The following is a 55834-nucleotide window of genomic DNA, read 5'->3' as shown; positions in this document are numbered from 1 at the left end:
GCCGCCGCCTGGCTTTCCTCCAGCTTCAATGCACCAGAAGGCAGGCCAAGCACGGTACGCCCAAGCGCGATGGCGCCCGAAGACACGACCTGGACATCCGCGCCGTTTTTCTTCAGCGCAGCGATATCTTCGCAGATGGCATCCAGCCAGTCTTTCTTCAGACCGGTCTTTCGGTCCACCAGAAGCGCCGACCCGATCTTGATCACGATCCGATGGTGGCTCGCCAGCGGCTTGCGCGTCAGGCTCATAGGCGGTCGTCCTCTTCTTCGGCCTCGCTATCCTCATGCGGCATGGACCTGTCGGGCAGGGCAGTCTCCCCGCCCTCGCTTGCCGAAACGATGATGTCGCGAAGGGCGCGCAGCGCTTCCGTCATGCCGATATGCGCGGCGGCAGACAGAAGAAGCGGCGGACGGCCGCAGGCCTTTTCCAGTTCCTTCGCCTTCTTTTTCAGTTCTTTTTCATCGAGCACGTCGATCTGTGACAGCGCCACGATTTCCGGCTTGTCGGTCAGCCCGCCACCATAGGCGTCCAGCTCGGCCTTGACAGTCTTATAGGCCTTGCCGACCTTTTCTTCCTGTGCGGAAACCAGATGCAGAAGCACGCGAGTGCGCTCCACATGGCCGAGGAAGCGGTCACCAATGCCCACGCCCTCATGCGCGCCTTCGATGAGGCCGGGAATATCGGCCAGCACGAATTCGCGGCCGTCGATGGTCGCCACGCCGAGGTTCGGATGGAGGGTGGTAAAGGGATAATTGGCGATCTTCGGCCGCGCGCGGGTCACGGTCGCGAGGAATGTGGATTTACCCGCATTCGGCAATCCAACAAGACCGGCATCGGCGATCAGCTTCAGGCGAAGCCAGACCGTCTTTTCTTCGCCTGCAAGACCCGGATTGGCATGGGTGGGCGCCTGATTGGTCGAAGACTTGAAATAGGCATTGCCGAAACCGCCATTACCGCCGGCGGCAAGACGAAAGCGCTGGCCTTCCTTGGTGAGGTCGATGATCAGCGTCTCATTGTCTTCCTCAAATATCTGGGTACCAACAGGCACCTTCAGCACCACATCCGCGCCCTTGGCGCCGTTGCGGGTCTTGCCCATGCCGTGCTGCCCGATCGAGGCCTTGAAATGCTGCTGAAAACGGAAGTCGATCAGCGTGTTGAGACCGTTGACGACCTCAATCCAGACATCGCCGCCACGTCCGCCATCACCACCGTCAGGACCACCAAATTCGATGAATTTTTCGCGCCGGAAAGATACCGCGCCTGCGCCGCCATCACCGGACTTGATATAGACTTTTGCTTCATCGAGAAATTTCATCGGACTGCCGTTCTATCGGTTTGCGGGCGCGGCCGCCAATCGCGTTGCGCCAAACAAAAATATCGTCGTTTCGAATACAAGCGCTTCTTCACAAGGTCAAAGACTATCGTGCGGGAAGCCCCTGTGCGAGACAAGGCCGGTTTGGTGCAAACCGGCCTTGTTTTGATTGTCAGCGATGCGGCCGGACAAAATCCTCAGCCGTGATCATCGTGTCGATATGCGCCACCATGGCGGCGCGCGCCGTGGCGTAGATCTGGTGGCAGCCGGTCACCCGGAAGCCGAGTTTTTCCTGCACCCGCAGCGAAGCGGGATTATCCGCAAACACGCCGGAATGAAGGGTCACGCCCGGCATGCGGCGGAAGAACCGCTCAACCACGCCGGCCACCGCCTCGGTCATGTAACCCTTGCCCCAGTAGAAGCGGTTGAGCCAGTAGCCGAGATGCCACTCGCCGTGCCGCAATTCCACCGAAACGACGCCGATGAGGGTATCGTCGCCACTGGTAATGGCGAAATCCCAGTCGGGCAGGGTGCCTGAGGTGCGCAGGACCAACCATTCCAGCGCATCCTGCTTGTGATAGGGTGCCGGAACACGAGCGAGCATCCTCGTCACAGCAAAATCGCCAAGCGATTCCGCAATGCTGCCGGCATCGGAAAGCCGCTGCGGGCGCAGCACCAGACGCCGCGTCTCGATGACAGGGCAGGGGCCGGGCGGAGCCACAGTGGCAGCAGCCCGGCGACGGGTAAGCTCTAGCGCACTCATCCCATGTCCCCCCAGCTCTTCAGCGAAACCCAGGTCTTGCGGTCCAGCCGGTACCATTCGACCGGCACCATGCCGCCGAGCGCCAGCGAACCGACCATGCCGGAACCCTGAAACTGGAAACCGCACTTCTGGATGACGCGGCGCGAAGCGATGTTGGTAACCCGGCAGCGGGCATCGATCTGGTCGATTTCACGCGTGCGGAAGGCCATGTCGATCAGCGCATGCGCGGCTTCCGTCATGTAGCCCCGGTTCCAGTAGGGTTCCCCCAGCCAGTAACCGATCTCAAGCGTCTTTTCGTCTTCCTGGGGTTCGAGCGCGCAGCAGCCCAGAAACTCGCCATTGTCCATGCGGGTAATCGCATAGACGCACTTGCCAATCTCGCCAGCTTTGGAGCGTCGCACAAAATCCGCGGCGTCTTTGGCCGTGTAAGGGTGCGGCATACGCGACACCATGGTCGCGATATTGGCATTGTTGGCAAGATGGGCAAGGGCGTCGATGTCTTCTTCGTGAGGCTTGCGTAAAACCAGCCTCTGCGACAGTAAAACGGGGCAATCGCTCCTTGACCGATCGGGCCTCGGCCGCTCTTCGGGTGACCGTGATTGGTCAACCCTCAACAATTCAGCTTGCATGGTTCAGTCCCTCCATGAGGTTAAAGAAAAAGGGGAGTTGGGTGGTGCCCCATCTCCCCTGTTTTCTTGACTGAACCTGATACGTCTCAGCCGGGTCGATGGGACACCGGCTGCATATGACGCTTACCGGCTTATTCTGCGGCTTCCGCTTTCGGAGCCACGGATACGAATACGCGGCCGTTGGCCTTCGTACGGAAGTTCACGTTACCTGCGGTCAGTGCGAAAATCGTGTGGTCCTTGCCGATGCCAACATTGGCGCCCGGATGCCACTGCGTGCCACGCTGACGCAGAATAATGTTGCCTGGAATGACAGCTTCGCCGCCGAACTTCTTTACGCCAAGGCGCTTGGATTCGGAATCGCGACCGTTACGCGAGGAACCGCCAGCTTTTTTGTGTGCCATTGGAGTTCTCCTTTAAACCTTGTTTCCCGTGTCGCGCCGATCAGGCAGCAACGATGTCCGTGATGCGGACGACAGTGTGATGCTGACGATGGCCGCGCGAACGCTTGGAGTTCTGACGACGACGCTTCTTGAAGGCGATGACCTTCTTGCCGCGATTGTGCTCGACAACTTCAGCCTTGACGATGGCGCCCTTGACAAAGGGAGCACCGAACTTGGCGTCGGCGCCTTCGCCAACAACGAGAACTTCGGTGAATTCTACAGTTGCGCCTGCCTCTGCTTCCAGCTTTTCGATGGTCAGCACGGCGTCGGCCGCTACGCGGTACTGCTTACCGCCGGTCTTGATGACTGCGAACATTTTTTATCCTTTCATGTTCGTTCCGGCTCTGCTCGCAAATGCAAGCTGGCCGTCTTTTTATCAGTCGGAATTTGGTAGAAACCCTTGGGAACAGAATGCCCCTTTGAATGTCTGCCGGTGAAGCCGCCTTTTAAGGGGCGGAATAAACGGAAGGCGCATTACGCCATCAATTTGGGTGCCGATTACGCGAGACGCCAGTTTATGTCAAGATGACGACGGCCCGAAAAGTAACTGTAACGCCAAGAATTTCATGCTTTTTCGGCGGGTGAAGCAGTCAGGTCTCGAAATTTGCCCAGCAAGTGTTTATATGGGCCTTCCAACAAGGAGCAGAAATGGCCCGCATAGACCAGACCGACGATTGGCGGGACCGCCATGCGCCGACAATTTCCGCCTTCGAGTCGCTTGCGATCGAGGCATATGGCCACCTGCCGGAAGAATTTCGCGCATTAACGAAGGATCTCATCATCGAGATCGCCGATTTTCCGACCGATGACGTGTTCGAGGACATGGCTCTCGAAACGCCTTTCGACCTTCTCGGATTATTCGAAGGACGCGGCATCTCCGAACGTTTCACCATGGAAACGGGCGAGATGGTGAACCGCATCACGCTTTATCGCCGCCCCATTCTCGACTACTGGGCCGAAAATGAGGAGACGCTGGGCGATATCATCACCCATGTCCTGATCCATGAAATCGGCCATCATTTCGGCCTGTCGGATGACGACATGGAACGGATCGAAGAAAGCGCAGACGAGGCCGCCGCCGAACGTTAAAAGACCGGCACCGAAAAACTATGGTGCCGACCCTCAAGCCACTAGTGGTCGCGTCTCATTGAAAGTGCAACCGTCTCGCTACCCACAAGACGTTTGCGCTTAATCACTTCATTAACCCGCCCCGGGTTTACGCCGTAAGAAGCTGCAATGTGGTGCTGAAACTCACCACCCCAGTACCGTAACCAAATTTCTACCGCGTCTTTTTCGGTCAATTTATAAGACTGTTGATGCATGTGATTGTCCTGTTAGGTTTTCAACCTTGGACAAACTTGACAGAAGAGTCTGTGAGCGTATTTTGCTCCGTGTATATGCTGATCCGCAAGCTTTCCAAGATATTGTGGTTTCGACACGGAGCCGAGGTTGCACCCTCGGCTTTGTCGTGCCAGCTCAGAGACCGCCCCCGAGCTCGTAAATATATGTTGGGACTCGATATTTTGAGTCAAGCTTAGGGCGATAGGCCGTATCTGTTCACTTTATGTACAACGGCAATTTCATCTCAAGACACGATGAGATTTGCAAATTTTATATTTTAAAAACATACACTTAATGTATTTTCGCGCATTTCGAACAAGGGCTGTGAATAATACGCCCTAATATTCGTTTTGTTTCAGTAACAAACAAGAAAATCGAGAGAATCAGATCGACGGACCCGAATCACTCGATTTTCTACTTCAGATCACTGCTCGCCGAGCTTGATGTCCGGGTGGTATTCCTTGCCCTCGACCACCTTGGTCACGGCCTGGCCGCAATGCATGACGCCGCTTGCGGCGTTGAAGGCATAGCTCGGCGAACCCGCGAGTTCCCAGCCCTTGTTCAGCGCCTCGGTCACCCGGTGACAGAATTTCGCGTCGTCGGGACCGGTTATGAAACGATAGACCTTCACGTCCTGTTTGCCTTTCTTTGTGCGATGATATCGGCCATGTCGACCAGCCTTTCGGCCTCAACCACATGCAGCCGCTCGATCATGCGACCGTTCATGTTGATGACGTTCAATTCCACAGATTCCGGTTTTGCGAAAGCGGCAATGATCTCGCGCGCTTCCGCGACCGCCGCCTCGTCCGGCGCGAAGCGCCCGTTGGCCGGCTCGATCTGGGCCGGGTGGATCAACATCTTGCCATCGAACCCCATGGCGCGACCCTGCTCACATTCGGCTTCGAAAGCGGCGATATCGCGAAAGTCGTTCGAGACGCTGTCGATGACGTCGAGCCCGTAGGCGCGGGCGGCAAGCACCACCTGCATCATCCACGGTACGAGATAGGTGCGTCCTGGGAGGGCCGGAACCCGCGTTTCCTTGCGCAGGTCGTTGAGCCCAATGACAAAAGCCGCAAGCCGCGCATCCGGCGTATGGGCCGCGTCAGCAATCGAGGCGGCATTCAGCACACCAAGCGGCGTTTCGATCATCGCCCAGATTTTCAGGCGCTCCGGCGCATCCGCCTCAGCCAGACGATCGGCCACTTCATTGATATCGGCCGGCTGTTCCACCTTCGGCAAAAGAACCGCATCCGGCCGGCAGGAAAGCACGAGTTGCAAATCCGCCTTTCCATCCGGCGTCGAAAGCGGATTGATACGAATGACGATTTCCCGCCCGCGGAAAGACTGCGCCGAAAACAGTTTTTCCAGATTGTCCCGCGCCTTGCCCTTCATATCGGGTGCGACGGAATCCTCCAGATCGAGAATCACCCCGTCACAATCGAGATCGCGGATTTTTTCCAGCGCCCGGACATTAATGGCCGGAACTGACAGCAGCGAACGGCGCGGTCTCACAAGAATATTTTCGGAAAAATCGACCATGCCGCACTTGTGTCAAGCTTTTGTGACATCTGCAAGCTGACAATCCACTGAATCCTCTTGCAAGCCGGAAGAAGAAGGCCCACATTCGTCTGGATAGAAAGGTTTGGATCATGCAAGGCATACGTTCGTTTTTCATCGCCGCATCCGGCATTGCAGTTCTGGCGATAGTCGCCCTTTTCACCGCGTCGCTTACGGTCGCTTTTGTCGGCGTGCTCGCGGTTCTCAGCGCTGCCCGCCTGCTTTCTGCGCGTTTGAAGCCGGCCCCTATTCCGGTCAAGCCCCGTAACCAGCGTGATATGCGCGTCTGGAACGACGGTAAGGGCACGATTATCGATCTCTGAGATCGTCTCAAATCGGCAAAAATGCCAGCGCGCCACACACGGCGTACCGAAGAACGTGGGTTTGCGCTTCTAAAGCGCTTAATTTTGCGGTATTTCCCGGCTGAAAATATCCGGCAGGCCTGTCGGCGCCGGATTATGTTCAAGGGAAACACGGGAAGCGACAGATGGAAAAATTCACCAAGCTGACGGGCGTTGCCGCGCCCATGCCGGTGGTCAATATCGACACCGATATGATCATTCCGAAAGACTATCTGAAGACCATCAAGCGCACCGGCCTTGGCAAGGGCCTTTTTGCCGAGTCGCGTTATCTTGAGGATGGCTCGCCCAATCCGGATTTCGTGCTGAACAAACCCGCTTATCAGAACGCCCAGATCCTTGTCGCCGGCGACAATTTCGGTTGCGGCTCCTCACGCGAACATGCGCCATGGGCGCTTCTCGATTTCGGCATCCGCTGCGTGATCTCCACCAGCTTCGCCGACATCTTCTACAATAACTGTTTCAAGAACGGCATTCTGCCTGTCGTCGTCAGCCCCGAGAACCTCGAAAAGCTGCTGGACGATGCGTCGCGCGGATCGAACGCCGTTCTGTCGATTGATCTGGAACGCCAGGAAATCAGCGGCCCCGATGGCGGCACGATTACCTTCGAGATCGATGAGTTCAAGCGTCACTGCATGCTGAACGGGCTTGATGATATCGGCCTGACGCTCGAACATTCCAGCGCCATCGACACGTTCGAAAAGGCGAACGCCTCGGTCCGCCCCTGGGCCTGACAACATTTCCGCTCGTCAAAAAAGCCGATCCCGTACCAAACCGTACCGGATCGGCTTTTGCTTTGCTTGAAAAGCCGTTGAGGCAGAGATAAGAAGCCCACGATCCCGTCCGGCTGCGATAAGACTTTGCATCTGCAGGACGGAAACGAGTTTGACGCCGCGCTCGCCGCAACCGAAAACCCTTCGTGATGTTTTCCGGCGCGCCGCCCAAGGAGGGTTCTCATGACAGTCCGTTCGCTTTTCCTGCTGCCCGGTGACGGTATCGGCCCCGAAGCCATGGCCGAGGTCCGCAAGCTGATCGATTATATGAACAGCGCGCACAATGCCGGCTTCACTGTCTCGGAAGGCCTCGTCGGCGGCTCTGCCTACGACGCCCATGGCGTGGCTATTTCCGATGCGGATATGGAAAAGGCGCTTGCCGCCGATGCGATCCTGTTCGGCGCCGTTGGCGGCCCGAAATGGGATGGCGTGCCCTACGAGCACCGCCCGGAAGCCGGCCTGCTGCGCCTGCGCAAGGATCTCGAACTTTTCGCCAATCTGCGCCCCGCCATCTGCTATCCGGCGCTCGCTGCCGCTTCCTCGCTGAAGCCGGAGCTGGTCGAGGGTCTCGATATCCTCATCGTCCGTGAACTGACGGGCGGCGTTTATTTCGGCGAACCGAAGCAGATCATCGATCTCGGCAACGGCCAGAAGCGCGGCATCGACACGCAGATCTACGATACGTTCGAAATCGAGCGCATCGCCAGCGTTGCTTTCGAACTGGCCCGCACCCGTGACAACCGCGTCTGCTCGATGGAAAAGCGCAACGTCATGAAATCAGGCGTTTTGTGGAACCAGGTGGTCACCGAAACCCATTCCGCCAAGTTTAGGGATGTTCAGCTGGAACATATGCTGGCCGATGCCGGCGGCATGCAGCTGGTGCGCAAGCCCAAGCAGTTCGACGTGATCGTCACCGACAATCTCTTCGGCGACATGCTCTCCGACGTCGCCGCCATGCTCACCGGCTCGCTCGGTATGCTGCCGTCCGCCTCTCTCGGCGCACCTGACGCCAAGACCGGCAAGCGCAAGGCCATGTATGAGCCGGTCCACGGTTCGGCCCCTGACATTGCCGGCAAGGGCATCGCCAACCCCATCGCCATGATCGCGTCCTTTGCCATGTGCCTTCGCTACTCGTTCAACATGGTGGATGAGGCGACAAAGCTCGAAACCGCAATCGCAAACGTGCTCGACAAGGGCATCCGCACCGCCGACATCATGGCCGAGGGCAGCCGCCAGGTCGGCACCTCCGAAATGGGCGACGCGGTTCTCGCCGAATTCAAGGCGCTTTCGGCGTAACGCTTGATGAAACCGGCTGGGCAGGCGGCACGTTCGCCTGTCCATCTTCTTTCGGCAGAAGATGCTCATATCTTTTGTCAGTCAGCGTCTTCAGAAATGCGACAATGGCGTCCACACGCTTGTCGTCCAGCGCCGGTGCGGATGTCAGTTCCGTCATGGCGATATTTTCAGGCACTTCCGGCGCATCCCACGTCTTGCCGGTTTCCGGGTTGATCTGGCGGCTGGGCTTCTTGCTTTTATATTTCACATAAAACAGCACCACCGTACGCAAATCCCTAAATACGCCGTTGTGCATGTAAGGACCGGTGACGGCGACATTGCGCAGCGTCGGCACCTTGAATTTGCCGCGCTGGGCGGCATCGCCGGCAACTTCAGGATTTTGCGCCAGCCCCAGATCGACCGCGCCCGGCTTGGAGCCGTTCACGGCCCGAACCGATGTATTGGCGGGAACGCCGATGTTGAAATATTTGTGGTTGGTGAAGAGGCCGTCTTCCAGGCCCTTGGCGCCGCGGATTTCGTGGCAGGTATTGCAATTGGTAAATTGCGTCGAGGAGATCAGGACCCGACCCAGCTCTTCCTGATCGGTCAGCTTCTCCTCGCCGCGCAGGAAACGGTCATATTTGGAATCGAAGGTGGAAAATTCATCGGAGCGCTCGAAGCTCGCCAGCGCCTTCGTCATCGCGGCATAGGCAGTGTCGTCGCTCTCAAAAACATCCTTGCCGAACTTCGTGCCGAAAGCCGCGACATAATCCGGGTTTTCCCGGAGCCGTTTGACGACCGAGGTCTTGTCCGGCATGCCCATTTCGAGGGGATTAAGCGGCGGACCGCCCGCCTGATCTTCGAGCAGAGAGGCGCGGCCATCCCAGAATTGCCCGCCGACATACTCGCCCGCCGCATTCCTGCCGAAAGGCGGCGTGAAGCGGGCATAAGCTGCAGTCGGCGCATTGCGGTCGCCCAGCGAAATCCCATCGTCGCCGAGAGAGACGTCCCGCCCGACCTTTTCGCTCTCCCGCGCATCGGAAAACCCGGCAGCCTGCATATGGCAGGTGGAACAGGCCATGGTGCGGTTCATCGAAAGGTTGGGATCGTCGAACAGCGCTCCACCGAGCTTTTCCAGCGTTGCGTAATCTTCACCGTCGTGGGCGACCGTGCCGTCGGTTCCCAAAGGGGCCAGCAAAATGGTCGCAGCGAGAGCGGCAGAGACAAAAAATCCGGGTTTCATCATCGGTAGGCACGCTCGATATGAATGCGCGAGGGCAGGTTCGGACCAGGAAATATGAAGCGGCTTTCGGTCCGGCTGCGCTTCACCGAACATGGATCACGGCAGACAACTCCGCTCTTCCATGCCCTATAAAATGATCTATAGCACTTTCCCGTTATCCAAGCCTACAAACTTTCGCAGCTTGCTCCACTTTGCCGCAGGTCCCACGGACCAAAGCCGTTAACGGTCAACCGCCTCTGGCGATGGCATGGAAAAAGGTGCCTGAGACAAATCCTCTCCTGCCGCCCGATGGCCCCAGCGGACGACCCTGCCCGTCAGCAATCTGGGCGAAGGGCTCATCGCTGCCGGCATCAGTAACCCGCGCATAATGGAATTCATGGCCGCGCAGAACATCCCCCGCCGTGCCGAGCGGGCCGCTTGCCGCAATTGTTGCCTGCCGGTAGCCTAGATTCATCTTGCGCGTCGCAAAGCTGGTGGCATGCGACAGAAGCCCGGTCATTGCGTGGGTCACCCCATCCGCATCTTCCAACGCCTCGCCGAGCACCATGTAACCGCCGCACTCGCCGTGCACAGGCTTTGTCGCGGCAAAGCGGGCAATACCTGCCTTGAAACCAGCCGCATCCGCAAGCTTCCCGGCGAAAAGCTCGGGATATCCGCCGGGTAGCCAGCAGATATCACAGCTGTCGTCGGGCGCCTCATCCGCGAGCGGTGAGAACGGCACGATCTCGGCCCCGGCCGCCTGCCAATGCTTCCTAAGATGCGGGTAAAGGAAGGTGAACGCCGCATCCTCCGCCAGCGCGATACGCTGACCGGGCGGTGCGATTGCCGCATCCACCGAGCCTGAAGGCACGTCCACCGGCGCGGCGAGTGAAAGCAAGGCATCGAGATCGATGGATTTTTCCATCGCATCGGCCAGTCGTTCTATATGTGCATCGATCTCCGGATGTTCGCTGGCCTGCACCAGCCCCAGATGCCTTTCGGGCAGGATGAGCGAAGGATCACGCAGCACGCAGCCGGCAACGGGAAGGCCGATTTTTTCGATCGCTTCCGTGCACAGCGTCCGATGTCTTTCGCTGCCCGCCCGGTTCAACACAACCGCCGCCATGGTAACGGCCGGATCGTAGTGAGCAAAACCGTGGGCGACGGCAGCGGCCGTCTGCGACTGACCGGACACATCCAGCACGAGCAGCACGGGAATGCCGAACAGCCGCGCCAGATCCGCCGCCGAACCCGTGCGATTTTCCGCAACCGGAATGCCGTCGAACAGGCCCATGGCGCTTTCGATAAGAACGAGTTCCGCATCTTCCGTCTGTTGCGAAAAAAGATGTCGCAGCAAGTCTGGCCGCATGGCCCAGCTATCCAGATTAAGACCCGGTGTGCCGGTGGCGAAGGTGTGGAAACCGGGATCGATGTAATCCGGCCCTGTCTTGATGCCGCGCACCTTGATACCGCGCCGGGCAAAGGCCCGGAGCAGGCCGATGGTCACGCTGGTCTTGCCAGAACCCGAGCGTGGCGCGCCAATGATGATCGCCCGCGCCGTCATGAGCCGGAAACTCCAAGACGCGCCCGCATCGAAACAATCTCGCCGATAACGATCAAAGCCGGCGCTTCGAAATTTTCCCTGATTGCATCGTCAGCTATGCTTTCCAGCTTGCCGATGAAAATCCGCTCCAGCGCAGTCGTTGCCGACATGATGACGGCGACCGGCGTTTCGCCGGAACGGCCGCCCTGCATCAGAAGACCGGCGATCGTGCCAATATTCTTCAGCCCCATGTAAACGACGATGGGTTCCCGTGTTTTCGCCAGCGCCAGCCAGTCCAGATCCTCTTCCGTGCCCGCTGCGTGGCCCGTGGCGAGAGTCACGGCGCGGCTGATGCCGCGCATGGTGGCGGGAATGCGGGCTGAAGCAAGCGCTGTGAACGACGAGGTCATCCCAGGCAATATGCGAAACGGAATGCCGGCATGGACAAGCGCCTCCGCCTCTTCACCGCCACGCCCGAAAATAAAGGGATCGCCGCCCTTCAGCCGCAGCACCTTTTTGCCTTGGCCGGCGAAATCGATCAGCGAAGCGGTAATGTCATCCTGCGTTGCGGAAGGCTTGCCGCCCCTTTTACCGGCAAAAACAATCTCTGCCTGCGGACCCAAAGCGACGACATCGTCGCTCACCAAAGCATCGCGCACGATGACGTCGGCCTGAGACAGCGCGAGCGCCACTTCCAGCGTCAGATAACGCACATCGCCCGGCCCTGCGCCCGCGAGCCAGACGTGACCGGCCTGGAAGACCGGACCTTTTGCGGCAATGCTGTTCAAAATCTGCGGTATCGACATTCTTCTTGGCTGCTTTTTAACGATGACGGAAAAAGCCGTCCCGGCTATAGAAATTCATATGGAAACAGATGGAAAGACCCTTCGCCGCGGCTGGACCACGGGCACCTGCGCGGCGGCCGCCACGAAGGCGGCCTGCGCTGCCCTTTTGACCGGCGAATTTCCTTACCCTGTCGAGGTCGAACTTCCAAGCGGCGCGAGGCCTGCATTTTCCCTCGCCACCGAGGAAAAGGGTGAAAACTTCGCCCGCGCCGGTGTCGTCAAGGATGCGGGTGACGATCCCGACGTAACCCATGGTGCGCTGATCGAAAGCACGGTGCGACGAGGTCAACCGGGAAGCGGCATCACCTTCAAGGCCGGCAAGGGCGTGGGCACCATCACACGGCCGGGCCTGCCCCTGCCACCGGGAGAACCCGCCATCAACCCCGTACCGCGCAAGATGATCGAAACAGCGATTCGAGAGGTGGCCGGAGAAAGTGCCGATTTCGAAGTCGAGATTTCCGTCCGCGACGGCGAGAAACTGGCGGAGAAAACCCTGAACGGCAGGCTCGGCATTGTTGGCGGCATTTCCATCCTCGGCACAACAGGCATCGTTATTCCCTTTTCCTGCTCCGCCTGGATCCACTCCATCTGGCGTGGCATTGATGTGGCGCGCGCGACCGGCTGCGCCCATGTGCTGGGCGCCACCGGCAACACCTCCGAAAAAGCCGGGCAGGCGCTTTACGATCTGCCGGAAACCGCGCTGATCGACATGGGCGATTTCATCGGCGGCATGCTGAAATACCTGCGCAGTCATCCGGTCGAGCGGGTGACGATTGCCGGCGGCGTCGCCAAGATGACCAAGCTCGCGCAGGGAATGCTCGACGTGCACTCCAAGAAGGGACTGGCCGATCTTGATGCGCTGGCGGCATTGGCGACGGAAGCCGGAGGAGACGAAAGCCTCGCCATTGCCATCCGTCAGGCCAACATGGTGGCGCACGCCTTTGAGCTGGCCGAACGCGCGGGGATAGACCTCGGTGCGGTCGTGGCGGAAAAAGCCTGGGTGACCGCAGCGGCGGCGCTGAAGACGCCCGCCATTGCGCTTGATATTCTGGTGTTCGATCGTCAGGGCACGCTCAAGGGGCGCACCGCCTCCACGCCGTCGCATCAGCCCGTCGCATCTTCTTTCGGAGATCGGAACCGCCGGACATAGTCGGTGCTATAAAGCGCGCTTTCACGAAAATCCGTCGAGGCAAGTCCACGTCCGACGAAGATCAGGGCCGTCCGCTCCACCGGTTCGGCTGCGAGCTTTCCTTCAATGTCGAACAGCGTTCCCCTGATAACCCGCTCATCCGGCCAGGAGGCGCGAACCACGATGGCAACCGGGCAATCGGAGCCGTAAAGTGGCGCCAGTTCTTCCACCACCTTGCCGATGGCATGAATGGCGAGATGAATGGCGAGCGTCGTACCCGTCGCACCGAAAGCCTTCAGCGTCTCACCGTCAGGCATCTTCGATGCTCGACCGGAAATGCGGGTCAGTACAAGGCTCTGCGCCACTTCCGGCACCGTCAGTTCCCGCTGCAAAGTGGCGGCTGCAGCGGCAAAGGAGGGCACGCCGGGCGTGACGGTATAATCGAGACCCAGCCGCTCCAGTCGGCGAATCTGTTCACCCATGGCGCTCCAGACGGAAAGGTCGCCGGAATGCAACCGCGCCACATCCTTGCCGGCCTCTGCTGCAGCCACAAACTCCGCCTCGATCTCGTCAAGCGAAAGCGCTGCCGTATCGACAATGCGTGCACCCGGCGGGCAATAATCGATGAGCGCCTTCGGAACCAGTGAACCCGCATAAAGGCACACCGGGCAGGCGGTGATAAGATCGCGCCCGCGCACCGTAATGAGATCGGCGGCACCCGGACCGGCGCCGATGAAATGAACCGTCATTGTTGTTCTCCATGTTCGATGGCGCAGCCGCTATCACGTGGGGCATCGTCAGTCGTTGCGATGGCTACCGTCACATCGCCAACCACAAGACGCGGCGCGACCAGCCTTGCATTCTCTCCGGCGGCGGCAAGCGCCGCCGCTTCGCTGACACTTGGCGAGCAGGCATGATCAAGGCTTGCCTGTGAAAATGTCATTGTTTTCGAAGCGACCGCATCGAGCCGCTCCTGCGATACGATTTCCAGCGACAGCGACAGGCTTTTTGCCGCTGCCGTAAGACCGGCTTCACCGGCTTTGAGCGGCGCAGTCGCCAGGCATTCTGCGGTCATGCCAAAAGCATGCTCCGCAGCACGCACGGCGGCCATGACAGCATCCGGACCCGTGCCCTTGCGACAGCCTATGCCAGCCACTGTCACCATGGCTTGACCCAGCTCCACTGCGTCACCGGCATTGCCGGACGCCAGCCCGACATGGAGCCGACAGCCACCACCCGCGATACATCCAGACGGATCATCGAACCGCCAAGCCGCGCATGGGCGGCAAGCAGTACCGCCTCCATTTCCAGCGTCACCGCATTGGCGACCAGCCGCCCACCCGGTTTCAGGGCCTCCATGGCCCCCTCCAGCACGCCCGTTTCACTACCGCCGCCGCCAATGAAAATCACATCCGGCTGAGGCAAGCCTTCAAAAGCTGCGGGGGCCGCGCCGATCATGACCTCAAGCCCCGGTACACCGAAAGCTTCGGCATTGCGGGCGATACGCTCCGCCCTTTCCGGATGCTGCTCTATGGCGATCGCACGAAGCGAGGGATGCGACAGCATCCATTCGATACCGATCGAACCCGAACCGGCACCGATATCCCACAACAATTCGCCCCGCCGTGGCGCGAGAGAGGAAAGTGTCACGGCGCGGATTTCGCGTTTGGTGATCTGCCCGTCATGTTCGAACAGGCTGTCATCCAGTCCCTGTGCAAAAGGCAGGATACGGGCACCCTCAGCCGCGACGACATCAATCGCCACCACATTCAGCGGGTCGATGTCTTCAAAGGCGAAATCAGCCGCCCTGACCTGCCGCTGCTTTTCCCGCTCTCCGCCTAGGGCTTCGAGCAAAACGAATTCCGACTGACCGAAATCCAAATCGGACAACAATTCCGCAATCAAAGCCGGGGCGTGAGCATCCGAGGTAAGCGCAATGATGCGCGCACCGGCATGGAGATACGGCCGCAAGAGATCGATGGAACGGCCGTGTAGCGAAACGCATTCGACCGATTGCAGCCCCCAGCCAAGCCGCGCCGCCGCCAGGGAAAAGGCGGAAGGCGAGGGATGACAAACCGTCTCATCCGCCTCGACATGCCGCAGAAGCGTGACGCCGACGCCATAAAAGAACGGATCGCCGGAGGCGAGCACACAAATCCGCTTGCCACGCAGCGCCACGACATCACTCATATCCGTGTCGAACGGCACCGGCCAGCGCCGTGCTTCACCACGAACAGCCGCAGCCGCCAGTTCCAGATGGCGTTTACCGCCGAAAACGATCTCGGCCGCCTCTATCGCCTGGATCGCGTTCCGGCCCAGCCCCGCGAGCCCATCCTCACCAATGCCGACGATGGAAAGCCACGGCTTCTCTTTCTTTTCTGTGGAAGCATCGCCCGTTCCGGAATATTCAGACGTCATGACACGCTCCATACTCATCCTTGGCGGCACGGCGGATGCCCGCATTCTGGCCGGCAGGCTGGCAGAAGACTCCGGCTACCGAATTCTGCTTTCCATGGCCGGTCGCACACTCTCGCCGGTCGAACAGCCGGTGCCGATGCGCAGTGGCGGTTTTGGCGGTGCCGTAGGTCTTGCGGATTTCATTCGCACCGGGGGTTTCGATATTCTGGTGGACGCCACGCATCCCTATGCGGCGAAGATTTCCACCAATGCCGTTGAGGCGGCGCGGCTTGCCAAGGTCCCGCTTGTGGCGCTTTCGCGTTCCGCCTGGCAGTGCCAGCCGGATGACACATGGCATGGTGTCGACAGCGTCGAGCAGGCTGTTATTGCGCTCGGCAGCGAAGGCCGGCGCGTGTTTCTGGCTTTGGGACGGCAGGAGCTGCTTCCTTTCGAAGCCGCGCCCCAGCACAGCTATCTCATCCGCAGCGTTGACCCCGTGGAGCCGCCACTGAAACTGCCGCATGCGCGCTACATCACCGCGCGTGGTCCTTTTGCGCTGGATGATGAAATCCGCATGCTGGAAGAAAACCGCATCGAGACATTGGTCTCGAAAAATTCCGGTGGCAGCGCCAGCTATGGAAAGATCGAGGCCGCAAGACGGCTCCGCCTGCCGGTCATCATGATCGAGCGGCCGCGAAAGCGAAACGACGCGTCCATGAATGATGTGACGGTGCCGGATATTGCAGCTGCGCTCACCGCCATCCAACATCAGCTCTCTCTTCTCGAAAAACGCGGCGAATAAACCAGCGGTTCTTTGCCGGATCGTTCAATCAGACGGGTTTCAACCGAACCGACGATGATGCAGGTGGCCATGTCAGCCATGTCGCTCGAGGCTTCCGAAAGAGGTATCACCCGGATACGCTCATCCGCCCGGCCTGCTGCCCGACCGAAGATCACCGGCACAGAACCGGGCAAATGCGCCCGCAACAGATCAAAAGCGGTACCGAGCTGGTGCGGACGCGCCTTGCTGACGGGATTGTAGAAAGCCATGACAAACCCTGCTTCCGCCGCCGCAATCAGCCGTTTTTCAATGATGCTCCAGGGCTTCAGATTGTCCGACAGCGAAATGGCGCAGAAATCATGGCCAAGCGGCGCGCCGGCCCTCGCAGCGACCGCCAGCATGGCGGTCACGCCGGGCACGACGGAAAAATCGATCTCGCGCCACTCGGAAGGACCGCTTTCGATCGCCTCGCAAACTGCCGCCGCCATGGCGAAAACGCCGGGATCACCGCCGGACACCACGCAGACCTTGCCGCCGGAAGCCGCAAGCCGCAAAGCCTGCTCGGCGCGGGAAATCTCCTCGCGATTGTCGGACGCATGGCGACGCTGGTGCGGCCCAAGCGAAAGGCGATCGAGATAGGGAATATAACCGAAGAAATCCTCCGAGGCATCGACAGCGGCAAGCGCCTCCGGCGTCACCTGCGCCGCACTACCCGGGCCGAGGCCGACAACGACGAGCCTGCCGGTCATGGCTTTTCACCTGCAGAGGGCCTCGTTTTCCAGCCCGGCACCAGAACCAGTGAAAAATAGGGCGCAGGCGATGCATCACGTTCGATGAGCCGCACCGCATGGCTGTTGGCCATCGTGCCGCGCTCGACATAAAGCGCTTCTTCAAGCTTACCGGCCTTTTCCAGCGCCCGGCGAATCTTTGGCAGGTTGCGCCCCACCTTCATGATCACCGCACCGTCCGTGCCGGACAGACGTTCCGTCAGAACATCTTCGCCAAGCGTGCCGGGAAGGACGCTCAAAATATCATCGCCCTGCACCAGCGGCAGACCGGCCATGGACCAGCAGCCGGACATTGCCGTGATACCCGCAACGACCTCCGCCGGGTAGGACGGAGCAAGCCGCAAATGAAGGTGCATATAAGAACCGTAAAACAGCGGATCGCCTTCCGACAGCACGGCAACATTGCGCCCGGCCTCGAGATGCACGGCAATATCCTTCGCCGACTGATCGAAAAAGGCGGCGATCGCATCGCGATAATCGCTGCCGTTTTTGTCGCTTTCGACGGTTACCGGATAGACCAGCGGCATTTCCAGCGTACCGGGGCGAATGAAGGCTTCGACAATGCCACGACCGTTACCGCTGCCACCCTTTTTGCAGAAGAAGGCGAGCACATCGGCATTTTCGATGGCACGAACGGCTTTCAGCGTCAGAAGTTCGGGATCACCGGGGCCGGTGCCGACGCCAACGAGTTTACCCCTGGGGTTTTCAAAAAGAGCCGCGCTCACAGGCCAGCCCTCGCAACCGCGTTGATGGCGGCAGCCGTCATCGCCGAGCCACCCATGCGTCCCTTGACGATGGCATAGGGAATGCCGAGCGAACTTGCTTCCAGCGCGTCTTTCGATTCCGCCGCACCGACAAAACCAACGGGCATGCCGATGATGGCGGCGGGGCGCGGCGCGCCTTTTTCCAGCATTTCCAGAAGATAAAACAGGGCCGTCGGCGCATTGCCGATGGCGACCAGCGCGCCATCCAGCTTCTCGGCCCAGAGATCGAGTGCGGCGGCGGAACGGGTATTACCGATCTTTTGCGCTATCTCAGGCGTGCGCGGATCGCGAAGGGTGCAGATCACATCATTATCAGCCGGAAGACGGGCACGCGTCACGCCGTGGGCCACCATTTCAGCATCACAGAGAACGGGCTTGCCGGCTCGTAGAGCACCACGTGCAGCGGCAACAAAATCCGGCGAAAATCGGAAATGGCTGGCCGCCTCCACCTGCCCGCAGGCATGGATCATGCGAATGGCGATATCCGCCTGCTCTTCGGTAAAGGCGGACAAATCCGCTTCTTCGCGAATGATGGCGAAGGAGCGCTCATAGATCGCATTGCCGTCGCGAATATAGTCATAGTCGGTCATCGGTCATCCTGTCGAAGCGCCGCACCGATCGCCTGTTTGCCCAGCCGGGCAAACAGGGTAGCGGCGTTTTCCCCGGGCTTATGTTCTTTTTCGTAAAGACGGGCAAGCCGCGAAAGCACCGTCCTCTGATGCGGGAAAGGTAAAATGCCATCCGGCACATCGCCGGGGCGGCCTGCAATAGAAAAGACCAGGCCATCGGCAGTGCCGGAAAAAGTGAGAAGCGACGGCGCGGGATGAGCGCAACCCTTACCACAGCCGGAAATATGCAGCGTGAAGGAGCCATCCAGCAATGACGCGCATTCCTCAGACGCAAAGGCGGCCAGTTCATGGGTGGGAAGAAAAGCCGAAGCGCAGCCCGGCGCGCCGGGACAGACGGCGATGGAAGAGCGCGCGTCACCTGCCGTCGTTATGAAACCGGACTCCCCTGCAATCTCCAGCAAGGCGTTGCAAGCGGATGACGATCCAAAAAATAGCAGGCTATGGTTTGGGGATGGCCGTAGAGCCTTGATGCCGAGCGTACCGGCCCGTTCGCAGAGATGAGACAAATCGCAGGCCCGGATTTGCCCGAAAGCAGGCGCGACAGCAACTGCAAAGCAGTCCTTTCCCGTCGTCATCAGTCCCAGAGGTGCAGAAGCCACCCTGGCTTCGTCCGCAATCACCCGATCGAGCAGGCGATCTCCGCAAACTGTCTTTATGGTCGAATGGTCCAGATCGCGGCCACGGGTAAGCGGTCCCTTGCCGGCCAGAAAGGCGAGCAGCGACACGACGGCGCCCGCCGCCGCGCCCGTCTCGACCAGTCCCGCATTCAGCGCCCTGCTTTCCGGCCCGCCAACGAGCAATCGCCAGAAGGTCCGACCATCAAGTGACAGTGCTTTCAGGCGAATATCGGCCAGCAAATCTCCCATGGAGAGGTGCCCGCCGCCATCAACGACGACAGACATTTTAGCGGCAAGCTTCTCATGGAGAATGAGCCTGTCAGCCCCTTTTCGAATCTCTGCGGCGAGTGGGCGGCCATCAGCGATTTCCGCGTCATCCCGACCGGCGAGAGGCGAGGTCTCAACTGCCAGTCCCTCACGCAGCGGCAAATCCAGCGCCAGAACATCTTTTTCCAGGGCGCGGGCGCTTTCCGGCGTCAGGCCGCGAAATTGCAGGCTGCCGCGTGCGGTAATGTCGATCAATCCGTTGCCATGCAGTTCGGCAAAATGGCAAAGCGCCGCCATGTCACGCGGGGCAATATCCGCCTCGAAAGCGATCCGCGACAAAAACCCGTCTCCGGTGCGCATGGGAACGGAGAGGGCCGGGCAGAGGCCACGGCGGCCAAAGGGCTGGACGGGATCGGCAGCGGCCATCATCACGCCTCCACCCTTTGGGGCCGCGGCAGGATGAGCATTTCAAGTTCCGCATCCACAGCATTGCGGCGGCTATGCCACAACCCACGACGGCGGGCGGATAAAAACCGTTCGGCCATCACTTGCGCCGCTTTCGGATTTTCCCGCAGAATGAAATCGCGCACGTCCTCATTGCCGAAATAGGCGTCGTAAAGCGCCTCGATCAACGAGGAGGACACCGCATGTGTGGTTTCGGCAAAGCCGATCAGCCGGTCCACCGTCTCGGCGAACTCCGCCGCCCCGCGCGGACCATGCCGCATCTGGCCTGCAATGAAGCGTGGATTGACGGCGCGCGCGCGCACCACCCGCGTCAGCGCCTGCGTCATTGACCTTGCACGCGGGCGTGCCGGATCTGTGGTATCCAGCGCCACGATGTCAGCGACCCCGCCAAGCACGGCCTTCGCAGCGGAAAAGCCGCCGATAAAGGCGACATCGGAAGAACCATCGAGAAGGTCACGACCCGGATCATCGCCGGTATGAACCAGAAGGTCGGCCCGCCTGACGAGCTCCACAAAACCGGTATCTTCGAAAATCTCCAGCCCGTCCGCACCACCGAAAGCGTGGCTCGCCGCGTCGAGATAGGCCTGCCCCAGCTCCTCGCGTTCTTCCCATTTCCCGCTCGCAAGCTTTTCTTCGATGCCGGCACCATAGGTGCCGGGCGCGGAGCCGAAAATGCGCGCCGGAATATGCCCAAGCGCGACGGCCTCTTCCGCCAGAGGATTGTCGCCCGGCGCTTCCTCCCGCCGCGCAACGGCCTTGGCGGCAGCATCGAGAAGCGCGATCAGCGCCGGGAACATGTCGCGGAACAGGCCGGATATGCGAAACGTGACGTCGACACGCGGCCGCCCCAGGCTCGCCGGCGGCAGAACCTCGATGCCGGTGACCCGGCCGGTGGCGAGATCGTGGATCGGTCTCGCCCCCATCAGATGCAGCGCTTGGGCCACATCCTCACCGCCATTGCGCAGACTGGCGCTGCCCCACAGATCGAAAACCAGATGTTTCGGCCAGTCGCCGTGGGACTGCAGATGATGGCGCAGCACCTCTTCGCCCGCCATTTTGCCGAGCTCGAACGCCGTCGGCGTCGGCATGGTGCGCGGATCGGCGGCATAGAGATTGCGGCCCGTGGGCAGCACATCGAGCCGTCCGCGCGCAGGTGCGCCGGAGGGGCCGGGGGCGATATGCCGGCCATCAAGCGCAGCCAGCAGGGCAGCTTTTTCCGATTTGGCGCTTTCAAGCCTCAGAAGATCGGTCTCGGCTTCGGCACAGCGGCCAAAAACATGCTGGCCGTCCTTGATGGCGAAATCCTTGAGGTCGCACAGAAAGGCGTCGATGCGCGACAGGGCCGCATCGGCATCATCCTTCACACCCACGCCCGCCTCAGCTGCAAGCCCAGTCTCCAGCGCCTTTTCGACAATCAGTTTCGCCAGTCGGTCACGCCGGCGGCGATCCAGCCCATCCGCCTGCGCATATTCATCAACGAGCTGTTCCAGCGCCGACTGTTCCGGGGAAAGCCCGGCATTGACCAGCACCGGTGGAACATGGCCGATGGTCACGGCCGCGATACGCCGCTTGGCGACCGCCGCTTCGCCTGGATTGGAAACAATGAACGGATAGACTACGGGTAGCGAGCCGGTGACAATTTCGGGAAAACAATCACGGGAAAGCGCGACCGTCTTGCCCGGCAGCCATTCCAGCGTGCCGTGCGCACCCACATGCACGATGGCATGCGCATCTGCGACCCGCTGCATCCATGCACCGAAAGCGACTAACGCGTGACGCGGCGGCAGGGCAGGGTCGTGGTAATCCACCCGGCGATCCTCGTTGCGGCCCCGGTCGGGCGCGAGCGCCACGAATACTTCGCCGAAACGGGCGACACGAAACCGGAATGCACCATCAACCAATGCGTCGTCGTCGGTTGCTGCGCCCCATGTCGCATTTACGGATGCGGCAGCTATAGGTGGCAGGGCGGAAAAAAAACTTTCATAGACGGAAAGACCAATCGTCGCTTCCTGCTTTTCGACGCGGTCGAGCAGCGCCCGCGCGGTCTTAGGAATATCCTCGACCACATAACCTGCGCCAGCGAGATCGCGCAGCATTTCGAGAACGCTTTGCGGCACATCAAGACCGACGGCATAACCGGTTCGCCCGGGCGCCGCACCGGGATAATCCGGCATCAGAATGACGATCCGGCGATCCCGTGGAGCGGCATTCCGCAGCCGCAGGAAAGCGGCGATGCGATTTGCCACCTGCTCGACGCGATCGGCCTCGGGTACATTGAGTAAACTCGCGCCACCATCCATTCGCGCCTGTTTGAACGAAATCGCGCCGGCGAGAATCCGGCCATCCAGTTCCGGCAGAACGACATGCATGGCAAGATCGGAGGGATTGAGACCGCGCGCATTTTCCGCCCAGCCGTCCCGTCGCGTCGTCGCCATCACCACCTGAAACACCGGCACGCCGAGCCGGTCGAACAGTGTTGTACCCTCGTCATCCGTCTGGCTGGCGAAGGCGGTGGCGGCAATGATGGCGGCGGGTTTGAGATCTGGCAGCACCGTTTTGAGGAAACGGATCGCCTCTCCATCCTTCAGGCCGCTGACAAAAATCGGCAAAGGTGCAAAACCGCGCTGCGAAAGCGCTTCGAAGAGCGCATCCACGGGAGCAGCATCTGCCGCCAGAAGCATGGAGCGGTAAAAGAGGATCGGCAAAAGGGGCGCACCGGCGGGGAAACCCTCGCAGGCTTCCGCCCGATCCACGACGCCCCTGCCGGGTCGGTAGAAACCGGCTTTCGGCAGCGGTTCAGCCTCGATATCCGGCCATGTCTCACCATTTGCAAGGGAGGTAAGACCACCGGCAAGCCGGCCCATATTCTCCTGCCCACCCTCGCGGAAGAAGGAGAGGGCAGAGGCCAAGATCCGCCGATCGACGGTTGATGCCGCTTCAAGCTTTTCATCTCGGTCGCTGCATTCTCCCGGCAGGAGCAGCAGCCTTATCCCGCGCCTGCGCGCCAGAATGGAAAGCTGATCGACACCGTAGCGCCAGCGTTCTGCACCGCCGAGAATCCGGATAAGAATAACCTTGGCGTGTTCCGCCGTCTTTTCAATCCACAGATCGACCGACATTGGGTGCCGAAGCTCGGACAGGTTGTCGGCGGACAGGGAGGGTGGTGTACTCTCGGTTCGCCGCCAGGCCTGCTCCAGCCCGGCCAGATCGCTGGCCGAAAAAGACAGCATCACCACATCCGACCGGGGCTGGTTGAGATCAACCGGCTCTATCAGGTCGTCCAGAGACGAGGATGTGGTGGCGAGAATATGCATCGTCAGGCGGCCAGCATCTGCTCGATCTTTTCGCGATTGAGGCCCTTTTCGCCGATGACGACGAGGCGGCTGCGGCGTTCTTCACCCGCGGCCCAGGGCCGGTCGTAATAGTGGTTGACGCGGCTGCCGACAGCCTGCACCTGCAAGCGCATCGGCTTTGCGGAAACTTCGATGAAGCCCTTGATCCGCAGGACATTTTCCGCAGCAGCCGTCTCGGCGATACGGATAGCCAGCGCTTCCGGGTCGGTGACGGCCGGCAAGTCGATGACGAAGCTGTCGAAATCGTCATGCTCGTGGTCAAACTCGCCATCATGGTGGGTGCGGCGGTTTTCGATATCCTCTTCCACCGCAAGGCCAAGACCGATCAGCACGGCGGGATCGATAGCGCCATTGGAGGCCACGACGATCTTTGCTGCCTTCGGCAGATGTTCGAGAATATGCGCCTTGGCCTTGTCCAGGCCGGCATCGTCAAGAAGATCGGCCTTGGTCAGCACAATAAGATCGGCGCAGGCGACCTGATCCTCGAAAACCTCTTCGACCGGGTCATCATGATCGAGCGCCTCGTCATTGGCCCGCTGAGCGGCGAGCGCTTCCATGTCATGCGCCACCTGTCCTTCGGCGAGGGCAGCGCCATCCACCACGGCCACGACGGCATCCACCGTCACGCGGCTCTTGATGGCCGGCCACTGGAAGGCCTGCACCAAGGGCTTCGGCAAGGCAAGGCCCGAGGTCTCGATGAGGATATGCTCCACCTTCGGCTGGCGGCTCAGAATCTGTTCGATGGCGGGCTGGAAATCATCCGCCACCGTACAGCAGATGCAGCCATTGGCCAGTTCGACGATGTTTTCTTCCGGGCAGCTTTCAATGCCGCAGCCTTTCAGAATCTCGCCATCGATGCCGATATCGCCGAATTCATTGACGATGATCGCCAGCCGCTTGCCGTCAAGCTTTTCGAGAAGACCGCGCAGCAGCGTGGTTTTGCCGGCCCCCAGAAAACCGGTAACGATGGTGCAGGGAACGCGGTCCAGAAGGGTGCTCATGATCTCTCCTCGGTAAAATCGAATGGGGGAATGCGCGCCACCATGCCGCGCTTTAATGGTTCGGGGCGGCCGCGCCAGGGCATCAGGCCATCGGGGGCGGCAGCCAACAGCCGCGCGCCGGTCAGCAAATCTTCCGCATCACCGGTCGTCAGCCCGCCGAATACATAGGACCAGCCATTGGCGCTGCACAGCACGGCGCTGAGGCCGCGCTTGCAATTGGCAAGACAGTTGACGGAACGAACGGTGACACCCGTTTCCTCCGCCTTTGCCATGACGGCATCGGCGAGACGCGAACCGGGGCGCGGTTCGGCATTGGCGTCGGCTTCATCGCGGCAGCTTCTGCAAATGAAGACGGTCACGCCGGACGCCGTTTCGTCCTGCATGTTTCCACTCGTAGAAGAAGATGTCGCTGAAATATCCAAACCGTATCGTTTCCCGCGCCTTGCAAAAAATCTCGGGGTGCGGATGTCGAAAACGGCATGCGGACAGGCGCAAACCGGATGTTCGATCTAACCGACTGACCGGAGCACCCCGCCCGGCAGACGTTTTTCCTGAAACGGCAGGTCTCCTGGCTCGCGGCTTTACACCCTGACACCGCCTTCCCGAACCATCTTCAAGGGTCCAGTGGCTTTACGGTGCGGGCTTACCGCTTACAGTTGCGGGGGCAGCCACGGAATGACCCGGTAATCGGGTTGGAACCGTGTTCCCTCTTAGCTTTTCCCGTTGCCGGGAAAAGACCGTCAGTCCGTTACCCTTAGGCTGAACGGGCGTGAGGGTCAATGCTGCGGGCCCTGCGGCGGCACATTGCCGGGTGCGGCAAATTGGGTATAGTCGCCGCTCCGAATGTCGGGGGCACTGGATCCCGCACGGCTGGATGAAAAGGAAAATGCAATGACACGCGACATCAGCGACAGCGAGGCCGAACGCCACCGGCAGAAAATGGTCAACCGCAAGACGGTGCAGGATGCCGAAGTTGCGGAAAAGACCATTGAAAAGGGTCTGCTGATGATTAATACCGGCCCGGGCAAGGGCAAATCCACCGCCGCTTTCGGCCTTGCCCTGCGCATGCTCGGCACCGGACGCAGGGTCGGCGTGGTGCAATTCATCAAGGGGGCATGGTCGACGGGCGAACAGCAGGCGCTGACCTTGTTCGGCGACAAGGTCGTCTGGCGCACCATGGGCGAGGGTTTCACCTGGGACACGCAGGATCTGAAACGCGATGTCGCAGCGGCGGCAAAGGCCTGGGAAGAAGCCAAGATCCTGATGGCCGACGAAACCATCGGCCTGCTGATCCTCGATGAGCTGAACATCGCACTCCGCTACGATTACCTGCCGCTGGAGGAGGTGGTGGAAACGCTTTCCAGCCGCAGGCCCGATCTGCATGTCATCGTTACCGGCCGCAACGCCAAGCAACCGCTCATCGACGCCGCCGACATGGTGACGGAAATGACCCTCGTCAAACATCATTTCAAGGCGGGCGTGAAGGCGCAGGCGGGGATAGAATTCTGACATGGCTGCACGCGTGCTGATGTTTCAGGGAACCGGCTCGGATGTCGGCAAATCGCTGATGGTGGCCGGCCTTGCACGGGCCTTCGTCAGGCGCGGCCTGTCCGTCATGCCGTTCAAGCCGCAGAACATGTCGAACAATGCGGCCGTGACCGCCGATGGCGGCGAGATCGGCCGCGCGCAGGCGCTGCAGGCGCGGGCGGCGGGCGTGCCGCTTTCCGTGCACATGAACCCGGTGCTCCTGAAGCCGCAGAGCGAAACCGGCGCACAGGTGGTCGTGCAGGGCAAGATCGCCGGCAATGCCAAAGCGGCCGATTACCAGCACATGAAGGCCGGACTGATGCCGCGCGTGCTGGAAAGCTTCGAGCTCCTGAAACAGCAGGCCGATCTGGTGCTGGTGGAAGGGGCGGGCAGCGCGTCCGAAATCAACCTGCGTGCCAATGACATCGCCAATATGGGATTTGCGAGAGCTGCGGACGCGCCTGTGATCCTGATCGGCGATATCGACCGGGGCGGCGTCATCGCCAGCCTCGTCGGTACCAAAGCCGTGCTCGAAGCTGAAGACGCGGCGATGATCGAAGGTTTTATCGTCAACCGCTTTCGCGGTGATCCGGCCCTGTTTTCGGACGGCATGCGGATAATTGCGGAAAAGACCGGCTGGGCCTCCATCGGGCTTCTGCCGCATTTTGCCGACGCCGCACAATTGCCGGCGGAGGATGCTCTCGGGCTTTCCGGCCCGGCTGAGCGGAAACCTGGCGCGAAGATCCGCATTGCCGTGCCGATCCTGCCGCATATTTCCAATTTCGATGATCTCGATCCCCTGGACATGGAACCCGATGTCGAACTGATCCGCGTGCGGCCGGGCGAGACAATTCCTACCGATTGCCGTCTGATCCTGCTGTGCGGTTCGAAATCCACTATCGCCGACCTTGCCGTGCTGAAGAATGCTGGCCTGGACATTGATATCAAGGCGCATGTAAGACGCGGCGGCTATGTTCTGGGCCTCTGCGGCGGATACCAGATGCTTGGAAAAACAGTTGCCGATCCTGACGGTATCGAAGGATCGCCAGCGACGGTCGAGGGAATGGGCCTGCTGGATGTCGACACGGTTCTGACGGGCGACAAGCGGCTCATTTCCGTTCGCGGCACGAGTTTCGACGGCATAGATTTATCCGGCTACGAAATGCATGTCGGCGAAACCACAGGCATGACGGACCATCTGCCGTTCTCGACGCTCGATGGGCATAATGATGGCGCCATCTCGGCCTCTGGCCGCGTCTTCGGCACCTATATTCACGGTCTTTTCGCGGATGATCGCCAACGCGGCGCATGGCTGGAGCGTCTCGGCGGGCAGGGCGCGGACCTGAACTATGATGCGCAGGTGGAGACTGTTCTCGATCATCTTGCGGTCCATATGGAGCAGCACCTCGACCTCGACCGTCTGCTGGCTATAGCGCGATAAGGATCGCCAGAAGTCCGAACAGGCCGATCAACAGCAGATCGGCCACCCGCGCCAGTCGCAGCGCCCTGCGAATATCCTCCGCAACAAGCGTCGCCCTCCCGCCTTCACCCATGAAGCGCGCCTCGATCATCTGCCCGCCATAGGAGCGTGGGCCTGCAAGCGCGAAGCCCAGAGCGCCGGCCAGCGCCGCCTCCGGCCAGCCGGCATTGGGGGAACGGTGGTGATGGGCATCGCGACGTATCGCGGCAATGGCCCCGCCGGGTGATGCGCCCTTCACGAAAAACGAAGCGGCCACGAAAAGACCGCCGCTCAGTCTCGACGCCGGCAGATTGACCAGATCGTCCAGCCGGGCGGACGCCCAGCCGAAGGCCTCATGGCGGGGTGAGCGATGGCCGATCATGCTGTCAGCCGTATTGATTGCCTTGTAAGCCGCGCCGCCCGGCAGGCCCAGGAGACCGAGCCACAGGGCGGGTGCAACGATGCCGTCGGAAAAATTCTCGGCCAGACTTTCGATCGCCGCCCGGCAGATCGCCGCCTCATCAAGCTTTTGCGGATCGCGCCCGACGATCATCGATACCGCCTTGCGGCCACCGCCCACGCCCTCGCGCTCCAGAGCAGTGGCGACAGCCTCCACATGCTGCTCAAGACTTTTCTGCGCCGGAAGCGAAGCGCCCAGCACGGCAACCAGCAAAATGCCGAAGGGCAGAAAAATCAGGGTGGATTGCGCAAACCATGCAAGGAGCAGCGTCAGCCCGACGAAACCGGCCAGAGCCGCCACACCTGCCGCCTTGCGCTGTGAAAATGACGCGTTCTCCCGGTTCCATTTTTTGTCCAGCAGCGCGATAAGCGAACCGACCCAGGTAACGGGATGGCCGATGCGTTTGAACAGCCAGTCCGGATAGCCGGTCAGGCGTTCGATCAAGAGCGACAAGAAAGCGAGAGCAAAGAACATGGGCGAAACAGTACCAGAAAAGGCGCAGGCTGCGATCCGTCACGGCGGCAATCTCGGCAGGGCGCGTCTGATGTTTCCTGAAGCGCCGGAACCGTGGATCGACCTTTCGACCGGGATCAATCCGCACTCCTATCCGCATTCACCCGTTCCCGCCAGCGCATTCGCCCGCCTGCCGGAACCGGATGCCGCCGAAGAATTGAAACAGCTGGCTGCAGCCCATTTCGACGCGCCTTCCGCCCGGCATGTGGTGCTTTCACCCGGCACCCAGATGCTGATGCCATTGCTGGCTCAGATTGCACTTGCTCGCGGGGCCAAGAGCGGCACCGTGCTTTCGCCCGCTTATGCGGAACATGCCCGGACCGCGCGGATGGCCGGACTTGCCGTGACCGAGGTGGAAAACACCCGGGAGCTATCGGCTCACGATTATGCCGTGGTGGTCAATCCCAATAATCCCGATGGCCGCATCACAGATCGCGCAGCGTTGCTGTCGCTAGCCGAAGCCATGCGCCTCAAGGGCGGATTGCTCGTCGTGGACGAAGCCTTCACCGAGACGGGACTTGCCGAAAGCCTCGCGAATGCCACCGGTCAGGAAGCGCTGGTGGTCCTGCGCTCATTCGGCAAATTTTACGGCATGGCGGGCGTTCGGCTGGGTTTCGCCATTGCACAGCCCGATATCGCCGCTGAACTTGAAGCAAAGCTCGGCCCCTGGGCGGTTTCTGGCCCGGCGCTTCATATCGCGACGCAGGCTCTGGCGGATAAGAAATGGCAATCTTCCATGCGTCTGCGCCTTGCCGAAGACTCCCGGCGCATGAATGACATGCTGGAAAAAACGGGACAGGCGATTGCCGGCGGCACGTCCCTTTTCACTCTGGTGCGCACCCCCCGGGCCACCGAACTGTTCAGCCATCTTGGCCAACACGGCATTCTGGTCCGCATTTTTGATGAAAGGCCGAACGACGTGCGTTTCGGCCTTCCCGGGAGCGAAACGGAGTGGCAGCGCCTTAAGGAGGCGCTGTCATCCCTCGGTTATTCCTCGAAGGTGTAGGTCTCGATCGACTCCGGCTTCATTTCGATGGAGAAGCCCGGCAGTTTCGGCGGCATGTAAGCGGCGTTTCTGATATCGCAGGGTTCGATGAAGTGCTCGTGCAGATGATCTACATATTCGATCACGCGGCCTTCCTTCGTACCAGATACCACCAGATAGTCGATCATCGACAGATGCTGCACATATTCGCAAAGGCCGACGCCGCCGGCATGCGGCCAAACCGGTAAATTGTATTTGGCGGCGATCAGGAGAACCGCCAGCACCTCGTTCAGGCCACCCATGCGGCAGCTGTCGATCTGCACCACATCGATCGCGCCTTCAGCGATGAACTGCTTGAACATGATCCGGTTCTGGCACATTTCGCCCGTCGCCACCTTCACCGAACCGATGGCAGCACGAATTTTGCGATGGCCAGCGACATCATCCGGGCTGGTCGGTTCTTCGATGAAGAAGGGCTTGGAAAAGGCGAGCTTATTCACCCACTCGATTGCCTGATCAACTTCCCACACCTGATTGGCATCGATCATCAGGTAACGGTCGGGACCAATCACCTCGCGGGCTATGGTAAGACGGCGAATGTCGTCTTCCAGATCACGGCCGACCTTCATCTTCACATGGTTGAAACCGGCATCGATGGCTTCCTGGCAAAGACGGCGCAGCTTGGCGTCGTCATAGCCAAGCCAGCCGGCCGACGTGGTATAGCAGGCGTAACCTTCGTTCTTCAGCGTCTCGATACGTTCCTTCTTGCCGCTTTCGGCTTTTTTGAGGATCGCGAGCGCATCGTCGCGGGTCAGCACGTCCGTCAGATAGCGATAATCGACGATATCTGCGATTTCTTCCGGGCTCATGTCGGCGACAAGCTGCCACACCGGCTTGCCCGCCTTCTTGGCCAGCAGATCCCATACCGCATTCACAACGGCGCCGGTGGCGAGATGCATCGCGCCCTTGTCCGGGCCGATCCAACGCAGCTGGCTGTCGCTCGTCAGATGCCGCCAATATTTGCCGGGGTTCTCGGTGACGGTGGCAAGATCGGTGCCGACCACCAGATGACGCATCGCTTCGATGGCCATGCAGCAGATGTCATTGCCGCGGCCGATGGTGAAGGTCAGCCCGTGGCCTTTGAGACCCGCCTCATCGGTATCGAGAATGACATAAGCCGCCGAATAATCCGGGTCGGGGTTCATCGCATCCGAACCGTCGAGACTTTGGGAGGTCGGAAAACGCAGGTCGAAAACACGCAGATCAGTAATTTTGGTCATGGCCGGTCACTCGCGGTCAGTGTCAAAGGAAATCGTTCAATCGTGGTGGAAGGTCTCTTCCATCATCGCCCACCACTCGCCTTCCTTGCGGCTTTCGAGTGGTTGCTGGCAGGGAATCGTGAAGGACCACCATTCCTGGTTCTTGGGGCTTTCGGCCATCTTCGCCATGTCGGCGCTGATATCGGTGCCGTGATATTCCCAATAGCCGAAGAGCAGATTTTCCGGCTCGCGCAGGAAGATCGTGTAATTGCGGATATTGCAGTCGCTGATGAGCGCCAGAATTTCAGGCCAGACGGCGGCGTGCAGCCTTTTATATTCCGCGATCATGTCAGGTTTGACGCCTATGACCATGCCCATACGCTGCATGAAAAACTCCGTTATTGCTTGATGGTGGCGAGCGCAGCGCGCAGCTTTGTCTGCGGTAGGCTTAATCCCAGCCGTTCCGCCGCGGCAATGACCGGAGCGAAGCGGCGACGCTTCTTTTCGTCGTGGTTGCCGGCGATATCAGCCAGCCGATGCGCGAGAAAGGGATTGCGCAAACGCTCCCGCAACTGACCTATATAGGCCTGCGCTTCGTCTCCCATGCCTTCGGCCGCAAAGACCGGCAGAACCTCGTCCCGCCAGAGCGTCTCCAGATCCGCGACGAGAGCATCGTCGGCCATTGCCTGACGCACCGTCTCGTCTTTCCCGCGCGCATCCTGCGTCCAGCGTTCCGCCAGATAGGAATGGCCGAGATTGAGCAGGAAAAGCTTCAGCTTTTCATAGTGATCGAGATCGTCCGTGAGCACCACGGCAGGGTGCGTGCAGGGAATGACAAGCCCGTCCTGCTTCTCGATCGCCCATAGCGCATAGGGCTCCGCCACCGCACCCACCGGATCGATAGGTTCGGAGACGATGCGATCCACCAGACTATTGGCGAAACGGCACTTCTCGTTCAGATAAAAGGCAAAACCCGCCGGCAATTGCCATTCATCGGCAAGCCGGCGAATGACCTCCTTCAGCCTTTCGCCGTTACGCGGCACAAGTTCACAGGGGAAGATGGACACGGTCGCTTCCGGATTGCTCTGAAAACGCTCCAGCATCAACATGCAGAGTTTCGCCGGAAAGCTCTTCGGCACGATCGTAAAATCGCCAGCAAGCCCAGCATTGTCGGCCGAATCCAGCTCATAACCGCGGTCGCCCGTATTGGACAGAATGACCTCGGCCTCGCAGGCGAGGCGGCGCACTTCGGCCCAGTCGGTCGCAGCGGTCAGTGCCCGCGCGACAGCCCTGCCTTGAATTTCCTCGTCCACTTCCTGCCCATCACGAATACCGCGAATAAGCACTGGGTAGGGCGCGCCGCTGTTCAGCGCCGCAACGCGCTTCAGGCTCTCCGCATTGCCGGTCGTCTGGATAATCGCAATGCGCCCGAGCGCTTCGCCCTTGTCCAGCGCCTGCGAAACAAAGAGATCCGCATGCGCCAGAAGAAAGCGGCTGGTGCCGAATTGCAGGATGGGCGTATCGGACGTCATGCGACCTCCACCATGCCTTTGATCACTCCGGCCTTCGGATCGGTCAGGCCGGCAAATTTGGAGGGCACATCGGCAAGCGTCATGCGATGGGTGATCAGTGCCTCCGGCACCTTGCCTTCCCGCAGCGCCTGCAGGACGCGCTCGAAATCCTGAGGCGTGGCATTGCGGCTGCCGAGCAGCGTCGTCTCACGCTTGTGGAACTCCGGATCGTTGAAGCTGATATCGCTGGCGACGATGGAGACCAGCACGTAGGAACCGCCATGGCCGACAAAGGAAAAGCCGCGCTCCATGGCTTTCGGATTGCCGGTCGCATCAAAGACCGCATCGAAGAAATCGCCGTCGGTGATTTCGGAAAGACGATCTTTGTCACCTTCCCCGAGTGTCACCGTATGCGCAACGCCAAGATGCTCCTTGCAGAAATCCAATCGGTCGGTACGTCCATCGATCATCGTCACTTCGCCACCATCGAGAACGGCGAAAACCGCAACGGCCATGCCGATCGGGCCGGCACCGACGATCAGAACCTTCTGCCCCCTCTCGACTGTGCCACGGCGCACCGCATGCGCACCAATAGCCAGAAATTCGGTCATCGCCGCCTGGTCGAGGCTCAGCCCCTCCGCCTTCAGTACAAATTGCTGCGGCACGCTCAGATATTCGACCATGCCGCCGTCACGATGAACGCCGAGCACACCGATATTGCGGCAGCAATTGCTCTTGCCCTTAAGGCAGGCGCTGCATTTGCCGCACGAGATATAGGGAATGACGGTGACCACGTCGCCCACGGACAGATGGCTGCCTTGCGGCGCCTCTTCCACCGTGCCGGAAAGCTCATGACCCATGATACGCGGATAGGAAAGATAAGGCTGGTTGCCGGTGAAGATGTGCAGATCCGTGCCGCAAACACCAATGCGGCGGATGCGCACCAGCACTTCACCTTCGCCACGCGCTGGTTTCGGCAGTTCCTTGGGGACGAGTTGACCTGGGGTTTCGCAGAAAATCGCCAGCATGCATCACCTGTGGGAAAGGGAATAAAAACGAATGGCATTACCGCCAAAGACTGCCGCATGGTCCTCTGCCGGCACGATATCGCGGCAGAAATCCAGCCATGCCTGATAATCGCCGGCCAGCCGCAACACCGGCCAGTCACTGCCGAAAATCACGCGGTTGCCACCAAAGAGTTCAAGAATGGTCTCGGCATAAGGCCGCACGGCTTCCGGTCGCTGTTCACCGCGCTCGGTCAGCAGACCGGAGAGTTTGCAATGGACATTGGGAAGAGCCGCCAGAGCGGCCATATCCTTGCGCCAGTCGCTGTAGTGACCGATGGCAATCACGGGCTTCGCGCCATGGTCGATGACGATGGGCAACTGCGGATGGCGGCGGGCGAACGACAGCAGATGCGGCAGATTGGGCGGCAGGACCAGCGCATCGAACGCCAGACCGTGCTTTACCAAAGCCGCCGCGGCTGGATCGAGTGCCGGATCATCGATCCAGGCAACATCCTCCATGCCCTGCAACATCGGACGCACAGCCTTGAAGGCCGGATGTTTTGCCCGGCGAGCAATTTCACTCGCCGCCTCGGGAGACTTCATGTCCACCCAGCCAACCACGCCCTTGATGAAATCGGTCTTTTCCGCCAGTTCCAGCATGAAATCCGTGTCGGCCCGTGTCTCCATCGTCTGCACCAGCACGGTGCCGGAAACTCCGGCAGCGGCCAGCAAGGGCGACAGATCGGCGGGGAGAAAATCCCGGTAGATGGCGGCGAGCGACGGCGGCGGCCATTGCCCGGCACGATCCTTCATCAGCCAGAAATGCTGGTGGGCGTCGATAATCATGCCTCAAGCCTTCCCGACAGGCGTAGGCGCACCTTCGGCAATCAGGCCACGTCTGTGCAGCTCGGACCAGAATTCATCCGGGATCGACTGTTCGAACCATTCGATATTGGAAGCGAGCTGCTGCGCATTACGCGCACCTGAGACAACAGTGACCGAAGCCGGATGGGCGAGCGGAAACTGCAATGCGGCGGCCTGCAGCGATACGCCGAGTTCCTCGCAAACACCCTGCAGCGCATCGACACGCGTGAGAATATCGGCAGGCGCGTCAGCATAATTGAATTTGCGGTTGCCAGCGAGAATGCCGGAATTGAAAGCACCGGCGACAACGATACCGACGCCGCTTTCAGCGCAACGGTTCATGAAACCAAGGCTCTGCTGTTCCAGCAGCGTATAACGGCCAGCGAGCATGGCGACGTCGATGTCGAAGACATCCATCGCGTCGCTGACAATTTCCCACTCGTTGACGCCAAGGCCGATGGCCCCCGTCGATCCTTCCTCGCGGAGCTTGCCAAGCGCCCGGAAGCCGCCGCCCGTGGTCAACTGCTCCCAATAATGCTGGTGCTTTTCGCCATGGGTGTAGGAACCGATATCGTGGACATAAAGAATATCCGGCTTCAGGACGCCTAGCCGCTGCTGGCTTGCCTCGAAGGAGCGCAGAATACCGTCATAGGAATAATCATAGACCGGGCGGAAGGGCAGGGGCGCTATATAAGCATCCTCCTCCGGACCGACGGTCTCGTCAGGAACCATCACACGGCCGACCTTGGTGCTGAGCGTATATTCGCTCCGGTCATGCTCCGTAACCATGGTGCCGAGACGACGCTCCGACCGCGTATAGCCATAAAACGGCGCGGTATCGAAATAACGCATGCCGCTTTCCCATGCCTTGTCGAACGCACCCTTGGACTCTTCATAGGGGGTGACGCGGTAGAGATTGCCCATCTGGGCGCAACCGAGGCCCATGACGGTGACGTCAACGGCGCGGTGCGGCAACTTACGTGTATCGGAGACTTTCATCGCAGGGACTTCCTGAATTTCTAGCTAGAGCGGGATGGTGAAAACCGCATCTCAAACAGGTAAGGCGCGCCGCCACAGGGCGGCGCGCCATCATGCATCAGTAAAGAACGTTCTTGGCTTCCGGCTTTTCGATATTGTCCTTGGTGACAACAACGACGCCGGTATCGACGAACTTCTCGACCTTTTCCTTGTTGATGAGCTTGGAAATGGTCTCTACGCCCTTTTCACCCATCTGGTAGGAACCCTGAACCACGATACCGCCCAGCGTGCCATCCTTGACGAAGCTCTGAAGGTCCTGATTGCCGTCGAAACCGATGGCGACGACCTTGCCGGCCTTGCCGCTCTGGGCGAGAGCGCGGCCAACGCCGATTGCCGTCGGCTCGTTAGCGCCGAAAATGCCCTTGAGGTCCGAATTGGCGGCCAGAACGTCGGTCGTCTGGTTCAGCGCGGTGGCCATCTGCGACTGCGAGTAGAACGGTCCGACAATCTTCAGATTGGAGTTCATCTGGATATAGTCGGTGAAACCGCCGACACGGCCGATTTCGGAACCGGCACCAGCGACATAAGACATGACGGCGATCTTGCCTTCCTTGCCCACCTTGTCGATCAGCGCCTGCGCTGCCAGTTCGCCGGCTTTCTTGTTATCGGTCGCCAGGAACGACTGGTAATATTGCTCCGAGCCCTTGGCGAGCTGCGAGTCGATCAGGACGACGGGAATACGGGCTTCCCAGGCCTTCTTGACGGCAGGCACCAGCGCGTCCGGATCGGAAGGTGCGAGAACAATACCAGCAACCTTACGGTTGATGGCGTTTTCAACCATGTTGACCTGGTCGGCAATCGCCGATTCAGCAGCCGGACCCTGGAAGGTCATGGTGTTGCCGGAAGAATTCTTCATCGCCGCGTCAGCGCCCTTCTGGACGTTCTGCCAGAAGGTGGAGTTGACGGTCTTGACGATGACGGCGATTTCACCGGCCTGCACGGTGGAAACGCTCCACAGCGCGATTGCGGATGTCAGAAGGGCAGTCGCAATTTTCTTCATTTCTTCCTCCGTGATGTCGGCATACCGGGCCTCCCCTGCCGATCTTTTTTGCGGAAAGGGTCCGCAGCCCTTTGATCAGCGGCGGTTGCGCAGCTGGTCGATCCAGACGGTGACCAGAATGACGAGGCCGATGATGATCTGTTGCGTGAAGGCGGAGACGCCATTCATATTGAGACCGTTGCGCAGGATGCCGATGACGAAGGCACCGATGGCCGTACCGGAAATCGTGCCGACGCCGCCGATCAGCGATGTGCCGCCGATAACGGCGCTGGCAATCGCATCCAGCTCATACATCACGCCCTCATTCGGCTGGGCAGTGACGAGGCGCGACATCAGCACGCAGCCCGTCAGCCCGGCGAGCGTGCCGGACAGGATGTAGGTGAAATTGGTGACGCGGGCGACGTTGACACCGGAAAGGCGTGCAGCATCCGCATTGGAGCCCACGGCGTAGATGTGGCGGCCGAGGATCGAGCGGTTGAGCATGAAGGAAACCGCAAGCGCAATCACCACCATCAGGATGACGGGGTAAGGAATGCCGGGGAAAACGACATTCGGAAAACCGTCGTCACCGATATTAACAATGCGGAAGAGAGCGCCGTTGCCGAGTTCGCCAAAGGATTCACCAAGGCCCGAAACGGCGCGCGCACCGGTAATCTGCAGCGCCACGCCGCGCGCGATCAGCATCATGCCGAGAGTGGCGATGAAGGGCGGCAGCTTGAAACGCGTGACCAGAAGGCCGTTGATGAAACCACAGAGCGATCCCGTCAGAATGCCGAGCAACATGCCGATCGGCACAGGCATGCCGAGTTCCTTCACCGCAAGGGCGGCAACCACACCGGCGAGCGCCAGCACCGAACCGACAGAAAGATCGATACCGCCGGTGATGATGACGCAGGTGGCACCAATGCCGAGCAGAGCGATGGACGTGACCTGCAACGCAATCGTCATGCCGTTATTGACGGTGAAGAAGGCGCTGCTGGTGGCGGAGAAGACCGCGACGAGGGCGAACAGGCTGCCGAGCGCAGCAAACTTCTGGATGATGTCCTTCTGGCGGTCGCTGACAGCAAAGCTCTTCTTGGGTTCTGCAATATTGGCCATGTCGTTCCTCACTGCGCGGCCCGGCCGTAACCGGACGCATACCGCATGATTTCTTCCTGATTGGTCTTGGCGGTTTCGAGTACGCCCGTGATGCGGCCCTGATGGAAGACCGCGATGCGATCCGTCAGCCCCAGAATTTCCGGCAATTCCGAACTGATGAGAACGACGCCGATGCCCTGTGCGGCCAGTTCGTCCATGATCTTGTAGATCGCGAATTTCGCGCCGACATCGATGCCGCGTGTCGGCTCATCGAAGAACAGCACGCGCGACTGGCGGAACAGCCATTTGCCGATGATGATTTTCTGCTGATTGCCACCCGAAAGCAGCCGCACCGTCTGATCGATCGAAGGGGTGCGGATATTCAGAAGGTCGACGTAGCGCTTGGCGACGTCGTCGTGCTTCTTGAAGTCGATCAGCCCGAAACGGTTGGAAACCTCGCCGAGATTGGCAAGCGTCGTATTGGCCGCCACCGACATCTTGATGGCGAGGCCATCGCTTTTGCGGTCTTCCGAGAGATAGGCAATACCTTCTTCGATCGCGTCCTGTGGCGAGTTGATCGAAAGCTCGCGCCCATTGAAGGTGATTTTGCCGGCATCAAGCGGATCGGCCCCGAAGATCGCCCGCGCGACTTCCGTTCGTCCCGCGCCCATAAGTCCGGCAAAACCGAGGATTTCACCGCGCCGCAGTGAAAAGCTCACATCGCTGAATACGCCATTGCGGGCCAGACCTTCAACGGAGAAGATGACGTCTTCCGTCGGGCGCGATGTGCGCTCGGGGAATTTGTCTTCCAATGAACGCCCGACCATGCGGGTGACGATGTCATCGACGGTAATCGAGGCGAAATCGTCGGTCGAAATATAACGTCCGTCACGCAGGACCGTCACACGGTCGACGATCTCGGCCATTTCATCGAGACGATGGGAAATGTAAACGATGCCGACGCCGGAGGCTTTGAGGTCCCGGATAACCTTGAAAAGAAGGCGGGTTTCCTGCTCGGTCAGCGAAGAGGTCGGCTCATCCATGATGAGCACTTCCGCATCAAGCGACAGCGCCTTGGCAATCTCCACCATCTGACATTGGGCGACGGAGAGGCCACGGACCATCTGGTCGGGGTTGATATCAACACCCAGCCGGTCGAGACAGCGCTTGGCGTCGAGACGCAGCTTCTTGCGGTCAACGAGGAAACCGCGACGCGGTTCGCGCGCAAGATAGATGTTCTCGGCAACGGAAAGATGCGGAACGAGGTTGAGTTCCTGGTGAATGATGGCGATGCCGGCGGCTTCGGATTCCAGCGGTGATGCATATTGCACCTTCACGCCCTTGTGCAGGATCGTGCCGTCGCTCGGCTGATAAACGCCGCTGATGATTTTCATCAGCGTCGATTTTCCCGCACCATTCTCGCCGCAGACGGCATGCACTTCACCGCCGCGCAAATCAAAATGCACGTTGGACAGCGCTTTGACGCCCGGAAATTCCTTGCTGATATTGTCGAGACGCAGAAGGGCCGAACGCTCCGCGCGCGCCATCTCCTCAGGCGAAAAATCGCCCCGAATTGTCGATGCGCCCTGCGACATCTGGAAACCTCCCACCCGTATCCCCGCTCCACCGGGGTTCATGAACAGGTCAAATGGTTAGGCCGGTTTTTCAGAATGGTCAAGCCAATTAGGTCAAAATTTGCTATCCTGCATCCGAAGCGGAAACAGAGTATCGAAATCATATCGGTAATAAGCATGTATTTTCATATGATTAAGTAATTCCTTGCGCATTGATACGCTTGGCGTTACGGTAAGGCCAAATACGGATTGCAGATAGGGCTCGTCGGAAAACACATGAGTGGTCAGGCCAAAATAGCGGAACCGCGCAGGCTTTATCAGCAGATTGCGGACCAGATACGTGAACTCATCGATATGGGTGAATTCCTACCCGGTACGCGGCTTCCCGCCGAACGGGAACTGGCCCAGAAGCTCGGTGTATCAAGGCCTTCGTTGCGCGAGGCGCTGATTGCGCTTGAAATCGACAACACCGTCGAGATTCGCATGGGTTCCGGCGTCTATGTGTCGGCGGAAGCTCTGCAGACGACCCATCATACCAAATCGCTTGGCGACAGCCCCTCCGAACTGATGCAGGCGCGGGCCGCGCTGGAGGGCGCGACCATCGTGCTGGCGGCAAGCCGGATGACCGATGAGACGATCGCGACCCTCCGCCAGATACTCAACACCATGCAAAGGGAAATCGAGGCCAGTCGCAAACCTCTGGATCAGGACCGGCTGTTTCACGTCACCATAGCCGAGCAATCCGGTAACAGCGTTCTGGCCCGAATGGTGGCGAACCTTTTCGATGAGCGCCACAGCCCGATTTCGGCCCAGCTTCGCGTGAAATTTGAAGACCGCGATACCTGGACCCATGCGCTTCAGGAACATGAAGCCATTCTGGCGGCGCTTGAGCTTAAAGACCCGCTGCTGGCGCAGGCAGCCATGCATACCCATCTGGAAGGTTCGAAGAGACGCTGGGTAGAAAGCTGATTTCGAAACATAGCAGACAATATATACCGGGAGGAGGATAACCCGTGAGTGAGAATTCCGAGGCAACCATTTTGCTGAACGCCAACGACAATGTCGCGGTGGCGCGTCGGTCCATTCCGGCCGGCGGCGCAACGGGCAGGGGAGATCTGGCGGCGCTCGAATTGATCGGGCGCGGACATAAGGTGGCCCTCAAACTCATCAAATCCGGAGACGAGGTGCTGAAATACGGACAGGTGATCGGCATCGCCACACAGGATATCGAGCCCGGCCGGCATGTTCACCTGCACAATCTCGCCATGGTGCCGTCCGAACACGCGCATCAGTTCAGTATCGATATTGAAGAAAAGGGCATGCTGCCGGAAGCCGAGCGCCGGACGTTCAAGGGGTATGACCGCGGCCTCGGTGGCGTCGGAACACGAAACTATATCGGCGTCATCGCTTCGGTGAACTGTTCCGCCACGGTATCGCGTTACATCGCCGATTATTTCAACAAGCAGGGCGGCCTTGATGGTTTCGACAATGTCGATGGCGTCGTGGCGCTGACCCATGGGGGCGGCTGTGCGCTGAATACAAAATCGGAAGGTTACCGCCTGCTGATCCGCACCATTCAGGGTTATGCCCGCCATCCGAATTTCGGCGGCATTCTGCTGATCGGCCTCGGCTGTGAAACCAACCAGATCGCCCCCATCCTCGAACATTACAAGATGGAAGAGGGTGAGCGGCTGCGCACCATGACGATCCAGCAGCATGGCGGCACCCGCAAGACGATCGATGCGGCGATCGCCGAGATCAAGGCCATGCTGCCAATGGTCAACGCCGCCAGCCGCACCGAGCAACCACTCTCCAAGCTGAAGGTGGCGCTGGAATGTGGTGGTTCGGATGGTTACTCTGGCATTTCCGCTAACCCGGCCCTGGGTTATGCCTCCGACCTCATCGTCCGCAACGGCGGCACCACAGTCCTCTCCGAAACGCCGGAGATTTACGGCGCCGAGCATCTGTTGACGAAGCGCGCAGTCACCCCTGCCGTCGCCGAGAAGCTCTTGCAGCGTATCGACTGGTGGCGGGATTATACCGCCCGCAACGGTGACGAACTAAACAACAACCCTTCCCACGGCAACAAGCTTGGCGGCCTGACCACCATTCTGGAAAAATCACTCGGCGCAGTCGCAAAGGGCGGCTCCATGCCGCTGAAGGCGGTTTATGAATTTGCCGAGACCGTGACGGAGCAGGGTTTCGTCTTCATGGATACACCAGGCTATGATCCCGTTGCCGTCACCGGCCAGGTCGCGGGCGGCTGCAACGTCATCTGTTTCACCACCGGCCGCGGCTCGGTCTCGGGCTTCAAGCCGGCTCCCTGCATCAAGATCGCCACCAATTCCGAAATGTATGAACACATGAAGGAAGACATGGATATCAATTGCGGCGAGATCGTCACCGGCAACGAAACCATCGAACAATCCGGCAAACGAATTTTCGAGCATATTCTGGCCGTCGCATCCGGCGACAAGACCGTCAGCGAGATTTACGACTACGGCGACAACGAATTTGTGCCTTGGCAGGTTGGGGCTGTGACCTGAACCTGCGACACCAGACTGTCCCACGTGAAACAAAAGGCCCGGAAATCACTTTCCGGGCCTTTGTCATTTCTGCCTGTTCCGCACTTAGTGGCGGAAGTGACGCATGCCGGTAAAGACCATTGCCACATTGTGCTCGTTCGCAGCGTCGATCACTTCCTGATCGCGCATGGAGCCACCCGGCTGGATAACAGCGGTAGCACCTGCGGCGATCGCGGCGAGCAGACCGTCAGCAAAGGGATAAAATGCTTCCGAAGCGACGGCAGAGCCGCGTGTCAGCGGCTCGGAAAGACCAAGAGCCTTGGCGGCATCTTCCGCCTTCTGGGCGGCAATGCGGGCGGAATCCACACGGCTCATCTGGCCGGCACCGATGCCTGCGGTCTGCCCGTCCTTAGCATAGATAACGGCATTGGACTTAACATGCTTGGCGATCTTGAAGGCGAACTTCATGTCTTCAAGCTCCTGCGTCGTTGGCGCACGCTTGGTGACCACCTGGAGATCCAGATCTTCGACCATGCCATTGTCGCGGCTCTGCACCAGCAGGCCACCCGAAACGGTCTTCGCCGTAATCCCGGCCGCGCGCGGATCAGGCAGACCGCCAGCGGTCAGCAGGCGCAGGTTCGGCTTGCGGGCGATGATGGACTTGGCTTCTTCCGTCACGTCAGGTGCGATGATGACTTCCGTGAAGAGCTTGACGATCTCTTCCGCCGTTTCCGCATCAAGCGTGCGGTTCAAGGCGATAACGCCGCCAAAGGCGGAAACGGAATCACATGCCAGCGCGCGCCGATAGGCTTCGGCAAGCGTCGGGCCGGTCGCAACGCCACAGGGATTGGCGTGTTTGATGATGGCAACGGCCGGCGCGTTTTCCGGCAGGAATTCCGCCACAAGCTCGTAAGCTGCGTCCGTATCATTGATGTTGTTGTAGGAAAGCTGTTTGCCCTGAAGCAGAGTGGCGGTCGCCACGCCAGGGCGCTTTTCGCCCGTCAGGTAGAAGCCTGCGCTCTGGTGCGGGTTTTCACCATAACGCATCTTTTCCTTCAGCGCGCCGCCGATGGCGCGGTAATCCGGCGTCTCGATCGCAAGCGCTTGCGCGAACCAGTTGGAAATCACCGCGTCATAGGCAGCCGTGCGGGCATAGGCCTTGGCGGCAAAACGCTGGCGTAGCGCATAGGAGGTCTGGCCGTCATCAGCCTGCAGGGCTTCAACCAGGTCAGGGTAATCGGACGGATCGGTAACAACAGTGACATAGGCATGGTTCTTGGCGGAAGCGCGGATCATTGCCGGGCCACCAATATCGATGTTCTCGACCGTCGTCGGATAATCGCCGCCCTTGGCGCGAACTTCCTCGAAAGGATAGAGATTGATAACCGAGAGATCGATCGCCTCGATGCCGTGCGCCTTCATCGCCTCGACATGCTCCGCGTCGTCCCTGATAGCCAGCAGCCCACCATGGACATTGGGGTGCAGAGTCTTGACGCGGCCGTCCATAATCTCAGGAAAATTCGTCACGTCGGAGACATCCGTCACCGGCAGGCCTGCTTCCGCAATGGCTTTCGCCGTACCACCGGTCGACAGGAGCTTGACGCCAAGCTTCGACAGAACCGTCGCCAGCTCTATAATGTCAGTCTTGTCAGACACGGAAAGAAGCGCCGTGCGGATTTTGACCTTGTCGGGGGCGGGGATTTTCTTGGACACGACGGCCATCAGGCATACTCCGTTCAACGGGGAGGACAGGCTGGAATGGGATTGATCCAGCAATTGCCGCCGCGTTAACACAGCTTACCGGATTAATAAACAGCGGGGATGTCAAACGGCGTAAACTATGGCGGTTTTTGCCCCGCACCGCCGGAAATTTCCTAGGCCTGGCGTTCGATCAGCCAGCGGATTTCCCGCGTATTCGCAAGATTGAAGGAGAGCTCGATCTGCTGAGAGGGCCGCATGCCGGACGCATCGGCCATGAAGACATCCTCGGTGACGAAAAGCTCCAGCCCGGGCGCCGAAAACAGCCAGACGGTTCCATCCGCCGCCTCCAAGTAGACCGACTCTTCGTCCCGCTGATGCAGCTGAATGTGAGGATGAATGTGGAAACGCGAAACCGCGGAGATCGACTGCAATTGCGTTTTTGCGGCATTCTCATCAGCCCGAAGCAGATCCCGGCCTTTTATCTTGGTGCCGGCCGCATTCAATTCTATTTCCCGCTCGTGATAGCAGCCGAAATTCTGCAAATAGCCGTCATGAGACGCCCACAGGATGTCATTGCCATTTGCATCCGTTCCACGCCGGCTGTCGACATGGCTGACGCCAGATACCATGATGGGACCAAGCAGCCGCGAGCGCGACAGTCTGCAGGATGATGTATCCGCAAGCGTGACGGTGGAATGCGCGGCCGTGGAACGGCTGGCCCGCTGATATTCCGGCGCGGCATTTCGCGGAAAGCCTGAATTGACGATGAAGCGGTTCTTGCCACAGGACATTTCAAAAGACAGGCAACCCGAATGGGCACTACGTGAAAGCTCCGCAGAAGCGGGATACCCCGTATCGACGATGATGACCGTATCGTCCGTCGCAAGCCGGTGATAGTTCACATCCGGCAGGACTTTGGAGGGCCTGCCAGCCGTTTCGTCGTAGCGCAGCACGGAAACAAGCTCATTGGCCAGTGTGGCCGTGGCGCCGTTGAACAGCGCGAGATCGCCGCCCTGATGCCGGAAGAACCGAATCGCCGGAAACATGCGGTCTATCGCCGGCACCAGACCGGAGGGGAGATCATGGCCCAGATTGATATAACTTTGTCGCAGCGGCAGGAGATCGAGCAGCAAATCCAGCATGACCCGTGGGTTACGGGAAACATGCCCGCCATCGGGCAGAATCTGGCGTTCCATTTCCTGAGCCAGCTTCATTCCGTTCCGGTTGATGCGCGACAGGCGGGTAGGCATGGCGATAGAGGCCATGGCAAGCGCGATCCTAACCCTCAGCCGCGCTTCGCCGTCAGGCGCATGTCTGACGATTCTTTCGAGATACCGCACGTGAAAGGTAAGGCTTTTCAGGAAACGGCGGTAAAAACCGGCATCAGCCTCGTATAAAACCACGGGAGAGTGCGAGAGCCAGGCTATCAACCTCTGCGCCGCGATTTCCGGCGACCAGGCGATACCCGCAAGCCGTCTGCCATGGATCACCATCCATTCGGCGACGATGCGGCGAGCCCGCTTGCAGGCCTCGCTCGATTTATCGGATCGAATATGACGCAGCCAAGTGAATGCATGCAGCCGTTCTTCGAAAACCGCCGAGGGGTAGTCCACCTGAAAGGGCGAAGCCCCGCCGGTTTCGACGACACGCCCGGCCAACGCGATGCGGCCCCGCAACAATTCCTCGGCGAAATAGGGATCGATCGCTCTGAGATCGGTCGGCGCCGCCACCAGACCATCGGGCACACGATTGGCAAATCGCGACACATGCAGGCGCAAAGGCGTAAGGCCGACACACAAATGACGATACGCCATCCGCGACAGAAGACCGGCGGCATTCATGCTGCCTGCAAAGGACCCTAACAAGCTGTGTTTCCCGTTTCACATGTTTTGTTTTTATCAGTGAACCGCGACGACCGGAACGTTTTCGATAAATATCTAATGATTCGCGAGAGCTTGGCTTTTTTCTACTTCTTACGCAAGACACTGCTAAAAAACCCATCGACGCCGCCGAACATATCAGGCGTCGTACGAAGATCGCCATCGGCGCTGATAGCCGCTTCCATTCCGGGCCAATCCTCGCGGCGGACGGCAACACGCTCCACGCCGGGATTTTCCGCCAGAACCTCGGCAATCATCTCCTCCCCTTCGGAAGGATCAAGCGAGCAATTGGAGAAGACCACGAGACCGCCGGGACCAACAAGGGTCAGCGCCTGCCGCAGCATCTGGCCCTGAAGAGCGGCCAATTTGGCGATATCGTTCTCATCCTTGGTCCAGCAGACATCAGGATGTTTGCGAAGTGTCCCGGTGGAAGAACATGGCGCATCAAGGAGAACCGCGTCAAAAAGCTGTTCCGGCTGGTACTTCAGCATATTCGCCTCCACCGTCTCGGCATTTAGGCCAAGTCGATCGAGATTTTCCCTGAGGCGACGAAGACGGTTGCCGGATTGATCCAGCGCCGTCACCCTGGCGCCCGCCAGCGCAAGCTGGGCGGTCTTGCCGCCCGGGGCCGCGCAGAGATCGGCGACACGCTTGCCGGAGATATCGCCCAGTAACCTGACAGGCATGCTCGCCGCAAGATCCTGCACCCACCATGCACCCTCGGCGAAACCTTCGAGCGATGGGATTTGTCCCTCGAATTCACCCAGTCGCACGCTGCCGTTCGGCATGAGCGTACCGCCCAGTTTCTCCGCCCAAAGAGCGGGATCCGCCTTGATCGTGAGATCAATGGAGGAGGGTGTCAGCTGCGCCTGCGAAATCCTTTGGGCTGCCTCATTTCCGTAAGCCGAAACAAGCCGCGCATAGAACCAGTCCGGCAGCACGGGAACATCGGCGACAGCCTTTTCGATCTCCGCTTTTTCACGACCGAGCCTTCTGAGAACGGCATTCACCAGCTTGACGAAACGCTTGTTGCGCGGATCACGGTGAGCCTGCTCCACGGCGAGGTCGACAGCGGAATGATCCGGCACATCGAGGTAGAGCATTTGGGCTGCACCGACGACAAGGACGTGGTGCAGCGATCGCGCGCCCTGCGGCAGCGGCCCATCGAGCAGCATCGACAATGCCGTTTCAATCCGGGGCAGGTGGCGAAACGCGCTGTTGACGATGGCCCTTACCAGCGCCCGGTCGGCAAGCGACAGGGCTCGATAGACGGGATTGCCGTTTTCGTTATCAAGCATCCCGTCCAGCGAGGTCTTCTTTTCCAGAACGGCCGCTAGAATGCGGGTGGCGGCAATGCGCGCGGCAAGGCCTGGCTTATCCTGGAAAGACGAAGGGCCGTCTTCACGGCCCCTCCCATTTGCAGGTCTCGGTTTTCTGGACCGCGCCGGCTTATTCTGAATATCGGATGTCAAGACCACGGCCCCTTGCGCTCGTTTTCATTGCCTCGTCCCCAGCCTGTTTTGGGAACAGAGCTTGATTTGCGCAGAGGTCTATCACCCGAGGACGGCGGCGTCGATCCTCGCGGAGAAAACTCCTGTGCCATGGCGTGCAGCGCCGCCACGCGGTTTTCCGTGTTCGGATGCGTGGAAAAGAGATTGTCCATGCGCTCGCCGGAAAGCGGATTGATGATGAACATATGCGCCGTCGCCGGGTTGCGCTCGGCATCATCATTGTGAATGCGCTGCGCCATGCCCGAAATCTTTTGCAGGGCGGAGGCAAGCCAGAGCGGGTTGCCACAGATTTCCGCGCCGCGGCGGTCGGCGGAATATTCACGCGTGCGGCTGATCGCCATCTGCACCAGCATTGCCGCCAGCGGCGCGACAATCATCGCAACCAGCACGCCGATAAAACCCAACGGGTTGTTGTTGTTCTCCCGGTTGCCGCCGAAGAAGAAGGCAAAATTGCCGAGCATGGAAATGGCACCCGCCAGCGTGGCGGTGATTGTCATGGTCAGCGTATCCCGGTTCTGCACATGTGCGAGTTCATGCGCCATGACACCGGCCACTTCCTCAGGAGTTAGCCGCTCCAGCAATCCGGTGGAAGCCGCAACAGCGGCGTTCTGCGGATTTCGTCCAGTCGCGAAGGCATTGGGCTGCGGGCTGTCGTAAATATAGACCTTTGGCATTGGCAGACCGGCATTCTGCGACAGATCGCGGATCATATGAAAAAACTCAGGCGCATTGGCCTCATCAATCTCCCGCGCATGATAGGCGGCGAGGACCATCTTGTCAGAATTCCAGTAGGAGAAAAGATTCATACCGGCCGCAATAAGCAGCGCAATCATCATGCCGCCCTTGCCGCCAATCAGAAAACCGACACCCATGAACAATGCGGTCATGAAGGCCAGAAGCATTGCCGTGCGCATCATGTTCATCCGTTAAACTCTCCTTCTCACTCACCGGGAATATTCCGGGGTTTATAAAGCCCATCAGATTATATAATCTGGTAAGCGGCAAACGTATTTCAATATCCCGTCATAGGGAGGATTTCATGCAGAATGCGGATAATGACAATGCCACGGACGGCGCAGAAAGGGCCAAGCAGCTTTCGCCGGCGGCGCAACGGGCTTTGAAGGAAGCAGAAGAACGGCGCAGACAACAGGCCGATCTGCAATTGCCGCCGGAAACCGGCGGTCGCGGTGGCGCTGAACCTGTGCGTTTCGGTGATTACGAAATAAAAGGCCGGGCCATCGATTTTTGAGCCCACAAATAAAAATACCCGCCTTTGGCGGGTATTTTATAATTAAAAACAATTAGTTACTACTTCTGCTCCAGAAGGCGGCATACCGCTTCAAGCTGTTCCAACGTCCGGTAACCGATGCGGATTTGCCCGGATCCACCTTTGTGGCTGATCTTCACATCGAGTCCGAGAGCATCGGACAGGCTGCGTTCGAGCGCGATCGTGTCGGAATCCTTTTCCGCAGCAGGTCGCTTCTCCGCGACATCACCCTGCGACTTGATATCGTTCTGCGCCAGGCGCTCGGCATCACGCACCGAAAGTCCCTTGGACACGATTGTTTTTGCAAGCGTCGCCGGATCGGATGTGGAAACAAGCGCACGCGCGTGACCTGCGGAAAGCGAACCATCCGCCAGCATATCACGTACCGGATCTGGAAGCTTGAGAAGCCGAAGGCTGTTGGCAACGTGGCTTCGGCTCTTGCCGATGATTTCGCCGAGATCATTTTGCGTATAGCCGTGTTCGGCGATCAGCTGTTCATATCCCATCGCTTCTTCGAGCGGATTGAGATCTGAACGCTGTACGTTTTCGACAATCGCTAATTCCAGCGCCGTGCGATCATCCACGTCGCGAACGATGACAGGGACATCGGTAAAGCCCGCCAGCTGCGCCGCGCGCCAGCGTCTTTCACCCGCAATAATCTCGTAGCGGTTGACTCCAACTGTTCTCACGACCACAGGCTGAACAATTCCGTGCTGACGAATGGAGGCGGCCAGATCCTGCAGCTCATTCTCATCGAAATGACGACGGGGGTTTCTCTGGCTGCGAGCGATGAATTCGATCGGAATGGTACGGTCAGCATTAACAGCGCGCTGAGGCTCACCCACCGGCACTGGTTGATCCATTTCTCCGATCAATGCAGCAAGACCGCGCCCCAGCCGACGCTTGGAAAGATCATCACTCATAAGATATTACTCCATACATTCCGGCAAACGTCAGGCGGCTTTACGCAGACGCTCTCTCTGGATCACTTCGGACGCCAGCTGCAAATAGGCCTGGCTGCCGGCGCATTTCAGATCGTAAAGAATTGCCGGTTTACCATAAGAAGGCGCTTCGGAAACACGCACGTTGCGTGGAATGAGCGTGTGGTAAACCTTTTCTCCAAGATGCGTGCGCACATCTGACACAACCTGTTGCGCAAGATTGTTCCGCGCATCGAACATCGTCAGAACGATGCCCTGTATATCAAGCTGCGGATTGACCGACCCTCGAATCTGACTGACCGTGTCCAGCAGCTGACTAAGGCCCTCCAGCGCAAAGAACTCGCATTGCAGTGGCACGAGTACAGAATGCGCCGCCGTCATCGCATTCATGGTCAGAAGATTGAAAGAAGGGGGGCAATCAACAAGAATATAGGAATAGCCTCTGGCTTCCTGTGTTTCCATGGCTGCGCGCAACAGAAAAACGCGGTTGGAAACATTCGCGACCTGCATCTCGAAACCGAGCAGATCCATCGTGGAAGGCACGATATCGAGATTGGGAACTGCCGTGGGAACAGCAACTTCCGCGACTCCATGATCTCCCACCAGAAGATCATAAGACGAAAGCTTGCGCTCCTTGCGGTCGATTCCAAGGCCGGTACTCGCATTACCCTGCGGGTCCAGATCCACGATCAGCACCCGCTCACCAATAGCCGCCAGCGCGGTAGCCAGATTAATGGCGGTGGTTGTTTTACCAACGCCGCCTTTCTGGTTAGCAACTGCGATAATCCGGTTTTTTTCAAAAGTCATACCGCACCTGGCCAGTTCGTCAGCGCCTCAAAACGAGGTTGCTGATTTCAAGAACAACAGAATCTGCCTCAATGGCACTCTGATGTTTTACCAGATCAAACTCCCAGCGACCATGTGCTTTCTGCACTTCGGAATCATAATCCCGGCCTTTATTAAAATAGGCCTTCAGATTTGGATTTTTCTGCGCCCAGGGGTGAATATAATCGAAAAGCAGGTCCAGTTCGGCGAGCGCGCGTGCTGAAACGACGTCGCAATTCTTGATGACTTCAGGTGCCGTCTCGATTCTGACAGGATGTACTGCACCTCTTGCACCGGTTTCCTTCAGTGCAATTCGCAGGAATGCCGCTTTTTTATTGTTGCTTTCAACGAGATCGACCCAGCCATCGCCAAGCTCAGCCAGAAAAATTGCAGTGACGACACCAGGGAATCCGCCCCCGCTTCCAAGATCGATCCAGTTTTTCGGCCGAGGGGAGAGCTGAAATATCTGCGCGCTGTCGGCGACATGCCGGCTCCAAAGCTCAGTGAGAGTGGAGGGCGCGACCAGATTTGTGGTTCTGTTCCACTTCTTAAAAAGCTCGACAAAATGTTCGAGCCTTTCCTGTGTTTCACGTGAAACACTCTGGCCGTTTATCTTCATAATCCGACTCGCTATTGGTGCATGCGCAATTTTTCATTTCGCGTTGCGGAGTCCTTCCGCAGAAGCGCGAGCAGCAGCGATATCGCAGCCGGTGTCATGCCGTCAACACGGGCGGCCTGCGCAATATTTTCGGGACGGGCTTTTTCCAGCTTTTGTTTAAGCTCATTGGAGAGGCCGGAGAGGTCCTTAAAGTCGAAATCGTCGGGAATTTTCCTGTCTTCATCCCGTTTGATATCAACGATATCAGCGCTCTGCCTCTGCATATAGACCGCATAGCTCGCTTCGATCTGCAAGACTTCGGCGACTTTCCTGTCAAGCGCGCCCAATTCAGGCCAATGTCCAGCGAGGGTCTCCAACGTCATATCAGGATAGGCGAGTAATTCATAAACGGAACGGCGCTGGCCGTCCTGATTGAGTTTCAATCCCTGTTTTGCCGCCTGGGACGGACTGATGGAGATTGCCTTCATCAACTCACGACCACGATCCAGATCGGAAATGAACTTTGCAAAGCGTTCCTGCCGCTCACGACCGACAATGCCCACCATCTGGCCGACCGGTGTAAGTCGCAGATCCGCATTATCCACGCGCAGCGAGAGGCGATACTCCGCTCTTGATGTAAACATCCGGTAGGGTTCACTGACACCCTTTGACGTCAGGTCATCGATCATGACACCGATATAGGACTCGGTGCGGCTGAAATAGACTGGATCAGCATCGCCCGCATAAAGCGAAGCGTTCAGACCGGCCACGAGACCCTGGGCACCCGCTTCTTCATAACCGGTCGTGCCGTTGATCTGGCCGGCAAGAAACAGCCCCGGAATCTTGCGGCATTCCAGAGACGGCTTCAGCTCGCGCGGATCGACATAATCATATTCGATCGCATAGCCAGGCTGGAGAATTGTAACCTGTTCAAGCCCGGGTATCGTCCTGATAAATTGCTCCTGCACAGAAGCGGGCAGGGAAGTCGATATGCCGTTCGGATAGATGGTGTGATCATCAAGGCCTTCCGGCTCAAGAAATATCTGGTGGCCGTCCCGCTCGCCGAAACGGGTTATCTTGTCTTCGATTGACGGGCAATAACGCGGACCAACCCCTTCGATCTGACCGGAGTACATTGCCGATAGATGAATATTGTCCTTGATAATCCTGTGACCAGCAGGCGTGGTGCGAGTGACGCCACACTCGATCTGGGGATTAACAATATGATCCGTCATGAAGGAAAACGGTACGGGATCCTCATCAGCCGCCTGGCGATCCACCGCATTCCAGTCAATCGTACGTCCGTCCAGTCGGGCAGGGGTCCCTGTTTTCAGACGACCCATAACAAGACCGAGCCGTGAGAGCGTGTCCGAGAGACCTAGAGACGGCATTTCTCCTACGCGCCCCGCCGGAATCTTTTCGGAACCGATATGAATGAGACCACGCAGGAAGGTGCCGCTCGTCAGCACGACGGCGCCGCAAGGAATCCGGCTACCGTTTTTCATGATAACCGCCGCGACCCGATCATCGTCCATTTCAATATCGAAAGCATCGCCCTCAATAATCGTCAGGTTTTCAATCGCATCGATTTCACGCTGCATCGCCTCGCGATAAAGCCGTCGATCGGCCTGTGTGCGCGGCCCGCGAACAGCGGGGCCCTTCTTGCGATTGAGCATGCGGAACTGAATACCCGCCGCATCGGCAACGCGGCCCATCAAACCATCCAGCGCATCGATCTCACGAACGAGATGCCCCTTGCCGAGACCGCCGATAGCGGGGTTGCAGGACATGACGCCAATCGTCTCGCGCTTGTGGGTCACAAGGGCGGTCTTTGCGCCGTGCCTTGCAGCCGCGGCAGCGGCTTCGCTACCCGCGTGACCACCACCAATAACAATGACATCGAATGACTGGTGCATATCCTTGCGCCCTGTTCCGTCAGCGTCAACATCACGGTCTCAGCCGCCGATGTTTCACGTGAATCATTTTCCTATGCAGAATTCCGAGAAGATCACGCCCAGCAAATCTTCCACATCAACACGGCCGGTGATCCGTCCGAGCGATGTGGCGGCGAGCCTCAAATATTCCGACCTTATAGCAAGATCTGGGGTCGCGGAATCGAGCGCATCACTAACATAGTTCAGCGTCTCTTCAAGTCGTTTTTTATGACGGGCACGGGCGGGAAACAAAGTCTGGCCGGCGCCGACGCGTTTTTCTATCTCCTGCTTGAGCACCGAACGCAATTCGTTCAGGCCTATTCCCTCTTTGGCTGAGATAGACAAATCAAATTGATCGTCCAATGTAGTGGGATGAAGTGCAGCTTTTGTTCTAACCCGGAGATAGCTCCGATTTTTGAATGATTCGAGAGGTTGTTTCGGGGGCGAATCATTATCTTGCAGCAGTAGAATAATATCTGCCGTTTCAGCTGTCAGAACCGCACGCCGAACACCTTCCAGTTCCACGACATCCTGTGTTTCCCGTATTCCTGCCGTATCGAAGATCCGGACCAGATAACCTTCCAGATTGATGTCGACACTCAAGACATCTCTCGTCGTGCCGGCAATGTCGGTGACGATCGCAACATCTCGGCCGCTGAGGGCATTCAAGAGGGTGGATTTGCCCGCGTTCGGTTCGCCAACGAGCGCAACCTTGAACCCGTCACGAATGATTTCGCCACTTCCGCCTCCCTGGAGATGATCACGGATTTCCCCGCGCAACTGCGCCACTGCGTCCCAGACCTGTGCAGCCACCGAATCCGGAACATCCTCTTCGTCTGCAAAGTCCAGTTCCGCTTCTATAAGGGCGCGAGCCCGCGTCAGGCGACTGGCCCAGCCATCATAGAGTGCCGATAATTTGCCGGTGCTCTGTTCCACCGCCAGCCGTCGCTGCATTTCCGTTTCGGCTTGCAACAGATCTGCCAGACCTTCGACCTCAAGGAGGTCCATCTTCCCGTTCTCGAAGGCTCTACGGGAAAATTCGCCAGCATCAGCGGGTCGAAATCCACTGAGGTTTTCGAGTTCGGTAAAAATCGAAGCGATAACCGCGCGACTGCCGTGGCTATGAATTTCGACGCAATCCTCACCGGTGAAAGAATTTGGCGCTGGAAAAGCAATTACCAGCGCTTGGTCGATCACCTCATTGTTTCGATTCCGAATCGAGCAGAGTGTGGTCTTTCTTGGTGATGGAAGGTCCCGACCCGTCAGCATCTTCAAGGTATCAAAAGCCCCTGACCCGCTGATCCTGAGAACAGCGACGCCAGCAGGCAAGGCACCGCTGGAAAGCGCATAGATCGTATCGGCGGAAGCTGGCATCATTTACCTCGGTCTAAAACAGTCAAGCCGCATCCGAGTGAACGGATACGGCTTTACAAATCTTATGATGAATCCGGCTAAAAGTTCGGATCAGGTATTCATCGATTCAAAGAAATCCGAATTGTTCTTTGTCTGCTTCAGCTTGTCGATCAGGAATTCGATGGCGTCCATCGTTCCCATCGGCGCGAGAATGCGGCGAAGAACGAAAATCTTCTGCAGATCCTGGCGCGGCACCAGCAGGTCTTCCTTACGCGTACCGGATTTGAGAATATCCAGAGCCGGGAAGATACGCTTGTCGGCAACCTTGCGGTCAAGCACGATTTCCGAGTTGCCGGTACCCTTGAACTCTTCGAAGATGACTTCGTCCATACGGCTGCCGGTATCGATCAGCGCCGTGGCGATAATCGTCAGCGAACCGCCTTCCTCGATATTACGAGCAGCGCCGAAGAAACGCTTCGGGCGCTGCAGGGCATTGGCATCCACACCACCAGTCAGGACCTTGCCGGAGGAGGGAACAACCGTGTTGTAGGCGCGGCCAAGACGGGTGATGGAATCGAGCAGGATGACAACGTCGCGGCCGTGTTCGACCAGGCGCTTCGCCTTTTCGATGACCATTTCAGCGACCTGCACGTGACGGACTGCCGGCTCGTCGAAGGTAGAGGAAACAACCTCGCCCTTCACCGAACGCTGCATGTCGGTCACTTCTTCCGGACGCTCATCGATCAGGAGAACGATCAGATAGCATTCCGGATGGTTTGCCGTGATGGAATGGGCGATGTTCTGCAGCAGAACCGTCTTACCGGTGCGCGGCGGCGCCACGATCAAACCGCGCTGGCCCTTGCCGAGCGGCGCGACAAGATCAATCACACGCGACGACAGGTCCTTCGAGGTCGGAACATCCAGTTCCATCTTGAAGCGCTCATTCGGGTAGAGCGGCGTCAGATTGTCGAAGTGAACCTTGTGGCGGATCTTTTCAGGATCGTCGAAATTGATCGTGTTGACCTTGAGAAGTGCGAAATAACGCTCGCCTTCCTTGGGGCCGCGGATCGGGCCTTCAACGGTATCACCGGTCTTCAGCGAGAACCGGCGGATCTGCGAGGGCGAAATATAGATATCGTCCGGACCGGGCAGATAGTTTGCGTTTGCGGACCGCAGGAATCCGAACCCGTCCTGCAGGACTTCAACGACGCCTTCGCCGATTATTTCGATGTCCTGGCTCGCGAGAACCTTGAGGATTGCGAACATAAGCTCCTGCTTGCGCATGGTGCTCGCATTTTCAACTTCCAGGGATTCAGCAAAAGTCAGCAAGTCGGTAGGCGATTTGCTCTTAAGTTCCTGAAGCTTCATTTCAGCCATGAAGGAAAGACCGTTTAATAATGTAATTTGGGGGAGGGCGTGTTCGCGAATCAGATGCTGAGGAAGACACCGCAGATGACTGAATAATTCACATGCCACGAAGATGAGTGGTCCGAAAATAGCGATTGAACACGGCCGCTGCAAGAGGAAAGCACGAATTCCGCGAAATTTATCGTTGCACCGTCTTAACCGAAGGGTTTCACAACCACAAGTATGACAATCAGGATCATCAGCAGGGTCGGAACTTCATTCATCAACCGCCAGTGACGAGCAGGTCTTGTATTTTCATCCCGCGCAAAACGCTTCGCACTGCGGGTGAAATAAACATGTGTCGCTGTCAAAAGCACCACCAGCCCGATTTTTGCATGCAGCCAGCCGCCGGAAAAACCATAAACCGACCATGCGAGATAAAGCCCCAATATCCAGGAAATCATCATTGCCGGGTTCATGATGACCTTGATCAGCCGCTGCTCCATGACCTTGAAGGTTTCGGATTGCTGCGAACCGACGGGTGCATCGGTGTGGTAGATGAAAAGCCGCGGCAGGTAAAAAATCGCCGCCATCCAGGAAATCACGGCGATGATATGCAGCGCCTTGACCCACAGATAGAGATCGGCCGGATCAGCATAAAATAACAGGGCGACGAAAGCGGCAAAGACACCAAGTGCAATGCCGGCGCGCAGAGCCGCGCGATTGCCGGAACGGGCGGAGGTTTGTTTTTCATCACTCATGCCCCGGCTCCACCGCCGCGCACGCGCTGCACCAGCCGGGTGACGTTTTCCGGGTCAGCCTGCGGGGTAATGCCATGGCCTAGATTGAAGATCAGCGGACCCTGTCCCAGCGCCTGCAAAACAGCGTCGATGCCATCCTGCAAGGCCTTGCCGCCCGCTACCATCAGCATGGGATCCAGATTGCCCTGCACCGGGCCTTCCTTCTGCAAGTCCCTGGCAAAACCGAGCGGCACCGACCAGTCGAGCCCGATGGCGTCAGCGCCCGTCTTGCGACGATAATCTTTGAGAAGATAACCGGCCCCTTTGGCGAAAGCGATGATCTTTGCCGAGGGCCGACGGGCGCGCACCGATGCGATAATGCGGGCAACCGGCTTTATCGCATAATCCTCGAATTCCTTCTCACCGAGCACACCGGCCCAGGAATCGAATATCTGCACCGCATCGGCGCCGGCATCGATCTGCGCCACCAGATAATCAGCGGAAACATCGGCAAGAAAAGCCAGCAGCTTTTCCATGGCGGCCGGCTCCTGATAACCGAACAGCCGCGCCGGAGCCTGATCCGGTGTTCCGTGTCCCGCGATCATGTAGGTCGCAACCGTCCAAGGCGCGCCGCAAAAGCCAAGAAGCGTCGTTTCATCCGGTAAGGTCTTACGCAAACGGGAAACGG

At 59.0% G+C, this 55834-nt stretch carries 55 protein-coding genes and 1 riboswitch (2 of these 56 running past the window's edge); of the genes, 12 read left to right on the top strand and 43 right to left on the bottom strand.

What is annotated here, in order from left to right:
- From proB to rplU, 6 genes are all read right to left on the bottom strand, one after another.
- Nucleotides 1–248, bottom strand: partial view of a glutamate 5-kinase gene (gene proB, locus V6R85_RS13355; protein ID WP_060725331.1) — the 5' end (the start) only. The gene continues 922 nt to the left of window position 1, outside the view; 248 of the gene's 1170 nt are visible here — the first part of the coding sequence; the start codon lies at nucleotides 246–248; its stop codon lies off the left edge, out of view.
- The gene (gene obgE, locus V6R85_RS13350; protein WP_065695302.1) at nucleotides 245–1315 is read right to left on the bottom strand and encodes a GTPase ObgE; all 1071 of its coding nucleotides are present in this window, start codon (nucleotides 1313–1315) and stop codon (nucleotides 245–247) included. The genes proB and obgE overlap by 4 nt, the downstream gene beginning before the upstream one ends.
- Before the next feature lie 169 nt (nucleotides 1316–1484).
- On the bottom strand, nucleotides 1485–2075 hold the full coding sequence (locus tag V6R85_RS13345) for a GNAT family N-acetyltransferase (protein WP_060725329.1): 591 nt from the start codon (nucleotides 2073–2075) through the stop codon (nucleotides 1485–1487).
- Nucleotides 2072–2704, bottom strand: a complete 633-nt coding sequence (locus V6R85_RS13340) for a GNAT family N-acetyltransferase (RefSeq protein WP_003505256.1) — start codon at nucleotides 2702–2704, stop codon at nucleotides 2072–2074. Before V6R85_RS13340 ends, V6R85_RS13345 begins: the two co-directional genes overlap by 4 nt.
- Nucleotides 2705–2835: 131 nt before the next feature.
- On the bottom strand, nucleotides 2836–3105 hold the full coding sequence (rpmA, locus tag V6R85_RS13335) for a 50S ribosomal protein L27 (RefSeq protein WP_003492686.1): 270 nt from the start codon (nucleotides 3103–3105) through the stop codon (nucleotides 2836–2838).
- A 40-nt stretch (nucleotides 3106–3145) separates the two neighbouring features.
- A complete protein-coding gene (gene rplU, locus V6R85_RS13330; protein ID WP_003492690.1) occupies nucleotides 3146–3460 on the bottom strand; it encodes a 50S ribosomal protein L21 in 315 nt (104 codons plus the stop codon).
- A 332-nt stretch (nucleotides 3461–3792) separates the two neighbouring features.
- Here rplU and V6R85_RS13325 point away from each other — a divergent pair, with 332 nt between their 5' ends.
- A complete protein-coding gene (locus V6R85_RS13325; protein WP_080866490.1) occupies nucleotides 3793–4233 on the top strand; it encodes a metallopeptidase family protein in 441 nt (146 codons plus the stop codon).
- Between the two features lie 676 nt (nucleotides 4234–4909).
- Here V6R85_RS13325 and V6R85_RS13320 read toward each other — a convergent pair.
- Together V6R85_RS13320 and V6R85_RS13315 are read right to left on the bottom strand one after the other, a co-directional pair.
- Nucleotides 4910–5116: a DUF1737 domain-containing protein gene (locus tag V6R85_RS13320; protein WP_080866492.1), complete on the bottom strand. Its 207-nt coding sequence runs from the start codon at nucleotides 5114–5116 to the stop codon at nucleotides 4910–4912.
- Nucleotides 5113–6024: an HpcH/HpaI aldolase/citrate lyase family protein gene (locus V6R85_RS13315; RefSeq protein ID WP_162695547.1), complete on the bottom strand. Its 912-nt coding sequence runs from the start codon at nucleotides 6022–6024 to the stop codon at nucleotides 5113–5115. Before V6R85_RS13315 ends, V6R85_RS13320 begins: the two co-directional genes overlap by 4 nt.
- A gap of 110 nt (nucleotides 6025–6134) precedes the next feature.
- Here V6R85_RS13315 and V6R85_RS13310 point away from each other — a divergent pair, with 110 nt between their 5' ends.
- The 3 genes from V6R85_RS13310 (at nucleotide 6135) to leuB (ending at nucleotide 8470) form a co-directional block, all read left to right on the top strand.
- On the top strand, nucleotides 6135–6365 hold the full coding sequence (locus tag V6R85_RS13310) for a hypothetical protein (protein WP_003505260.1): 231 nt from the start codon (nucleotides 6135–6137) through the stop codon (nucleotides 6363–6365).
- Nucleotides 6366–6529: 164 nt separating this feature from the next.
- Nucleotides 6530–7135 (top strand): 3-isopropylmalate dehydratase small subunit, encoded by a 606-nt coding sequence (leuD, locus tag V6R85_RS13305; RefSeq protein WP_003505261.1) that lies wholly within the window; start codon nucleotides 6530–6532, stop codon nucleotides 7133–7135.
- 222 nt (nucleotides 7136–7357) lie between these two features.
- Complete coding sequence (gene leuB, locus V6R85_RS13300; RefSeq protein WP_020809681.1) at nucleotides 7358–8470, top strand: 3-isopropylmalate dehydrogenase; 1113 nt, start codon at nucleotides 7358–7360, stop codon at nucleotides 8468–8470.
- Here the strand turns inward: leuB and V6R85_RS13295 are convergent.
- The 3 genes from V6R85_RS13295 to cobA form a co-directional block, all read right to left on the bottom strand.
- Nucleotides 8451–9695 carry a cytochrome-c peroxidase gene (locus V6R85_RS13295; protein WP_111834643.1) on the bottom strand — a complete coding sequence of 415 codons (1245 nt, stop codon included), beginning with the start codon at nucleotides 9693–9695 and terminating at the stop codon, nucleotides 8451–8453. The genes leuB and V6R85_RS13295 overlap by 20 nt on opposite strands.
- 223 nt (nucleotides 9696–9918) lie before the next feature.
- Entirely contained in the window at nucleotides 9919–11235 is a 1317-nt protein-coding gene (locus V6R85_RS13290) for a cobyrinate a,c-diamide synthase (RefSeq protein WP_003505266.1), read from the bottom strand.
- The gene (gene cobA, locus V6R85_RS13285) at nucleotides 11232–12020 is read right to left on the bottom strand and encodes a uroporphyrinogen-III C-methyltransferase (protein ID WP_020010742.1); all 789 of its coding nucleotides are present in this window, start codon (nucleotides 12018–12020) and stop codon (nucleotides 11232–11234) included. Before cobA ends, V6R85_RS13290 begins: the two co-directional genes overlap by 4 nt.
- A 58-nt stretch (nucleotides 12021–12078) precedes the next feature.
- On the opposite strand from cobA, the gene V6R85_RS13280 reads away from it, so the two are divergent.
- Nucleotides 12079–13209, top strand: coding sequence for a cobalt-precorrin-5B (C(1))-methyltransferase (locus V6R85_RS13280; protein WP_020809683.1), 1131 nt, complete (start codon nucleotides 12079–12081; stop codon nucleotides 13207–13209).
- Here the strand turns inward: V6R85_RS13280 and cobM are convergent.
- From cobM to cbiE, 3 genes are read right to left on the bottom strand one after another with little or no spacing between them, the layout of a single operon-like run.
- Nucleotides 13164–13937, bottom strand: a complete 774-nt coding sequence (cobM, locus tag V6R85_RS13275) for a precorrin-4 C(11)-methyltransferase (RefSeq protein WP_065695304.1) — start codon at nucleotides 13935–13937, stop codon at nucleotides 13164–13166. The two genes, V6R85_RS13280 and cobM, sit on opposite strands and share 46 nt — an antisense overlap.
- The gene (locus V6R85_RS13270; RefSeq protein ID WP_060725324.1) at nucleotides 13934–14353 is read right to left on the bottom strand and encodes a cobalamin biosynthesis protein; all 420 of its coding nucleotides are present in this window, start codon (nucleotides 14351–14353) and stop codon (nucleotides 13934–13936) included. Before V6R85_RS13270 ends, cobM begins: the two co-directional genes overlap by 4 nt.
- Nucleotides 14347–15606: a precorrin-6y C5,15-methyltransferase (decarboxylating) subunit CbiE gene (gene cbiE / locus V6R85_RS13265; protein WP_336377072.1), complete on the bottom strand. Its 1260-nt coding sequence runs from the start codon at nucleotides 15604–15606 to the stop codon at nucleotides 14347–14349. The genes V6R85_RS13270 and cbiE overlap by 7 nt, the downstream gene beginning before the upstream one ends.
- Between cbiE and V6R85_RS13260 the strand changes: the two genes are divergently transcribed.
- Nucleotides 15605–16387, top strand: coding sequence for a cobalt-precorrin-6A reductase (locus tag V6R85_RS13260; protein ID WP_060725322.1), 783 nt, complete (start codon nucleotides 15605–15607; stop codon nucleotides 16385–16387). The genes cbiE and V6R85_RS13260 overlap by 2 nt on opposite strands.
- On the opposite strand, the gene V6R85_RS13255 is transcribed toward V6R85_RS13260, so the two are convergent.
- Genes V6R85_RS13255 through V6R85_RS13225 form a run of 7 tightly spaced genes read right to left on the bottom strand, consistent with a single transcriptional unit; the run spans nucleotide 16354 to nucleotide 24633 of the window.
- Nucleotides 16354–17115 carry a precorrin-3B C(17)-methyltransferase gene (locus V6R85_RS13255; protein ID WP_020809686.1) on the bottom strand — a complete coding sequence of 254 codons (762 nt, stop codon included), beginning with the start codon at nucleotides 17113–17115 and terminating at the stop codon, nucleotides 16354–16356. The two genes, V6R85_RS13260 and V6R85_RS13255, sit on opposite strands and share 34 nt — an antisense overlap.
- Nucleotides 17112–17879, bottom strand: a complete 768-nt coding sequence (locus tag V6R85_RS13250) for a precorrin-2 C(20)-methyltransferase (protein ID WP_087745200.1) — start codon at nucleotides 17877–17879, stop codon at nucleotides 17112–17114. The genes V6R85_RS13255 and V6R85_RS13250 overlap by 4 nt, the downstream gene beginning before the upstream one ends.
- Nucleotides 17876–18508, bottom strand: coding sequence for a precorrin-8X methylmutase (locus V6R85_RS13245; protein WP_107677672.1), 633 nt, complete (start codon nucleotides 18506–18508; stop codon nucleotides 17876–17878). The genes V6R85_RS13250 and V6R85_RS13245 overlap by 4 nt, the downstream gene beginning before the upstream one ends.
- Nucleotides 18505–19860, bottom strand: coding sequence for a precorrin-3B synthase (gene cobG / locus V6R85_RS13240; protein WP_111834613.1), 1356 nt, complete (start codon nucleotides 19858–19860; stop codon nucleotides 18505–18507). Before cobG ends, V6R85_RS13245 begins: the two co-directional genes overlap by 4 nt.
- Complete coding sequence (gene cobN, locus V6R85_RS13235) at nucleotides 19860–23210, bottom strand: cobaltochelatase subunit CobN (protein WP_111834612.1); 3351 nt, start codon at nucleotides 23208–23210, stop codon at nucleotides 19860–19862. Before cobN ends, cobG begins: the two co-directional genes overlap by 1 nt.
- Nucleotides 23211–23212: 2 nt before the next feature.
- Nucleotides 23213–24250, bottom strand: coding sequence for a cobalamin biosynthesis protein CobW (gene cobW, locus V6R85_RS13230; RefSeq protein ID WP_111834611.1), 1038 nt, complete (start codon nucleotides 24248–24250; stop codon nucleotides 23213–23215).
- Nucleotides 24247–24633: a DUF1636 family protein gene (locus V6R85_RS13225; RefSeq protein ID WP_162695546.1), complete on the bottom strand. Its 387-nt coding sequence runs from the start codon at nucleotides 24631–24633 to the stop codon at nucleotides 24247–24249. The genes cobW and V6R85_RS13225 overlap by 4 nt, the downstream gene beginning before the upstream one ends.
- A gap of 158 nt (nucleotides 24634–24791) precedes the next feature.
- A riboswitch (cobalamin riboswitch) is annotated at nucleotides 24792–25007 on the bottom strand.
- A gap of 134 nt (nucleotides 25008–25141) precedes the next feature.
- On the opposite strand from V6R85_RS13225, the gene cobO reads away from it, so the two are divergent.
- Both cobO and V6R85_RS13215 read left to right on the top strand, forming a co-directional pair.
- Nucleotides 25142–25759 (top strand): cob(I)yrinic acid a,c-diamide adenosyltransferase, encoded by a 618-nt coding sequence (gene cobO, locus V6R85_RS13220; protein ID WP_031233710.1) that lies wholly within the window; start codon nucleotides 25142–25144, stop codon nucleotides 25757–25759.
- A 1-nt stretch (nucleotide 25760) separates the two neighbouring features.
- Complete coding sequence (locus V6R85_RS13215; RefSeq protein ID WP_080866495.1) at nucleotides 25761–27218, top strand: cobyric acid synthase; 1458 nt, start codon at nucleotides 25761–25763, stop codon at nucleotides 27216–27218.
- Here V6R85_RS13215 and cbiB read toward each other — a convergent pair.
- Nucleotides 27205–28170 carry an adenosylcobinamide-phosphate synthase CbiB gene (gene cbiB, locus V6R85_RS13210; RefSeq protein ID WP_111834609.1) on the bottom strand — a complete coding sequence of 322 codons (966 nt, stop codon included), beginning with the start codon at nucleotides 28168–28170 and terminating at the stop codon, nucleotides 27205–27207. The genes V6R85_RS13215 and cbiB overlap by 14 nt on opposite strands.
- Between cbiB and cobD the strand changes: the two genes are divergently transcribed.
- Complete coding sequence (gene cobD / locus V6R85_RS13205; RefSeq protein WP_111834608.1) at nucleotides 28169–29215, top strand: threonine-phosphate decarboxylase CobD; 1047 nt, start codon at nucleotides 28169–28171, stop codon at nucleotides 29213–29215. The two genes, cbiB and cobD, sit on opposite strands and share 2 nt — an antisense overlap.
- Here cobD and V6R85_RS13200 read toward each other — a convergent pair.
- The 9 genes from V6R85_RS13200 to V6R85_RS13160 form a co-directional block, all read right to left on the bottom strand.
- Nucleotides 29197–30474, bottom strand: a complete 1278-nt coding sequence (locus V6R85_RS13200) for an L-fuconate dehydratase (RefSeq protein WP_060725312.1) — start codon at nucleotides 30472–30474, stop codon at nucleotides 29197–29199. The two genes, cobD and V6R85_RS13200, sit on opposite strands and share 19 nt — an antisense overlap.
- A gap of 36 nt (nucleotides 30475–30510) precedes the next feature.
- Nucleotides 30511–30840 (bottom strand): L-rhamnose mutarotase, encoded by a 330-nt coding sequence (locus tag V6R85_RS13195; RefSeq protein WP_020809694.1) that lies wholly within the window; start codon nucleotides 30838–30840, stop codon nucleotides 30511–30513.
- An 11-nt stretch (nucleotides 30841–30851) separates the two neighbouring features.
- Nucleotides 30852–31985 carry a mannitol dehydrogenase family protein gene (locus tag V6R85_RS13190; protein ID WP_111834607.1) on the bottom strand — a complete coding sequence of 378 codons (1134 nt, stop codon included), beginning with the start codon at nucleotides 31983–31985 and terminating at the stop codon, nucleotides 30852–30854.
- Complete coding sequence (locus V6R85_RS13185) at nucleotides 31982–32992, bottom strand: zinc-binding alcohol dehydrogenase family protein (RefSeq protein WP_111817188.1); 1011 nt, start codon at nucleotides 32990–32992, stop codon at nucleotides 31982–31984. The genes V6R85_RS13190 and V6R85_RS13185 overlap by 4 nt, the downstream gene beginning before the upstream one ends.
- A 3-nt stretch (nucleotides 32993–32995) precedes the next feature.
- Nucleotides 32996–33817 (bottom strand): amidohydrolase family protein, encoded by an 822-nt coding sequence (locus tag V6R85_RS13180; RefSeq protein ID WP_111834606.1) that lies wholly within the window; start codon nucleotides 33815–33817, stop codon nucleotides 32996–32998.
- A 3-nt stretch (nucleotides 33818–33820) separates the two neighbouring features.
- Entirely contained in the window at nucleotides 33821–34834 is a 1014-nt protein-coding gene (locus V6R85_RS13175) for an aldo/keto reductase (protein ID WP_111792787.1), read from the bottom strand.
- A gap of 97 nt (nucleotides 34835–34931) precedes the next feature.
- Complete coding sequence (locus V6R85_RS13170; protein ID WP_003505310.1) at nucleotides 34932–35873, bottom strand: ABC transporter substrate-binding protein; 942 nt, start codon at nucleotides 35871–35873, stop codon at nucleotides 34932–34934.
- Nucleotides 35874–35948: 75 nt separating this feature from the next.
- On the bottom strand, nucleotides 35949–36971 hold the full coding sequence (locus V6R85_RS13165) for an ABC transporter permease (protein WP_003505311.1): 1023 nt from the start codon (nucleotides 36969–36971) through the stop codon (nucleotides 35949–35951).
- A gap of 8 nt (nucleotides 36972–36979) precedes the next feature.
- Nucleotides 36980–38545, bottom strand: coding sequence for a sugar ABC transporter ATP-binding protein (locus tag V6R85_RS13160; protein ID WP_162687265.1), 1566 nt, complete (start codon nucleotides 38543–38545; stop codon nucleotides 36980–36982).
- 255 nt (nucleotides 38546–38800) lie between these two features.
- On the opposite strand from V6R85_RS13160, the gene V6R85_RS13155 reads away from it, so the two are divergent.
- Nucleotides 38801–39493 carry a FadR/GntR family transcriptional regulator gene (locus V6R85_RS13155; protein ID WP_111834605.1) on the top strand — a complete coding sequence of 231 codons (693 nt, stop codon included), beginning with the start codon at nucleotides 38801–38803 and terminating at the stop codon, nucleotides 39491–39493.
- A gap of 44 nt (nucleotides 39494–39537) precedes the next feature.
- Nucleotides 39538–41070, top strand: a complete 1533-nt coding sequence (locus V6R85_RS13150) for a UxaA family hydrolase (protein ID WP_111834604.1) — start codon at nucleotides 39538–39540, stop codon at nucleotides 41068–41070.
- Nucleotides 41071–41154: 84 nt separating this feature from the next.
- On the opposite strand, the gene purH is transcribed toward V6R85_RS13150, so the two are convergent.
- The 4 genes from purH to htpX form a co-directional block, all read right to left on the bottom strand.
- The gene (gene purH, locus V6R85_RS13145) at nucleotides 41155–42771 is read right to left on the bottom strand and encodes a bifunctional phosphoribosylaminoimidazolecarboxamide formyltransferase/IMP cyclohydrolase (RefSeq protein ID WP_111834603.1); all 1617 of its coding nucleotides are present in this window, start codon (nucleotides 42769–42771) and stop codon (nucleotides 41155–41157) included.
- A 152-nt stretch (nucleotides 42772–42923) separates the two neighbouring features.
- Nucleotides 42924–44591 carry a heparinase II/III family protein gene (locus tag V6R85_RS13140; protein WP_162695551.1) on the bottom strand — a complete coding sequence of 556 codons (1668 nt, stop codon included), beginning with the start codon at nucleotides 44589–44591 and terminating at the stop codon, nucleotides 42924–42926.
- 125 nt (nucleotides 44592–44716) lie between these two features.
- Complete coding sequence (locus V6R85_RS13135; protein WP_111834602.1) at nucleotides 44717–46102, bottom strand: RsmB/NOP family class I SAM-dependent RNA methyltransferase; 1386 nt, start codon at nucleotides 46100–46102, stop codon at nucleotides 44717–44719.
- Nucleotides 46099–47064, bottom strand: coding sequence for a zinc metalloprotease HtpX (gene htpX / locus V6R85_RS13130; protein ID WP_111834601.1), 966 nt, complete (start codon nucleotides 47062–47064; stop codon nucleotides 46099–46101). Before htpX ends, V6R85_RS13135 begins: the two co-directional genes overlap by 4 nt.
- A 116-nt stretch (nucleotides 47065–47180) precedes the next feature.
- Between htpX and V6R85_RS13125 the strand changes: the two genes are divergently transcribed.
- On the top strand, nucleotides 47181–47390 hold the full coding sequence (locus V6R85_RS13125; RefSeq protein ID WP_003505320.1) for a DUF1674 domain-containing protein: 210 nt from the start codon (nucleotides 47181–47183) through the stop codon (nucleotides 47388–47390).
- A gap of 59 nt (nucleotides 47391–47449) precedes the next feature.
- Here V6R85_RS13125 and V6R85_RS13120 read toward each other — a convergent pair whose 3' ends face one another.
- The 8 genes from V6R85_RS13120 to hemE all read right to left on the bottom strand — a co-directional run.
- Nucleotides 47450–48331: a ParB/RepB/Spo0J family partition protein gene (locus V6R85_RS13120; protein ID WP_003505321.1), complete on the bottom strand. Its 882-nt coding sequence runs from the start codon at nucleotides 48329–48331 to the stop codon at nucleotides 47450–47452.
- Between the two features lie 30 nt (nucleotides 48332–48361).
- Nucleotides 48362–49156: a ParA family protein gene (locus V6R85_RS13115; protein ID WP_003505322.1), complete on the bottom strand. Its 795-nt coding sequence runs from the start codon at nucleotides 49154–49156 to the stop codon at nucleotides 48362–48364.
- 19 nt (nucleotides 49157–49175) lie between these two features.
- Nucleotides 49176–49793: a 16S rRNA (guanine(527)-N(7))-methyltransferase RsmG gene (rsmG, locus tag V6R85_RS13110; protein WP_111834600.1), complete on the bottom strand. Its 618-nt coding sequence runs from the start codon at nucleotides 49791–49793 to the stop codon at nucleotides 49176–49178.
- Nucleotides 49794–49804: 11 nt separating this feature from the next.
- The gene (mnmG, locus tag V6R85_RS13105; protein ID WP_111834599.1) at nucleotides 49805–51688 is read right to left on the bottom strand and encodes a tRNA uridine-5-carboxymethylaminomethyl(34) synthesis enzyme MnmG; all 1884 of its coding nucleotides are present in this window, start codon (nucleotides 51686–51688) and stop codon (nucleotides 49805–49807) included.
- 63 nt (nucleotides 51689–51751) lie between these two features.
- Nucleotides 51752–53083, bottom strand: a complete 1332-nt coding sequence (mnmE, locus tag V6R85_RS13100) for a tRNA uridine-5-carboxymethylaminomethyl(34) synthesis GTPase MnmE (protein WP_336377071.1) — start codon at nucleotides 53081–53083, stop codon at nucleotides 51752–51754.
- A gap of 87 nt (nucleotides 53084–53170) precedes the next feature.
- Nucleotides 53171–54436 (bottom strand): transcription termination factor Rho, encoded by a 1266-nt coding sequence (gene rho, locus V6R85_RS13095; RefSeq protein WP_004444236.1) that lies wholly within the window; start codon nucleotides 54434–54436, stop codon nucleotides 53171–53173.
- Between the two features lie 185 nt (nucleotides 54437–54621).
- Nucleotides 54622–55167 (bottom strand): protoporphyrinogen oxidase HemJ, encoded by a 546-nt coding sequence (gene hemJ, locus V6R85_RS13090; protein WP_020809711.1) that lies wholly within the window; start codon nucleotides 55165–55167, stop codon nucleotides 54622–54624.
- A protein-coding gene (gene hemE / locus V6R85_RS13085) for a uroporphyrinogen decarboxylase (protein ID WP_031233715.1) crosses the window boundary here: on the bottom strand, nucleotides 55164–55834 show its 3' portion. It continues 364 nt past the right edge of the window; only the last 671 of its 1035 coding nucleotides appear in the window; its start codon lies beyond the right edge, outside the window — the gene reads right to left on this strand; the stop codon is at nucleotides 55164–55166. Before hemE ends, hemJ begins: the two co-directional genes overlap by 4 nt.

Origin of the sequence: Agrobacterium sp. CCNWLW32 (assembly GCF_037083425.1) — a bacterium.
In the GTDB taxonomy this organism is placed as follows: Bacteria; Pseudomonadota; Alphaproteobacteria; order Rhizobiales; family Rhizobiaceae; genus Agrobacterium; species Agrobacterium radiobacter.
The sequence above is the reverse complement of the archived record's forward strand: the minus strand, read 5'-3'. Positions and strand labels throughout refer to the sequence as shown.

What these genes read in the sequence shown, in the direction of transcription:
- obgE (WP_065695302.1), bottom strand. Translation starts at nt 1,315, where the DNA reads ATGAAATTTCTCGATGAAGCAAAAGTCTATATCAAGTCCGGTGATGGC.
- V6R85_RS13345 (WP_060725329.1), bottom strand. Translation starts at nt 2,075, where the DNA reads ATGAGTGCGCTAGAGCTTACCCGTCGCCGGGCTGCTGCCACTGTGGCT.
- V6R85_RS13340 (WP_003505256.1), bottom strand. Translation starts at nt 2,704, where the DNA reads ATGCAAGCTGAATTGTTGAGGGTTGACCAATCACGGTCACCCGAAGAG.
- rpmA (WP_003492686.1), bottom strand. Translation starts at nt 3,105, where the DNA reads ATGGCACACAAAAAAGCTGGCGGTTCCTCGCGTAACGGTCGCGATTCC.
- rplU (WP_003492690.1), bottom strand. Translation starts at nt 3,460, where the DNA reads ATGTTCGCAGTCATCAAGACCGGCGGTAAGCAGTACCGCGTAGCGGCC.
- V6R85_RS13325 (WP_080866490.1), top strand. Translation starts at nt 3,793, where the DNA reads ATGGCCCGCATAGACCAGACCGACGATTGGCGGGACCGCCATGCGCCG.
- V6R85_RS13315 (WP_162695547.1), bottom strand. Translation starts at nt 6,024, where the DNA reads ATGGTCGATTTTTCCGAAAATATTCTTGTGAGACCGCGCCGTTCGCTG.
- V6R85_RS13310 (WP_003505260.1), top strand. Translation starts at nt 6,135, where the DNA reads ATGCAAGGCATACGTTCGTTTTTCATCGCCGCATCCGGCATTGCAGTT.
- leuD (WP_003505261.1), top strand. Translation starts at nt 6,530, where the DNA reads ATGGAAAAATTCACCAAGCTGACGGGCGTTGCCGCGCCCATGCCGGTG.
- leuB (WP_020809681.1), top strand. Translation starts at nt 7,358, where the DNA reads ATGACAGTCCGTTCGCTTTTCCTGCTGCCCGGTGACGGTATCGGCCCC.
- V6R85_RS13295 (WP_111834643.1), bottom strand. Translation starts at nt 9,695, where the DNA reads ATGATGAAACCCGGATTTTTTGTCTCTGCCGCTCTCGCTGCGACCATT.
- V6R85_RS13290 (WP_003505266.1), bottom strand. Translation starts at nt 11,235, where the DNA reads ATGACGGCGCGGGCGATCATCATTGGCGCGCCACGCTCGGGTTCTGGC.
- cobA (WP_020010742.1), bottom strand. Translation starts at nt 12,020, where the DNA reads ATGTCGATACCGCAGATTTTGAACAGCATTGCCGCAAAAGGTCCGGTC.
- V6R85_RS13280 (WP_020809683.1), top strand. Translation starts at nt 12,079, where the DNA reads ATGGAAACAGATGGAAAGACCCTTCGCCGCGGCTGGACCACGGGCACC.
- cobM (WP_065695304.1), bottom strand. Translation starts at nt 13,937, where the DNA reads ATGACGGTTCATTTCATCGGCGCCGGTCCGGGTGCCGCCGATCTCATT.
- V6R85_RS13270 (WP_060725324.1), bottom strand. Translation starts at nt 14,353, where the DNA reads ATGGTGACAGTGGCTGGCATAGGCTGTCGCAAGGGCACGGGTCCGGAT.
- V6R85_RS13260 (WP_060725322.1), top strand. Translation starts at nt 15,605, where the DNA reads ATGACACGCTCCATACTCATCCTTGGCGGCACGGCGGATGCCCGCATT.
- cbiE (WP_336377072.1), bottom strand. Translation starts at nt 15,606, where the DNA reads ATGACGTCTGAATATTCCGGAACGGGCGATGCTTCCACAGAAAAGAAA.
- V6R85_RS13255 (WP_020809686.1), bottom strand. Translation starts at nt 17,115, where the DNA reads ATGACCGGCAGGCTCGTCGTTGTCGGCCTCGGCCCGGGTAGTGCGGCG.
- V6R85_RS13245 (WP_107677672.1), bottom strand. Translation starts at nt 18,508, where the DNA reads ATGACCGACTATGACTATATTCGCGACGGCAATGCGATCTATGAGCGC.
- cobG (WP_111834613.1), bottom strand. Translation starts at nt 19,860, where the DNA reads ATGATGGCCGCTGCCGATCCCGTCCAGCCCTTTGGCCGCCGTGGCCTC.
- cobN (WP_111834612.1), bottom strand. Translation starts at nt 23,210, where the DNA reads ATGCATATTCTCGCCACCACATCCTCGTCTCTGGACGACCTGATAGAG.
- cobW (WP_111834611.1), bottom strand. Translation starts at nt 24,250, where the DNA reads ATGAGCACCCTTCTGGACCGCGTTCCCTGCACCATCGTTACCGGTTTT.
- V6R85_RS13225 (WP_162695546.1), bottom strand. Translation starts at nt 24,633, where the DNA reads ATGCAGGACGAAACGGCGTCCGGCGTGACCGTCTTCATTTGCAGAAGC.
- cobO (WP_031233710.1), top strand. Translation starts at nt 25,142, where the DNA reads ATGACACGCGACATCAGCGACAGCGAGGCCGAACGCCACCGGCAGAAA.
- V6R85_RS13215 (WP_080866495.1), top strand. Translation starts at nt 25,761, where the DNA reads ATGGCTGCACGCGTGCTGATGTTTCAGGGAACCGGCTCGGATGTCGGC.
- cobD (WP_111834608.1), top strand. Translation starts at nt 28,169, where the DNA reads ATGGGCGAAACAGTACCAGAAAAGGCGCAGGCTGCGATCCGTCACGGC.
- cbiB (WP_111834609.1), bottom strand. Translation starts at nt 28,170, where the DNA reads ATGTTCTTTGCTCTCGCTTTCTTGTCGCTCTTGATCGAACGCCTGACC.
- V6R85_RS13200 (WP_060725312.1), bottom strand. Translation starts at nt 30,474, where the DNA reads ATGACCAAAATTACTGATCTGCGTGTTTTCGACCTGCGTTTTCCGACC.
- V6R85_RS13195 (WP_020809694.1), bottom strand. Translation starts at nt 30,840, where the DNA reads ATGCAGCGTATGGGCATGGTCATAGGCGTCAAACCTGACATGATCGCG.
- V6R85_RS13190 (WP_111834607.1), bottom strand. Translation starts at nt 31,985, where the DNA reads ATGACGTCCGATACGCCCATCCTGCAATTCGGCACCAGCCGCTTTCTT.
- V6R85_RS13185 (WP_111817188.1), bottom strand. Translation starts at nt 32,992, where the DNA reads ATGCTGGCGATTTTCTGCGAAACCCCAGGTCAACTCGTCCCCAAGGAA.
- V6R85_RS13180 (WP_111834606.1), bottom strand. Translation starts at nt 33,817, where the DNA reads ATGATTATCGACGCCCACCAGCATTTCTGGCTGATGAAGGATCGTGCC.
- V6R85_RS13175 (WP_111792787.1), bottom strand. Translation starts at nt 34,834, where the DNA reads ATGAAAGTCTCCGATACACGTAAGTTGCCGCACCGCGCCGTTGACGTC.
- V6R85_RS13170 (WP_003505310.1), bottom strand. Translation starts at nt 35,873, where the DNA reads ATGAAGAAAATTGCGACTGCCCTTCTGACATCCGCAATCGCGCTGTGG.
- V6R85_RS13165 (WP_003505311.1), bottom strand. Translation starts at nt 36,971, where the DNA reads ATGGCCAATATTGCAGAACCCAAGAAGAGCTTTGCTGTCAGCGACCGC.
- V6R85_RS13160 (WP_162687265.1), bottom strand. Translation starts at nt 38,545, where the DNA reads ATGTCGCAGGGCGCATCGACAATTCGGGGCGATTTTTCGCCTGAGGAG.
- V6R85_RS13155 (WP_111834605.1), top strand. Translation starts at nt 38,801, where the DNA reads ATGAGTGGTCAGGCCAAAATAGCGGAACCGCGCAGGCTTTATCAGCAG.
- purH (WP_111834603.1), bottom strand. Translation starts at nt 42,771, where the DNA reads ATGGCCGTCGTGTCCAAGAAAATCCCCGCCCCCGACAAGGTCAAAATC.
- V6R85_RS13140 (WP_162695551.1), bottom strand. Translation starts at nt 44,591, where the DNA reads ATGAATGCCGCCGGTCTTCTGTCGCGGATGGCGTATCGTCATTTGTGT.
- htpX (WP_111834601.1), bottom strand. Translation starts at nt 47,064, where the DNA reads ATGAACATGATGCGCACGGCAATGCTTCTGGCCTTCATGACCGCATTG.
- V6R85_RS13125 (WP_003505320.1), top strand. Translation starts at nt 47,181, where the DNA reads ATGCAGAATGCGGATAATGACAATGCCACGGACGGCGCAGAAAGGGCC.
- V6R85_RS13120 (WP_003505321.1), bottom strand. Translation starts at nt 48,331, where the DNA reads ATGAGTGATGATCTTTCCAAGCGTCGGCTGGGGCGCGGTCTTGCTGCA.
- V6R85_RS13115 (WP_003505322.1), bottom strand. Translation starts at nt 49,156, where the DNA reads ATGACTTTTGAAAAAAACCGGATTATCGCAGTTGCTAACCAGAAAGGC.
- rsmG (WP_111834600.1), bottom strand. Translation starts at nt 49,793, where the DNA reads ATGAAGATAAACGGCCAGAGTGTTTCACGTGAAACACAGGAAAGGCTC.
- mnmG (WP_111834599.1), bottom strand. Translation starts at nt 51,688, where the DNA reads ATGCACCAGTCATTCGATGTCATTGTTATTGGTGGTGGTCACGCGGGT.
- mnmE (WP_336377071.1), bottom strand. Translation starts at nt 53,083, where the DNA reads ATGATGCCAGCTTCCGCCGATACGATCTATGCGCTTTCCAGCGGTGCC.
- rho (WP_004444236.1), bottom strand. Translation starts at nt 54,436, where the DNA reads ATGGCTGAAATGAAGCTTCAGGAACTTAAGAGCAAATCGCCTACCGAC.
- hemJ (WP_020809711.1), bottom strand. Translation starts at nt 55,167, where the DNA reads ATGAGTGATGAAAAACAAACCTCCGCCCGTTCCGGCAATCGCGCGGCT.